Annotated in this window: 54 protein-coding genes, 1 tRNA gene and 1 riboswitch (2 of these 56 only partly in view); of the genes, 27 read left to right on the top strand and 28 right to left on the bottom strand. The window is 71.0% G+C overall.

From position 1 onward, the window contains the following. From ACWEPL_RS06105 to ACWEPL_RS06115, 3 genes are all read right to left on the bottom strand, one after another. Window positions 1-675, bottom strand: partial view of a [protein-PII] uridylyltransferase gene (locus tag ACWEPL_RS06105; RefSeq protein WP_350730202.1) — the beginning only. The gene continues 1,551 nt to the left of window position 1, outside the view; the window shows 675 of its 2,226 coding nt (coding positions 1-675); the start codon lies at window positions 673-675; the stop codon falls past the left edge of the window. Between the two features lie 97 nt (window positions 676-772). Beyond that, on the bottom strand, window positions 773-1,111 hold the full coding sequence (locus ACWEPL_RS06110) for a P-II family nitrogen regulator (protein WP_185071480.1): 339 nt from the start codon (window positions 1,109-1,111) through the stop codon (window positions 773-775). Next, the gene (locus ACWEPL_RS06115; protein ID WP_363962868.1) at window positions 1,108-2,418 is read right to left on the bottom strand and encodes an ammonium transporter; all 1,311 of its coding nucleotides are present in this window, start codon (window positions 2,416-2,418) and stop codon (window positions 1,108-1,110) included. The genes ACWEPL_RS06110 and ACWEPL_RS06115 overlap by 4 nt, the downstream gene beginning before the upstream one ends. Window positions 2,419-2,622: 204 nt before the next feature. Between ACWEPL_RS06115 and ACWEPL_RS06120 the strand changes: the two genes are divergently transcribed. Continuing rightward, the gene (locus ACWEPL_RS06120) at window positions 2,623-3,552 is read left to right on the top strand and encodes an ABC transporter substrate-binding protein (RefSeq protein WP_452435359.1); all 930 of its coding nucleotides are present in this window, start codon (window positions 2,623-2,625) and stop codon (window positions 3,550-3,552) included. On the opposite strand, the gene ACWEPL_RS06125 is transcribed toward ACWEPL_RS06120, so the two are convergent. Both ACWEPL_RS06125 and ACWEPL_RS06130 read right to left on the bottom strand, forming a co-directional pair. After that, a complete protein-coding gene (locus ACWEPL_RS06125) occupies window positions 3,533-4,315 on the bottom strand; it encodes an MOSC domain-containing protein (RefSeq protein ID WP_452435360.1) in 783 nt (260 codons plus the stop codon). The two genes, ACWEPL_RS06120 and ACWEPL_RS06125, sit on opposite strands and share 20 nt — an antisense overlap. Before the next feature lie 9 nt (window positions 4,316-4,324). After that, window positions 4,325-5,128, bottom strand: a complete 804-nt coding sequence (locus tag ACWEPL_RS06130) for an alpha/beta fold hydrolase (protein ID WP_452435361.1) — start codon at window positions 5,126-5,128, stop codon at window positions 4,325-4,327. An 82-nt stretch (window positions 5,129-5,210) separates the two neighbouring features. Here ACWEPL_RS06130 and ACWEPL_RS06135 point away from each other — a divergent pair, with 82 nt between their 5' ends. Further along, entirely contained in the window at window positions 5,211-5,777 is a 567-nt protein-coding gene (locus ACWEPL_RS06135; protein WP_350730190.1) for a TetR/AcrR family transcriptional regulator, read from the top strand. A gap of 303 nt (window positions 5,778-6,080) precedes the next feature. On the opposite strand, the gene ACWEPL_RS06140 is transcribed toward ACWEPL_RS06135, so the two are convergent. The 5 genes from ACWEPL_RS06140 to ACWEPL_RS06160 all read right to left on the bottom strand — a co-directional run bounded on the left by ACWEPL_RS06140 (window position 6,081) and on the right by ACWEPL_RS06160 (window position 11,466). Further along, complete coding sequence (locus ACWEPL_RS06140) at window positions 6,081-7,022, bottom strand: sigma-70 family RNA polymerase sigma factor (protein WP_192790669.1); 942 nt, start codon at window positions 7,020-7,022, stop codon at window positions 6,081-6,083. A gap of 106 nt (window positions 7,023-7,128) precedes the next feature. Continuing rightward, window positions 7,129-8,274 carry an imidazolonepropionase gene (gene hutI / locus ACWEPL_RS06145; RefSeq protein ID WP_363962865.1) on the bottom strand — a complete coding sequence of 382 codons (1,146 nt, stop codon included), beginning with the start codon at window positions 8,272-8,274 and terminating at the stop codon, window positions 7,129-7,131. Further along, complete coding sequence (locus ACWEPL_RS06150) at window positions 8,271-9,593, bottom strand: formimidoylglutamate deiminase (protein WP_452435362.1); 1,323 nt, start codon at window positions 9,591-9,593, stop codon at window positions 8,271-8,273. The genes hutI and ACWEPL_RS06150 overlap by 4 nt, the downstream gene beginning before the upstream one ends. Next, entirely contained in the window at window positions 9,584-10,753 is a 1,170-nt protein-coding gene (locus tag ACWEPL_RS06155) for an allantoate amidohydrolase (protein WP_452435363.1), read from the bottom strand. The genes ACWEPL_RS06150 and ACWEPL_RS06155 overlap by 10 nt, the downstream gene beginning before the upstream one ends. A gap of 26 nt (window positions 10,754-10,779) precedes the next feature. Continuing rightward, a complete protein-coding gene (locus ACWEPL_RS06160; RefSeq protein WP_363962862.1) occupies window positions 10,780-11,466 on the bottom strand; it encodes an SDR family oxidoreductase in 687 nt (228 codons plus the stop codon). 56 nt (window positions 11,467-11,522) lie between these two features. Here ACWEPL_RS06160 and ACWEPL_RS06165 point away from each other — a divergent pair, with 56 nt between their 5' ends. Genes ACWEPL_RS06165 through ACWEPL_RS06175 form a run of 3 tightly spaced genes read left to right on the top strand, consistent with a single transcriptional unit; the run spans window position 11,523 to window position 13,772 of the window. Continuing rightward, window positions 11,523-12,056: a PadR family transcriptional regulator gene (locus ACWEPL_RS06165; protein ID WP_452435364.1), complete on the top strand. Its 534-nt coding sequence runs from the start codon at window positions 11,523-11,525 to the stop codon at window positions 12,054-12,056. A gap of 16 nt (window positions 12,057-12,072) precedes the next feature. Further along, the gene (locus ACWEPL_RS06170; RefSeq protein ID WP_452435365.1) at window positions 12,073-13,026 is read left to right on the top strand and encodes an ATP-binding cassette domain-containing protein; all 954 of its coding nucleotides are present in this window, start codon (window positions 12,073-12,075) and stop codon (window positions 13,024-13,026) included. Then, window positions 13,023-13,772 carry an ABC transporter permease gene (locus ACWEPL_RS06175; protein ID WP_452435366.1) on the top strand — a complete coding sequence of 250 codons (750 nt, stop codon included), beginning with the start codon at window positions 13,023-13,025 and terminating at the stop codon, window positions 13,770-13,772. The genes ACWEPL_RS06170 and ACWEPL_RS06175 overlap by 4 nt, the downstream gene beginning before the upstream one ends. On the opposite strand, the gene ACWEPL_RS06180 is transcribed toward ACWEPL_RS06175, so the two are convergent. From ACWEPL_RS06180 to ACWEPL_RS06190, 3 genes are all read right to left on the bottom strand, one after another. After that, complete coding sequence (locus tag ACWEPL_RS06180; protein ID WP_363962859.1) at window positions 13,752-14,588, bottom strand: MurR/RpiR family transcriptional regulator; 837 nt, start codon at window positions 14,586-14,588, stop codon at window positions 13,752-13,754. The two genes, ACWEPL_RS06175 and ACWEPL_RS06180, sit on opposite strands and share 21 nt — an antisense overlap. Window positions 14,589-14,671: 83 nt before the next feature. Next, complete coding sequence (gene hutU / locus ACWEPL_RS06185; protein WP_452435367.1) at window positions 14,672-16,321, bottom strand: urocanate hydratase; 1,650 nt, start codon at window positions 16,319-16,321, stop codon at window positions 14,672-14,674. A 53-nt stretch (window positions 16,322-16,374) separates the two neighbouring features. Beyond that, window positions 16,375-18,081 (bottom strand): ABC transporter ATP-binding protein, encoded by a 1,707-nt coding sequence (locus ACWEPL_RS06190; protein ID WP_452435368.1) that lies wholly within the window; start codon window positions 18,079-18,081, stop codon window positions 16,375-16,377. A gap of 229 nt (window positions 18,082-18,310) precedes the next feature. On the opposite strand from ACWEPL_RS06190, the gene ACWEPL_RS06195 reads away from it, so the two are divergent. From ACWEPL_RS06195 to ACWEPL_RS06215, 5 genes are all read left to right on the top strand, one after another. After that, the gene (locus tag ACWEPL_RS06195; RefSeq protein ID WP_350730171.1) at window positions 18,311-19,687 is read left to right on the top strand and encodes a DUF4331 domain-containing protein; all 1,377 of its coding nucleotides are present in this window, start codon (window positions 18,311-18,313) and stop codon (window positions 19,685-19,687) included. A 154-nt stretch (window positions 19,688-19,841) separates the two neighbouring features. Then, the gene (locus ACWEPL_RS06200) at window positions 19,842-21,041 is read left to right on the top strand and encodes a tetratricopeptide repeat protein (RefSeq protein ID WP_363962857.1); all 1,200 of its coding nucleotides are present in this window, start codon (window positions 19,842-19,844) and stop codon (window positions 21,039-21,041) included. Continuing rightward, on the top strand, window positions 21,038-22,501 hold the full coding sequence (locus ACWEPL_RS06205) for a nickel/cobalt transporter (RefSeq protein WP_452435369.1): 1,464 nt from the start codon (window positions 21,038-21,040) through the stop codon (window positions 22,499-22,501). Before ACWEPL_RS06200 ends, ACWEPL_RS06205 begins: the two co-directional genes overlap by 4 nt. Window positions 22,502-22,560: 59 nt before the next feature. After that, on the top strand, window positions 22,561-23,136 hold the full coding sequence (locus ACWEPL_RS06210) for a PadR family transcriptional regulator (RefSeq protein WP_452435370.1): 576 nt from the start codon (window positions 22,561-22,563) through the stop codon (window positions 23,134-23,136). Then, complete coding sequence (locus ACWEPL_RS06215) at window positions 23,133-23,933, top strand: SGNH/GDSL hydrolase family protein (RefSeq protein ID WP_452435371.1); 801 nt, start codon at window positions 23,133-23,135, stop codon at window positions 23,931-23,933. Before ACWEPL_RS06210 ends, ACWEPL_RS06215 begins: the two co-directional genes overlap by 4 nt. 21 nt (window positions 23,934-23,954) lie before the next feature. Here the strand turns inward: ACWEPL_RS06215 and ACWEPL_RS06220 are convergent, their stop codons facing one another. Together ACWEPL_RS06220 and ACWEPL_RS06225 are read right to left on the bottom strand one after the other, a co-directional pair. After that, on the bottom strand, window positions 23,955-24,710 hold the full coding sequence (locus ACWEPL_RS06220) for a hypothetical protein (protein ID WP_355207214.1): 756 nt from the start codon (window positions 24,708-24,710) through the stop codon (window positions 23,955-23,957). 46 nt (window positions 24,711-24,756) lie between these two features. Then, window positions 24,757-25,461, bottom strand: coding sequence for a FadR/GntR family transcriptional regulator (locus tag ACWEPL_RS06225; protein ID WP_452435372.1), 705 nt, complete (start codon window positions 25,459-25,461; stop codon window positions 24,757-24,759). A 124-nt stretch (window positions 25,462-25,585) separates the two neighbouring features. Here ACWEPL_RS06225 and ACWEPL_RS06230 point away from each other — a divergent pair, with 124 nt between their 5' ends. The 4 genes from ACWEPL_RS06230 to ACWEPL_RS06245 are packed head-to-tail and all read left to right on the top strand — an operon-like array spanning window position 25,586 to window position 29,800. Next, entirely contained in the window at window positions 25,586-26,956 is a 1,371-nt protein-coding gene (locus ACWEPL_RS06230) for a glutamine synthetase family protein (RefSeq protein ID WP_363962852.1), read from the top strand. Window positions 26,957-26,965: 9 nt separating this feature from the next. Continuing rightward, window positions 26,966-28,309 (top strand): aldehyde dehydrogenase family protein, encoded by a 1,344-nt coding sequence (locus ACWEPL_RS06235; RefSeq protein ID WP_363962851.1) that lies wholly within the window; start codon window positions 26,966-26,968, stop codon window positions 28,307-28,309. A gap of 2 nt (window positions 28,310-28,311) precedes the next feature. Further along, window positions 28,312-29,076 carry a 3-oxoacyl-ACP reductase gene (locus tag ACWEPL_RS06240; RefSeq protein ID WP_350730157.1) on the top strand — a complete coding sequence of 255 codons (765 nt, stop codon included), beginning with the start codon at window positions 28,312-28,314 and terminating at the stop codon, window positions 29,074-29,076. A gap of 34 nt (window positions 29,077-29,110) precedes the next feature. Beyond that, a complete protein-coding gene (locus ACWEPL_RS06245; RefSeq protein ID WP_452435374.1) occupies window positions 29,111-29,800 on the top strand; it encodes a gamma-glutamyl-gamma-aminobutyrate hydrolase family protein in 690 nt (229 codons plus the stop codon). Window positions 29,801-29,811: 11 nt separating this feature from the next. On the opposite strand, the gene ACWEPL_RS06250 is transcribed toward ACWEPL_RS06245, so the two are convergent. Then, window positions 29,812-30,642 (bottom strand): hypothetical protein, encoded by an 831-nt coding sequence (locus ACWEPL_RS06250; RefSeq protein WP_363962849.1) that lies wholly within the window; start codon window positions 30,640-30,642, stop codon window positions 29,812-29,814. 94 nt (window positions 30,643-30,736) lie between these two features. Then, window positions 30,737-30,834: riboswitch (glycine riboswitch) on the top strand. 131 nt (window positions 30,835-30,965) lie between these two features. Between ACWEPL_RS06250 and gcvT the strand changes: the two genes are divergently transcribed. From gcvT to ACWEPL_RS06265, 3 genes are read left to right on the top strand one after another with little or no spacing between them, the layout of a single operon-like run. Beyond that, a complete protein-coding gene (gene gcvT, locus ACWEPL_RS06255) occupies window positions 30,966-32,051 on the top strand; it encodes a glycine cleavage system aminomethyltransferase GcvT (RefSeq protein WP_452435375.1) in 1,086 nt (361 codons plus the stop codon). Beyond that, window positions 32,048-32,437 carry a glycine cleavage system protein GcvH gene (gene gcvH, locus ACWEPL_RS06260; RefSeq protein WP_363962847.1) on the top strand — a complete coding sequence of 130 codons (390 nt, stop codon included), beginning with the start codon at window positions 32,048-32,050 and terminating at the stop codon, window positions 32,435-32,437. Before gcvT ends, gcvH begins: the two co-directional genes overlap by 4 nt. Window positions 32,438-32,492: 55 nt before the next feature. After that, on the top strand, window positions 32,493-33,869 hold the full coding sequence (locus ACWEPL_RS06265) for an L-serine ammonia-lyase (protein ID WP_397368824.1): 1,377 nt from the start codon (window positions 32,493-32,495) through the stop codon (window positions 33,867-33,869). Window positions 33,870-33,888: 19 nt separating this feature from the next. Here ACWEPL_RS06265 and ACWEPL_RS06270 read toward each other — a convergent pair whose 3' ends face one another. Then, window positions 33,889-34,437 (bottom strand): hypothetical protein, encoded by a 549-nt coding sequence (locus tag ACWEPL_RS06270; protein ID WP_363962845.1) that lies wholly within the window; start codon window positions 34,435-34,437, stop codon window positions 33,889-33,891. Between the two features lie 93 nt (window positions 34,438-34,530). After that, the gene (locus ACWEPL_RS06275; RefSeq protein WP_363962844.1) at window positions 34,531-35,130 is read right to left on the bottom strand and encodes a DUF6286 domain-containing protein; all 600 of its coding nucleotides are present in this window, start codon (window positions 35,128-35,130) and stop codon (window positions 34,531-34,533) included. A gap of 136 nt (window positions 35,131-35,266) precedes the next feature. Between ACWEPL_RS06275 and ACWEPL_RS06280 the strand changes: the two genes are divergently transcribed. Then, window positions 35,267-36,460, top strand: a complete 1,194-nt coding sequence (locus ACWEPL_RS06280) for an amino acid deaminase/aldolase (RefSeq protein ID WP_452435376.1) — start codon at window positions 35,267-35,269, stop codon at window positions 36,458-36,460. A 25-nt stretch (window positions 36,461-36,485) separates the two neighbouring features. Here the strand turns inward: ACWEPL_RS06280 and ACWEPL_RS06285 are convergent, their stop codons facing one another. Beyond that, window positions 36,486-36,815: a DUF3618 domain-containing protein gene (locus ACWEPL_RS06285; protein ID WP_357742844.1), complete on the bottom strand. Its 330-nt coding sequence runs from the start codon at window positions 36,813-36,815 to the stop codon at window positions 36,486-36,488. Between the two features lie 152 nt (window positions 36,816-36,967). Between ACWEPL_RS06285 and bcp the strand changes: the two genes are divergently transcribed. Both bcp and ACWEPL_RS06295 read left to right on the top strand, forming a co-directional pair. Beyond that, the gene (gene bcp, locus ACWEPL_RS06290) at window positions 36,968-37,441 is read left to right on the top strand and encodes a thioredoxin-dependent thiol peroxidase (protein ID WP_355207238.1); all 474 of its coding nucleotides are present in this window, start codon (window positions 36,968-36,970) and stop codon (window positions 37,439-37,441) included. 105 nt (window positions 37,442-37,546) lie between these two features. Beyond that, a tRNA-Leu gene (locus tag ACWEPL_RS06295) sits at window positions 37,547-37,629 on the top strand. 80 nt (window positions 37,630-37,709) lie between these two features. Here the strand turns inward: ACWEPL_RS06295 and ACWEPL_RS06300 are convergent. Continuing rightward, window positions 37,710-38,195, bottom strand: coding sequence for a hypothetical protein (locus ACWEPL_RS06300; RefSeq protein WP_363962842.1), 486 nt, complete (start codon window positions 38,193-38,195; stop codon window positions 37,710-37,712). 176 nt (window positions 38,196-38,371) lie between these two features. Here ACWEPL_RS06300 and ACWEPL_RS06305 point away from each other — a divergent pair, with 176 nt between their 5' ends. The 4 genes from ACWEPL_RS06305 (at window position 38,372) to ACWEPL_RS06320 (ending at window position 43,594) form a co-directional block, all read left to right on the top strand. Next, window positions 38,372-39,544, top strand: a complete 1,173-nt coding sequence (locus tag ACWEPL_RS06305) for a sensor histidine kinase (RefSeq protein WP_452435377.1) — start codon at window positions 38,372-38,374, stop codon at window positions 39,542-39,544. 13 nt (window positions 39,545-39,557) lie between these two features. After that, on the top strand, window positions 39,558-40,253 hold the full coding sequence (locus ACWEPL_RS06310) for a response regulator transcription factor (protein ID WP_452435378.1): 696 nt from the start codon (window positions 39,558-39,560) through the stop codon (window positions 40,251-40,253). 91 nt (window positions 40,254-40,344) lie between these two features. After that, the gene (locus ACWEPL_RS06315; protein ID WP_452435379.1) at window positions 40,345-41,100 is read left to right on the top strand and encodes an ABC transporter ATP-binding protein; all 756 of its coding nucleotides are present in this window, start codon (window positions 40,345-40,347) and stop codon (window positions 41,098-41,100) included. A 4-nt stretch (window positions 41,101-41,104) separates the two neighbouring features. Next, window positions 41,105-43,594, top strand: coding sequence for an ABC transporter permease (locus ACWEPL_RS06320; RefSeq protein ID WP_452435380.1), 2,490 nt, complete (start codon window positions 41,105-41,107; stop codon window positions 43,592-43,594). A 160-nt stretch (window positions 43,595-43,754) separates the two neighbouring features. On the opposite strand, the gene ACWEPL_RS06325 is transcribed toward ACWEPL_RS06320, so the two are convergent. The 5 genes from ACWEPL_RS06325 to rph all read right to left on the bottom strand — a co-directional run bounded on the left by ACWEPL_RS06325 (window position 43,755) and on the right by rph (window position 48,274). Then, window positions 43,755-44,024, bottom strand: a complete 270-nt coding sequence (locus ACWEPL_RS06325; protein WP_452435381.1) for a hypothetical protein — start codon at window positions 44,022-44,024, stop codon at window positions 43,755-43,757. After that, complete coding sequence (locus tag ACWEPL_RS06330; protein WP_449949951.1) at window positions 44,021-44,671, bottom strand: toxin glutamine deamidase domain-containing protein; 651 nt, start codon at window positions 44,669-44,671, stop codon at window positions 44,021-44,023. The genes ACWEPL_RS06325 and ACWEPL_RS06330 overlap by 4 nt, the downstream gene beginning before the upstream one ends. 456 nt (window positions 44,672-45,127) lie before the next feature. Continuing rightward, window positions 45,128-46,921 (bottom strand): molybdopterin-dependent oxidoreductase, encoded by a 1,794-nt coding sequence (locus ACWEPL_RS06335; protein ID WP_452435382.1) that lies wholly within the window; start codon window positions 46,919-46,921, stop codon window positions 45,128-45,130. A 46-nt stretch (window positions 46,922-46,967) separates the two neighbouring features. Next, a complete protein-coding gene (gene rdgB, locus ACWEPL_RS06340; protein WP_363962834.1) occupies window positions 46,968-47,558 on the bottom strand; it encodes an RdgB/HAM1 family non-canonical purine NTP pyrophosphatase in 591 nt (196 codons plus the stop codon). After that, on the bottom strand, window positions 47,555-48,274 hold the full coding sequence (rph, locus tag ACWEPL_RS06345) for a ribonuclease PH (RefSeq protein ID WP_363963111.1): 720 nt from the start codon (window positions 48,272-48,274) through the stop codon (window positions 47,555-47,557). The genes rdgB and rph overlap by 4 nt, the downstream gene beginning before the upstream one ends. 68 nt (window positions 48,275-48,342) lie before the next feature. Between rph and ACWEPL_RS06350 the strand changes: the two genes are divergently transcribed. Further along, window positions 48,343-49,581: an MFS transporter gene (locus tag ACWEPL_RS06350; RefSeq protein ID WP_364251015.1), complete on the top strand. Its 1,239-nt coding sequence runs from the start codon at window positions 48,343-48,345 to the stop codon at window positions 49,579-49,581. Here the strand turns inward: ACWEPL_RS06350 and ACWEPL_RS06355 are convergent. The 3 genes from ACWEPL_RS06355 to ACWEPL_RS06365 form a co-directional block, all read right to left on the bottom strand. After that, entirely contained in the window at window positions 49,566-50,318 is a 753-nt protein-coding gene (locus ACWEPL_RS06355; RefSeq protein ID WP_449900456.1) for an MBL fold metallo-hydrolase, read from the bottom strand. The two genes, ACWEPL_RS06350 and ACWEPL_RS06355, sit on opposite strands and share 16 nt — an antisense overlap. Further along, entirely contained in the window at window positions 50,315-51,226 is a 912-nt protein-coding gene (gene murI / locus ACWEPL_RS06360) for a glutamate racemase (RefSeq protein WP_350730117.1), read from the bottom strand. The genes ACWEPL_RS06355 and murI overlap by 4 nt, the downstream gene beginning before the upstream one ends. 104 nt (window positions 51,227-51,330) lie before the next feature. Beyond that, window positions 51,331-52,122: a thioesterase family protein gene (locus ACWEPL_RS06365; protein ID WP_452435383.1), complete on the bottom strand. Its 792-nt coding sequence runs from the start codon at window positions 52,120-52,122 to the stop codon at window positions 51,331-51,333. 110 nt (window positions 52,123-52,232) lie between these two features. On the opposite strand from ACWEPL_RS06365, the gene ACWEPL_RS06370 reads away from it, so the two are divergent. Both ACWEPL_RS06370 and ACWEPL_RS06375 read left to right on the top strand, forming a co-directional pair. After that, on the top strand, window positions 52,233-52,559 hold the full coding sequence (locus ACWEPL_RS06370) for a hypothetical protein (RefSeq protein WP_350730114.1): 327 nt from the start codon (window positions 52,233-52,235) through the stop codon (window positions 52,557-52,559). Between the two features lie 178 nt (window positions 52,560-52,737). Next, window positions 52,738-54,095: the 5' portion of a hypothetical protein gene (locus ACWEPL_RS06375; protein WP_363962829.1), read on the top strand. It continues 469 nt past the right edge of the window; 1,358 of the gene's 1,827 nt are visible here — the first part of the coding sequence; its start codon is at window positions 52,738-52,740; its stop codon lies beyond the right edge, outside the window.

Raw genomic sequence — 54,095 nt, forward strand, 5'->3', positions numbered from 1 at the left:
CTGCTCCTGCAGCACCAGCCGGTCGGTGCCGCGGGCGGTGACGACGTGCAGCGCGTGCCGCACGTCGAGGATGAACTCGTACGCCTCGCGCGCCCTGGGGCCGGGCGCCGAGGCGACCCAGGCGGCCGCCACCGCCTGCATGGCCTGGACGTCGCGGAGGCCGCCGCGCCCGTCCTTGAGGTCGGGTTCGAGCAGGAAGGCCAGCTCGCCGCTCACCTGCGCCCGCTTGTCGGCCGCGTCACGCAGCTCGCCGAGGCGGCGCCGGGAGTCGGCCCGCCACTCGGCCAGCACCGCTTCCCTGGCCTTCTTGGTCAGCTCGGCGTCGCCGGCCACGTGCCGGGCCTGGATGAGGCCGAGCACGGCCTTCAGGTCTTTCCTGGCGACGGTCACCGCTTCCTCGACCGTCCGCACGGAGTGGTCGAGGTTGACCGCGGAGTCCCAGACCGGATACCAGATCCGGTCGGCGATCCTGGCCACGTCGGCCCGGCCGTTGTGCAGCAGGACCAGGTCGAGGTCGCTGCCTGGTGCCAGTTCGCCCCTCCCGAGGCTCCCGACGGCGACCAGTGAGACGTGGTCGCCGTCGCTCGCCGTGCGGAAGAGATCCTTGAGCCAGCGGTCGGTGTCCGCGGTCCGCTCCTTGCGGGCCGCGGCGTACGAACGGGCCTCTCCCCTCAATGCTGTGCCCCCTTGCCGAGCCCTTTGCTGGGCTCAGCCCGGACGCCGTCGTCCGGGCGTCGCCGTGGATCCGTCGTTTCGGCCGAGCCCCGCCGGGTCACAGGGCCTCAGGACCCCGCTCTCCCGTGCGAACACGGACGACGGTGTCCACCGGGACGGACCAGACCTTGCCGTCGCCGATCTTGCCGGTGTGCGCCGCCTTGACGATGACGTCGATCACGTCCTCGGTGTCATCCTCTTCGGCGAGGACCTCCAGGCGGACCTTCGGCACCAGGTCGACCTGGTACTCGGCGCCGCGGTAGACCTCGGTGTGGCCGCGCTGGCGGCCGTAGCCGCTCGCCTCGCTGACCGTCATTCCCTTGATGCCGAACTGCTCCAGTGCGGCCTTCACGTCATCGAGCTTGAAGGGCTTGATGATCGCGGTGATGAGCCTCATGCGTCCACCTTCTTAGCTGCCGGGGCGGTGGGCCCGTTGGGGGAGGTCACGCCGGAGGCGTAGACCGTGCCGAGGTCGTACCCCGTCTCGGCGTGCGCGGTGACGTCGATGCCGGTGCGCTCGTCGTCGACGGCGATCCGGAAGCCCATCGTCTTGTCGATGATCTTCCCGAGAACCCAGGTGATGACGAAGGAGTAGCCGCCGACCGCGACCGGGCCGAGCACCTGCAGGCCCAGCTGGCCGAATCCGCCGCCGTAGAACAGGCCCTTGCTCTGCTGGTCGAGGAAGGGGTACGCGGCCAGGAAGCCGAGCGAGACGGCGCCGATGACGCCACCCACCAGGTGCACGCCGACCACGTCGAGGGAGTCGTCGAAGCCGAGCTTGTACTTCAGGCCGACGGCGTAGGCGCAGAGGACACCGGCGAGCAGGCCGATGAGCATCGCGGCCCACGGGTCCACGAAACCACAGGCGGGAGTGATGGCGACCAGGCCGGCGACCGCGCCGGAGGCGACGCCGAGGCTGGTGGCGTGCCCGTCGCGCATCTTCTCCACGACGAGCCAGGCGCCCGCGGCGACCGCGGTGGCGATCTGGGTGTTCATGAACGCCAGGCCGGCCGTGCCGTCGACGGCCAGCTCGGAGCCGGCGTTGAAGCCGAACCAGCCGAACCACAGCAGGCCCGCGCCGAGCAGCACGAACGGGAGGTTGTGCGGCCGCATCGGCTCCTTGCGCCAGCCGGTGCGCTTGCCGAGCACGAGACACAGGGCAAGGCCCGCGGCACCGGCGTTGATGTGGACGACCGTGCCGCCCGCGAAGTCCTCGATGCCCATCGTGTTGAGCCAGCCGGTGCCCCACACCCAGTGGGCGATCGGGAAGTAGACGATCGTCGCCCAGAGGATGGAGAAGAGGATCCACGCCCCGAACTTCGCCCGGTCCGCGATCGCGCCGCTGATCAGCGCGACGGTGATGATGGCGAAGGTCAGCTGGAAGGCGGAGAAGACCAGGCTCGGCATGCCGGTGCCGTCGTCCTTGGTGGCCGTGTCCACCAGGCTCTGCAGGCCGAGTGCGTCGAAGCCGCCGACCACGTTGTTGATCGCCGAGCTCGGGTTGTCGGTGAACGCCAGCGAGTGTCCGAACAGCACCCAGGCGATGGTGACCGTGATGATGGCGCCGAACGACATCATCATCATGTTCAGGACACTCTTGGCCCTGGTCATGCCCCCGTAGAAGAAAGCGAGACCCGGAGTCATCAGCAACACCAGCGCGGTGGCCGCGAGCATCCAGGCTGTGGTGCCGCTATCGATCTTCACGACGCGACCCTCCTTACATGTGACGTGTGGCCACAGCGTGTTCGTCCGGGGTTTCATGACTCGACCAGGCGTGTTTCACATTCGTGAATCTCGCCACACTGGTGTTTCGGACGCGTTTCGGTGTTCTCACTCCTCCCATTTCGGCTCAGCAATATCAGGCGTGAGATACTTAGGTTTGCCTAACCTTCGATCAAGGAATGCCGAATGCGTCTTCGCCTGGCCGTCGCCGCCATGCTCCCCGTCCTCGCCCTCGCCGCCTGCGGCACTTCCACGCCCTCGCAGGAGGCGGGACCGACCCGGACCGTCAAGCACGCCATGGGCGAGACGAAGGTGCCGATGACCCCCAAGCGGGTGGTGGTGCTCGACACGGACAAGCTCGACACGATGGTCTCGCTCGGCCTCGCGCCCGTCGGCGCGGCGCAGGCGTCCCAGAACCAGAAGTGGCCCGCCTACCTCGGCTCGGCCCTGTCTGCCACCAAGGCGGTCGGCACCACCCAGGCCCCCAGCATCGAGGCCATCATGGCGCTCAAGCCGGACCTCATCCTGGGCAGCAAGTTCCGGCAGGAGGCCTTCTACGACAAGCTCAGCAAGATCGCGCCGACCGTGTTCACCGAGAAGGTGGGCATCACCTGGAAGGACAACTTCCTGCTCGACGCCGAGGCGCTGGGCAAGAAGGACCAGGCCCAGCAGCTGCTGTCGGGTTATGAGACGCGGGCCAAGGAGGTGGGCGCGAAGTTCTCGAAGCTGAAGGTGAGCATCGTGCGGTTCATGCCCACCGAGATCCGCATGTACGGGCCCGAGTCCTTCAGCGGCATCGTGGTGGGCGACGCGGGCATCCAGCGGCCCGAGGCGCAGAAGCTGGCCGACCAGGCAGACAAGCGCTTCGGCAAGCTGAGCCAGGAGAACATCGCCCAGGCGGACGCCGACGCGATCTTCTACACCGCGTACGGGGAGGCGGCCGTCAAGTCGCAGACCACGGTGACCGGCGGGCCGCTGTGGAAGAACCTCGGCGCGGTCAAGTCGGACAACGCGCACAACGTGGACGACGAGATCTGGATGACCGGAATCGGCGTCACGGCGGCCGGCAAGATCCTGGACGACCTGGACAAGTACCTCACGCCGCTGGCGTCGTAGGCCGCGTCAGGCGTACCCGGTCGCCTTTCCTGACCCTCCCGGGCCGCACCACTCGCGCGTACACCCCAGCGCAGGGCTGCGGCCCCATGTCGAACACGGGCACCCGGTTGTGCCTGGCCACCGTGCGCAGCGCGTCGGCATCGCGCCCGAGGCTCCCGTGTTCGAGCGTCGGCACCGCGCAGCGCGGGCTGGCCACGATCACCGCCAGCACCACCTCGTCACCGATGCGCAGCTCGCGTCCCACCCAGTCGTTCTCCACGAACCCCTCCGCCTCCGTCCCGATCACCAGGTTGGGCCGGTAGCGGAGGGCCTCGACGGTGCCCCGCGGGCCGAGCGCGCCGATCCGCGCGATTGCGGAGGTCGTGATGAGGTGGATCGGGGCGAAGTCGAAGAACGTCCCGGCGGGCGAGGCGCCGCCGAGCGTGCCGACGGTGTGGGGGACCTCCGCCTCGATGCCCTCGGCCAGCACCCGTTCCGGCACCGAACGCTCGAACACGGCGCCCTCCGGAGGCACGTCGATCAGCCGCACCTCGCGTCCGAGCAGCGTCGACAGCTCCTCGTCGCCGGGGACCCCGGCTCCCTCGATCGTGAGCAGGCCGCGCCAGAGGCGGGGGTTCTTGGCGCTGGCGATCTTCCCGGTGGCGACGTCGAGCACCGCCCGCGTGCGGTCCCCGGCCAGCCCGCGCTCGGTGACCTCGCTCTCGGTCAGCTCTTCCCCCAGCATCGACTTGACGGGGTAGCGCCGCACGGCCTCCAGATACATGGGGCGATCTTACGGCTGCGCCCAGAACCGCCTCAGATGCGGCACCAGCTCATCCGCCCGATCGTCGGGGAAGAACAGCCGCCCGCCCTCGATCTCGACGATCTCCTTGACGCCGGGGATCGTGTCCCGCAGCCACCGTGCCCAGCTCACGTCGAAGAACGCGTCTCCCGTGCCCCAGACCAGGAGCGTCGGCACGGTCAGCACGGTGAGCTGCGGCTCGATGGCGATCATGTCCTTGGCGTCGATGGAGGTCAGCAGGCGCTCGAACGCACGGCCGCCATCGGGCTTGGCGAAGATCGGCCGCAGGTACGCCTCCACCAGCGCCGCCGGATCGTCGATCCGCTCGTAGCCTTCGCCGTACGCGGTCTGGGCCAGGAGCTCCGGCTGGTCCAGGACGAGCGCGGTGAGCGGGGCCAGCTCGCCCCTGGCGGCCAGGTCGACCGTCGGCTTGAACGCCTCGGGCGGGGTGTTGGTGTGGACGTCGCAGTTGGTGAGAGTGAGCGTACGCAGGCGCTCGCGGTGGCGTACGGCGAAGACCTGGGCCACGGCGCCGCCGGTGTCGTTGGCGACGAGATCCACCTCGGCGAGCCCGAGCCCTTCGCACAGCTCCTCGACGGCCTCGGCCAGCGCCGGGATGGACAGGTCGTCACGCGGGGCGCTGCCGCCGTGCAACGGCAGGTCGATGGCCACGCAGCGGCGCTCGTCGCGGAACGCGGCGATGACGTTGCGCCACAGGTACGAGCTGGTGCCGACGCCGTGCACGAACAGGCTGGCCGGCCCGTCCCCCACGTCGACGTAGCTGATGCCCTCCATGGGACCCTCCTCGGGAAGATTACAAACCGACTGTCGGTCTACGAAATTACCGACTGACGGTCGGTTTGTCTACAGTGGGTCCATGAACCTCAAGGCGGAACGCGGCGCGGCCACCCGCGACAGGGTCCTGGCGATCGCCACGCGGCTGTTCGCCGACCGGGGCTACGACGACACCTCCATCGAGGTGGTGCTGCAGGAGTCGGGGCTGAGCCGGGGGGCGCTGTACCACCACTACGCCGGCAAGGACGCCCTCTTCGAGGCGGTGCTGGAGGCCACGGAGTCGGCCATCGGCGGCAAGATCCTGGCAGCCGTCCGCGGCATCACCGACCCGGCGGCGGCTCTCCGCGCCGGCGTGCTGGCCTGGATCTCACTCGCCGGGGACCCGGTCATCCAGCGCATCGTCCTCATCGACGCGCCCGCGGTGATGGGCTGGGAACGGTGGCGGGCCATGGAGGAGCGCTACTCGTTCGGGATGCTGAAGGCGGCGCTGGGGGCCACGGGGGCGGTGCCGGCCGAGTTCCTGGACCTGCACGCGCACATGCTGCTGGCGGCCGTCAACGAGAGCGCCCTGATGGTGGCCCGCGGCGGCGACCACACCACCGCGGTGGCCGCCGTCGAAGAGTTCCTCCGCCGCATCCTCCAGCACTGAAGTCCAGCGCCTCGGCCAACGCGGGCCGTCCGCCGTCGAAGGCACCGGGCTCCACCGCACACCGACCTACCGACGCGGCGCAACAAAGCGCGGCGGCACCGCTCCGGCGCACCACGCACCAGGGTCGACGCCCGCGACGACAGTATCCCCGGCCAAGCGTCGTTACGACCGACGTGCCACACCACCACGCCCTCCCGCGCCCGCCATTCCCAGGCGCCGCGTCGGCGGGGCGTGGTACGGCGGGGGCCCGGCGCCCACCGCGGCGGGCAACCCGGGCAACCCGCGGGCCCCGGATGGGGCCGGTCAGGCGGCGGCGGTGGCCATTTTGCGGAGGCGGGCCAGGGCGTCGCGTTCGATGCGGCGGGCGCGGTCGCGGCCGATGCCGTAGCGCTCCCCCACCTCCGTGAGCGTGTGCTCGCGCCCGTCCACCAGCCCGTACCGCCACCGCAGCATCTCGCTGGTGTCGCCCTCTAGCCCCGTCAGCCACTGGTCCAGCCGCTCGCGCTCCAGGATGTCGATGGCCTGCTGCTCGGGATCGGCCCACGTCTCGTCGGCGATCATGTCGCCGAGCTCCGTCTCGTCCTCGTCGCCCACCCCGAGCTGGAGCGAGACCGGGTCGGAGGCCCAGCGCCGCAGCTCGCGTACGCGCTCGATCGGCAGGTCGAGGATCTCGGCGAGATCGTCGTCCGTGGGCTCGGCGTCGAACTCGGCCAGCATGTCGCGGCGGACCCGCATCAGCCGCGTCATCTGCTCCCCCGCGTGCGTGGGCAGGCGCACCGGGCGGGCCTGCTCGTGGATGGCACGCCCCACCGACTGCCGGATCCACCACGTCGCGTACGTGGAGAACTTGTACCCCCGCCGGTAGTCGAACTTCTCCACCGCCCTGACCAGCCCCAGGTTACCCTCCTGCACCAGGTCGATCAGGGGCATCCCCCGCCCCGAGTATTTCCGGGCCACCGCCACCACCAGGCGCAGGTTGGCCTGGATGAACTCGTCCTTCGCCCGCTGGCCGGAGATGGCCAGGCGCTCCAGCTCCTCGTCGGCCGCGTCCCCGATGCGCGGCTCCGAGCCCCCACTGTCGAGCAGCTGCTCGGCGAAGAGACCCGCCTCGATCCGCTTGGCGAGCTCAACCTCTTCCTCCGCCGTGAGCAGCGGGACCCGGCCGATTTCGGCCAGATATGTCCCCAGCAGATCGCGCTCAGCGATGTGCTGCTCCTGCGTGCGACTCCCCGTAGGCCTTGCCATCCCCTGGCACCTCGTTCCGCAGCTGCGTTCTATATCCGGCCAACGTGCGGCCAGACGCAAAGATTCCCTAAAGCAGTACGTCGCTGGGATGGTTCTGGATGTCCTCCTAAAGGAGGAGACCGCCGCGAAACACCTGGTGAACGAGGGGGACGCCGGGCCGGTAGGCAAGGTGTACATAGGAGGGGGCATCGAGCACGACGAGGTCCGCACGGGCCCCGGGCCGTAGCCAGCCTACGTCCGTACGGCGCAGCGCGCGCGCCCCGCCGTACGTCGCCGCCCTGATCGCCTCCAGCGGCGTCATCCGCATCTCGCGTACGGCCAGCGCCACGCAGAACGCCATCGACGACGTGAACGACGACCCCGGGTTGCAGTCGGTCGCCAGCGCCACGGTCGCCCCCGCGTCGATCAGCCGCCGGGCGTCCGGGTACGGCGACCGCGTCGAGAACTCCGCCCCCGGCAGCAGCGTCGCCACCGTGTCCGACGACGCCAGAGCGTCCACGTCGGCCGGCGTCAGATGGGTGCAGTGGTCGGCCGAGGCGGCGCCCAGCTCGCAGGCGATGCGCACGCCGGGCCCCTCCCCGAGCTGGTTGGCGTGCACCCGCACCCCCAGCCCCGCCTTGAGCCCGGCGCCCAGGATCTCGCGGGTCTGGTCGCCGTCGAAGGCCCCGCGCTCGCAGAACACGTCGACCCACCTGGCGTGCGGGGCGCACGCGTCGAGCATCTCCCCGGCGACCAGCCGCACGTAGGAGTCGGCGTCCATGCCGGCGGGCACGACGTGCGCCCCCAGGAACGTGGTCTCGCCGGTCAGCCCGGCGGCGATCTCCAGCGAGCGCCGCTCGTCCTCGACGGTCAGGCCGTACCCGCTCTTGATCTCGACGGTCGTGGTGCCCTGGGCCAGCATCTCGTCCACCAGCGCACGCGCGTGGGCGGCCAGCTCGGCGTCGCCGGCCTGCCGGGTGGCGGCGACCGTGGTCCTGATGCCGCCCCCGGTGTACGGCTCGCCGGACATGCGGGCCTGGAACTCGGCCGTCCGGTCACCGGCGAAGATCAGGTGGGCGTGGCTGTCCACGAAGCCGGGGATGACGGCGCGGCCCTCGACGTCCACCCGCTCGTCGGCGTCGGGGGCCTCCGCGGCGGGCCCGGCCCAGGCGACCAGGCCGTCCGCCACGACCAGCGCCGCGTCGGGGATCTCCTCGCGCTCGGGGTCGCCGGTGTACAGCGAGCCGATCCCGTCGATCAGCGTCGTGCTCATCTCACCCTCCGTATCGCCTCTGCCAGCAGGGATCCGACGTCGCCGAGCCGGTGCCGCCCGTCCGTGACGACGCGGCGGCCGCCGGAGACCACCGAGTGCACGTCCGCCGCCGTGGCCGCGAACACCACGGCCTCCGGCCCGCCCGCGCCCGCGGTCCGTACGGAGTCGAGCCGTACCGACACCAGGTCGGCCCACGCGCCGGGCACCAGCAGCCCCGCGTCGGGGAAGCCGAGGGAGGCGTGGCCGTTGACGGTCGCGGCGGCGAGCAGGTCGGCTGCGCTCCAGTTGCCGCGCTTGCCGCTGCGCAGCCGCTCGTCCAGCTCGACCCCGCGCGCCTCCTCGAACAGGTCGATCACGGCGTGGCTGTCGGAGCCGAGCGTGATCTGCGCGCCCCGGTCGGCCGCCGCCCTGGCCGGGCCGATGCCGTCGGCGAGGTCGCGTTCGGTGGTGGGGCACATGCAGATGTGCGTGCCGGACTGGGCGATCAGCTCGATGTCCACGTCGGTCAGGTGGGTGGCGTGCACGGCGGTCGAACGCGGGCCCAGGGCGCCCCGCTCGTGCAGCACCTGGACCGGCGTCGCCGCGTACATCTCCACGCAGGCGGCGTTCTCGGCCGGCTGCTCGGACACGTGCATGTGCAGGGGGCCCGCGTGCCGGTGGGAGAACTCGGCCACGACCGGCATCTGCTCCGGCGGCACCGCGCGCACGGAGTGGATGGCCGCGCCGATCTCCACGTCGGGCTGCCCCTCGTAGGCCGCCGCCAGGTCGTCGGCCCTGACCGCCCAGCGCTCGGCGTCGCCGTCGGTGAAGCGCAGCTGCGCGCCGGTGAGCGGGGCGCCGATGCCGCCGGTCAGGTAGCAGGTGTCGAGCAGCGCGATGCGCAGGCCCGCCTCGCGGGCCGCGCGGACCAGCGCATGGCCCATCTCGTTGGCGTCGTCGTACGGGCGGCCGTCCGGCCCGTGGTGCAGGTAGTGGAACTCGCCCACGCAGGTCACCCCGGCCAGCGCCATCTCGGCGTAGACGGCCCTGGCCAGCTGGAGGTAGGAGTCGGGCTCCAGAGCCGCCGCGACCTCGTACATCCGCTCGCGCCAGGTCCAGAAGTCGCCCTTGCCCTCCTGGGCGGTGCCGCGCAGCGCGCGGTGGAAGGCGTGGGAGTGGGCGTTGGCCAGGCCGGGAACGGTGATCCCCGGCAGGCGCTCGGCCGTGCCGGGCGGGCCCTGGCCGACGCTCGCGATCCGTTCGCCCTCGACCTCGATGAGCACGCTCTCCGCGACTCCGCCGGGGAGCCAGGCCTGTTCGCACCAGTAGGTCAGCGGCACAGGTCCTCCAGCACGTCCGCGAGTGCGACGACTCCCGCCTCGCAGTCTGCCCGCTCGGCGTGCTCGTCGGGGGAATGGGACACGCCGGTGGGGTTCCTGACGAACAACATCGCGCTCGGGACGCCCGCCGAGGCCAGGATCCCCGCGTCGTGACCCGCCCCCGTCGGCAGGACGGGCACGGGCGTGTCGCCTCCCGCGACCCTGGCCAGGCGGTCCCTGAGCGGCACGTCGAAGTCGACGACCGGCGTCCACGACTCCTCCCGCACCGTGGCCCCCGCCTCCTCGGTCAGCTCGGCGACGAGGGCGCGCACGGCGGCCTCGTCCGCCCCGCGGGCGTCGAGCCAGGCGGAGACCAGGCCGGGGATGGCGTTCGCGTTGCCCGGCGAGACGCGTATCTTGCCGACCGTGGCCACCACGTCGCGGCGCGCCGCGGCCGCGCGGGCGGCCAGCACCATGCGGGCGAACGGCAGCATCGGGTCGTCCCGGTCGGCCAGCCGGGTGGTGCCCGCGTGGTCGGCCCGGCCGTGGAAGTCGAAGCGCCAGCGTCCGTGCGGCCAGATCGCCGCGGCCACGCCCACCGGCCGCCCCTCGTGGACGAGCGCCTGCCCCTGCTCGACGTGGAGCTCCACGAACGTGCCGACCGTCGCGAGCGTCTCGTCGTCCCGCCCCAGCTCGTACGGCGCCCGCCCGGCCTTCGTCATGACGTCGGCCAGCGTGTCGCCGGAGTCGTCCGTGAGCGCGAGGGCCCGCTCGGGCGCCAGCACGCCCGTGAGCAGCCTCGACCCCATGCACGGCACCCCGAACCTGGCGCCCTCCTCGTCGGTGAAGCAGGCCACGCCGACCGGCTTGGACGGTGTGGTCCCGCGCTCCCTCAGGAGGTCCAGGGCGGCGAAGGCCGACACGACCCCGAGCGGACCGTCGTACGCGCCGCCCTGCCGTACGGAGTCGAGGTGGCTCCCGGTCACCACGCCGGGGCGGCCGGAAGGGTCGCCCCACCATGCCCAGAGGTTGCCGTTGCGGTCTTCGCGCAGGTCCAGCCCCCGTCTCCCGGCCTCGCCCGCGAACCACTCGCGTAGCTCCATGTCAGCGGCCGACCAGGCGTCCCTGACGTAGCCCCCGGTCGCCGGATCCCGTCCTATGTGCGCGAGTGGTTCAAGCATGGCCCCACTGTAGTGAATGGATCCATTCAGTTGACAGGCCCTCCCCTGGGACGGAGGGTCAGCTCGGTGAGGTGGGCGTCGGGGCCCGCGGTGACGGCGGCCAGCACGGCCCGCGCCACGCTCTGCGGCGTCAGGTACTTCTCGGGCTCGAACTCGCCGCCCTCGTAGCTACGCAGCTCGCGCTGCATGTCGGTGGCCGTCCGGCCCGGGTAGACGGTCGTCACCCTCAGCCGCGGCTCCTCCAGCCGCAGCGCGTCGGCGAACGCCTTCAGCGCGAACTTGCTGGCCGCGTAGGCGCCCCACTCGGGGTTGGCCCGCTGCCCCGAACCCGAGTTGACGCAGACCACGTGTCCCCCGGCCCCGCGCAGGGCGGGCAGCAGCAGCCGGGTCAGCTCGGCGACCGCGACGACGTTCACCTCCAGCGTCTCGCGCCACGCGGCGGCGGTCAGGTCGGCGATCCGGCCCATCCGGTTGATCCCGGCGGAGTGCACGAGCACGTCGAGCCGTTCGATCCCGGCGACGTCCGCCTCCGTGACCGCCGTCAGCTCCGCCGGCCAGACCCGCGCGTCGGGCAGCCCGGCCGCCACGGCGGCCAGCGACTCCTCGTCGCGGCCGTTGAGTATCACGTGGTGCGTGGGGCCCAGCGCCTCGGCCACGGCCGCGCCGATCCCGCGCGAAGCGCCTGTGACCAGCGCAGTCGGTCGTTCGTTCATGGAGATCAGTTTATTGATGTTGACGGATGCTCAAATTTGAATACAAACTTGTACCCATGTCTGCTTCGACGCGCATCCTCATCCTCGGCGCTCTGCTCGACGGCCCCATGAACGGCTACGGGGTCCGGCGGCGGCTGGAGGTGATGGGCGCCGACCAATGGGCGAACGTCGCCTTCGGGTCGATCTACCACGGGCTGAGCAAGATGGCCGACGAAGGACTCCTGGCCGTCGTCGAGGCGGGCAAGGGCGGCAAGGTCGTCTACGAGCTGACCGCGCACGGCCGCGAAGAGTTCCACCGGATGCTGCTGACCGCCTGGCACGAGATCAAGCCCATCGTCGACCCGTTCCAGGTGGCGCTGACGTTCATGGATCGGCTGGAAAAGCAGGAGATTCTGCAGGCGCTGTATGCGAGGATGCAGCAGCTCAGAATGAGCGTCGAGATCCTTGGACATGCCGTCGGCGCCAAGCAGCGCTACGGCGCTCCCCAGCACATCGACGAGAACCTCCGCCTCAACAGAGCCATGGTCCAGGCCCAGCTCGACTGGGTCGAGATGGCCATCGAACGGGTTGAGGCCGACGAATTGCCCTAAGGAGCTGAACCCCCCAATGATCATTCAGGCGCAGGGCCTGCGAAAGACGTTCACCACCAGGAGCAGGAAGGGCACGCAGACCGTCGAGGCCGTCCGCGGGGTGGACCTCGAGGTCGCGCAAGGCGAGATCTTCGGCGTGCTCGGCCCCAACGGGGCCGGCAAGACCACCACGATCAGGATGCTCTCCACGCTGATCGCCCCCGACGCGGGCACGGCCACCGTCGCGGGCCACGACCTGCTCAAGGAGCCGAGCGCCGTCCGGCGCAAGCTCGGGTACGTGAGCCAGGCCGGGGGTGTCGAGGACACCACGAGCGCCAGGGCCCAGATCATGATGGCCGCCAAGATCCACGCCATGGCCGACCCGAAGCAGGCCACCGCGGAGGTGCTGGAGCGCTTCGACCTGACCGAGATGGCCGACCGCCCCGGCCGTACCCTGTCGGGCGGGCAGAAGCGGCGCGTGGCCATCGCGATCGGGCTGGTGCACAACCCGCCGCTGCTCTTCCTCGACGAGCCCACCACCGGCCTCGACCCGCAGAACCGCGCCAACCTCTGGGACCGCATCAGGCAGCTGCGCGAGGCCGGAACGAGCGTGCTGCTCAGCACCCACTACCTCGACGAGGCCGACGCGCTGTGCGACCGCCTCATGATCGTCGACCACGGCCTGGTCGTGGCCGAGGGCACCCCCGGGGATCTCAAGCGGGAGGTCTCCGGCGACGTGATCACGCTCAGGGTGGACGACCCGGAGCGGGCCGCGGACACGCTCAAGCCGTACGCCCGCGAGACCCGCGTCGACGAGGACCTGCTGCGCGTCTACGTCGACGACGGCGAGCACACGCTGCCCGCGCTGCTGCGGGCCCTTGAGGAGCAGGGGCTGGGGCTGAGCTCGATCGCGCTCGACCGCTCCACGCTCGACGACGTCTTCCTGGCCAAGACCGGCCGTTCCCTCCGCGACACCGGAGCCGCCTCATGATCCGCCACACCGTCCTGTTCACCGGCTACGAGCTGAAGAAGTCGTTCAGCAACCCGATCTGGCCGCTGTTCGGCATCATGCAGCCGGTGCTGTACCTGCTCATGTTCGCGCCGCTGCTGAAGTCGCTGACGCCGGGCGGCTCGACGGTGGACGCGCTGCGCATGTTCACGCCGGCGTCGATGATGATGATCGCGGTCTTCGGGGCGCTGTTCTCGGGGTTCGGGCTGATCGCCGACCTGCGCAACGGCTCGCTCGAACGGTACGCCGTCAGCCCCGCCTGGCGCCCGGCCATCGTCCTCGGGCGGGTGGCCAAGGACATGGTCGTGCTGGTGTGCCAGGCGATCCTCGTGCTCGTCGTGGCCATCGCGATGGGCGTGCGCATCGGGGCCGTCGAACTGCTGCTGGTGCTGCTGCTCATGGCCGCCACCGGGCTGTTCGCCTCGGGGCTGTCCCAGGGGCTGGCGCTGACCGTACGCGACGAGAACGGCATGTCGCAGACGCTCAACCTCTTCATGCTGCCGATCATGCTGCTGGCCGGGCTGTTCATCCCGATCTCGTTCGCGCCCGGCTGGATGCAGACGCTCGCCCCGATCAACCCGCTCTACCACGCGGTCGAGGCGGGGCGGGCGCTGTTCGCCGGGCGGTTGTCGGACCCGTCGATCCCGATCGCGTTCGCGGTGTTCATCGTGCTGGCACTGCTCACCACGATCTGGTCGATGCGCTCGCTACGCAGGATCGCCGGGTAGGAACGTACCGGTCTCGTCGGTCATCCGCTCGTACTCCTCGAGCCTGGCCTGGGTGCGTAGCGGCGCCGCGTCGGCCATGGCCTCGACCAGGGCCATGGCCAGGGCGAGCGGCGCCGCGTGCGAGTCGAACACGAGCCGGTCGCCGACGGGGGCGTCCAGCACGACCTCTGCCGGAAAATCCGACTTATCCGTTATGGCCGCCACCCGCAGCCCCATCTTCTCCGCGTACTCCAGCGCCTGCACGGCCTCCGCCGGATACCTCGGCAGGACCACGGCCACCACCCACTCCGCGCCCGCCCTGCGGGCCGCGTGCAGCCCGTCGACCAGCTCCGACCCGCCGTGCGTGAGCAGCCGCACGTCGGGATGGATGCGGCGGGCGTAGTAGGCGAAGGTGGTGGCCAGCCCGCAGGAGACCCGCAGCCCCACGACGGGCAGCGGCTCGGTGGCGGCCAGCTGCTCGCCGAGCTCCTTGAGCGGGAAGGCCGGCAGCCGCTCCCTGACGATCGCGAGGTTGCGGATCTCACACTCGATGGCCCCGCGCAGCAGGCTCTCCTGCGGCTCCGCCACCGTCGCGCCGCCCAGCACGAGCGGGCGCAGAGCCTGCCGCAGCTCGGGGTATCCGGCGAATCCCAGCACCATCGCGAACCGGGTCACGGACGGCTGGCTCACCCCGGCCCGCTCGGCCAGCTCCACGCTGGACAGGAAGATCGCCTCATCGAGATGCTCGGTGAGGTAATGCGCGATCCTCCGCTGCACGGGCGACAGCCTCCGGCCATCCAGCAGCACGCTCAGCCCACCGTGATATCCGTCCGCCACGCCACCTCCAACGCTTCCCACCCCGCATTCTCATCCCACCACCCTCACGACCCCCACCAGATGGGTGGCGGAAGCGCGGTGGGTCAGGATTCGCGCATCGGGATGCGGACGCCGCGGGCGGCGGCCACGTCGGCGGCCTCCTCATAGCCCGCGTCCACGTGCCGCATGACCCCCGTCCCAGGGTCGTTGGTCAGCACGCGGTTGAGCTTCTCCCCCGCCAGCGCGGTCCCGTCGGCCACCGTCACCTGGCCGGCGTGGATGGACCGCCCGATCCCGACCCCGCCCCCGTGGTGGATGGACACCCAGGCGGCCCCCGAGGCCGTGTTGAGCATGGCGTTCAGCAGGGGCCAGTCAGCGATCGCGTCCGACCCGTCCGCCATGGCCTCCGTCTCGCGATACGGCGAGGCCACGGAGCCGCTGTCGAGGTGGTCGCGCCCGATCACGATGGGCGCCTGCAGCTCGCCCGAGGCCACCATGTCGTTGAAGCGCTCCCCCGCGACGTTCCGCTCGCCGTACCCGAGCCAGCAGATCCGCGCGGGCAGCCCCTGGAAGTGGACCTTCTCCCCGGCCTTCCTGATCCACCGGGCGAGTCCCTCGTTCTCCGGGAAGAGCTCCAGGATGGCCCGGTCGGTCGCGGCGATGTCGGCGGGGTCCCCGCTCAGGGCGGCCCACCGGAACGGGCCCTTGCCCTCGCAGAACAGCGGCCTGATGTACGCGGGCACGAACCCCGGGAAGTCGAAGGCCCGCCCGTAGCCGGCCAGCTGCGCCTCGCCCCTGATGGAGTTGCCGTAGTCGAACACCTCCGCCCCGGCGTCCTTGAACCCGACCATCGCCTCCACGTGTCGCGCCATCGAGGTCCGGGCCCGCTCGGTGAAGCCGGCCGGGTCCTTGTCCCGCTCCGAGGCCATGTCCTCGAAGGCGATCCCCAGAGGCAGGTACATCAGGGGGTCGTGCGCCGAGGTCTGGTCGGTGACGATGTCGATCTCGGCCCCGCGGGCGAGCAGGTCGGGCACGGCCTCCGCGGCGTTCGCGACGACCCCGATGGACAGGGGACGGCGCTCGTCGCGCGCCGCGTACGCCAGCCGCAGCGCCTCGTCCAGCGACGACGCCTCCACGTCGAGGTAGCGGTGCTCGATCCGCCGGGTGACCGAGCGCGGGTCGCAGTCGAGGCAGATCGCCACCCCGCCGTTCATGGTGACGGCCAAGGGCTGGGCTCCGCCCATCCCTCCGAGCCCGGCCGTCAGCGTGATCGTCCCGGCGAGCGACCCGCCGAAGCGCTTGGCCGCCACGGCCGCGAACGTCTCGTACGTCCCCTGCAGGATGCCCTGCGTGCCGATGTAGATCCACGACCCGGCGGTCATCTGCCCGTACATGGTGAGCCCGGCCGCCTCCAGCCGCCGGAACTCCTCCCAGTTGGCCCAGTCGGGCACGAGGTTGGAGTTGGCGATGAGCACCCGGGGCGCCCACTCGTGGGTGCGGAACACGCCCACCGGGCGCCCCGACTGGACCAGGAGGGTCTCGTCGCCCTCGAGCGTCGTCAGCGTCCTGACCATCGCGTCGAACGACGCCCAGTCACGCGCGGCCTTGCCCGAGCCGCCGTAGACGACCAGCTGCTCGGGGTGCTCGGCGACCTCCGGGTCCAGGTTGTTCTGGAACATGCGGAGCGCCGCCTCCTGCGGCCACCCCTTGGCGGTGATCGTCGTGCCTCGCGGCGCGCGCACGCTGCGGCTCATCGTGACCCTCCTGAATGAAAACATTCACATATGTCACCCGCAGAGTACATGGATTAGCTGACGAGGAACTGGGTGGCCGCCAGCTCCCGGTAGAGCTCGTCCTCCCCGACCAGCGAGTCGTGCGTCCCGATCGCCCGTACGCCACCCCCTTCCATGACCACGATCCGGTCCGCGTTCGTCACGGTGGACAGCCGGTGGGCGATCACCAGCACGGTCGTCTCCGTGGCCACCTCGGCGATGACCTCGCGCAGCCGCAGCTCGTTGACCGCGTCGAGCTGGGAGGTGGCCTCGTCGAGCAGCAGCAGCCGGGGCCTGCGCAGCAGCGCCCTGGCGATGGCGACGCGCTGGCGCTCGCCGCCCGACAGCAGCACGCCGCGGTGCCCGACCGGCGTCTCCAGCCCTTCGGGCAGCCTGTCCACCAGGTCGTCGAGCCTGGTGCGGGCGACGGCCCGGCGCAGCTCGTCCTCGGTGGCGTCCTGGGCGGCGAAGAGCAGGTTCTCCCGGAGGGTGCCGGCCAGCACGGGGGCGTCCTGCTCGACGTACCCGAGGGCGGCCCGCAGCTCGCCCAGCGGCCAGTCGCGGATGTCGCGCCCACCGATGGCGATGAGCCCCTTCTGGTGGTCGTAGAAGCGCTCGATCAGCGCGAACACCGTCGACTTGCCCGCGCCCGACGGCCCCACCAGCGCGGTCAGCCCGCCGGGCGGCACCTCGAAGGTGACCCCGTCGTGCACGGTCGGCCGGTCGTCGCCGTACTTGAAGACCACGTCCCGGAACGTCACCCCGACCGGTTCGGAGGCCCCCGCGACGGCGGCGCCGACCGGCTCCGCGGGCAGGTCCTCGATCTCCTTGATCCGCTTCATCGCGGCCAGCCCCTGCTGGAGCTGGACGCCGCCCTGGACGAGCTGCCCGATCGGCGGCACCAGGTAGAACAGGTACAGCAGGAACGCGATCAGCGACGACACCTCCAGCGTCCCCGACGCGACCCGGGCCCCGCCGACGGCCAGCACCGCGAGGAACGCGATCTGCACCGCCATCCACGTCGCCACTCCCGCGAGCGACGTCCACCCGGCGACCTGCAGCCCCCGGTCGCGGGCGCGTACCGCCGCGTCGCCCACCACCGCGATCTCCCGCTCCTCCGCGCCGCTGGCCTTGACGGTCCGGTACGCCTGCAGCGCCCGGTCCAGCACGGCCCCCATCTCGCCCACGGCCTCCTGGGCATGGGTCTGCGCCCGCTGGATCCTCGGCATGATCAGCGCGACGAGCCCGCCGATCACCACCACCACGAGCAGCGTGACCAGCAGCAGCACGCCGTCCATGGTCGCCATCATGATGATCGCCCCGACCAGCATGAACGTGGCGCTGACGGACTCGACGATCCCGTTGGTCAGCACGGCCCGCAGCAAGGTCGTGTCACCCGTCACCCGCGACAGCAGGTCGCCGGGCTTGAGCCGGTCCACGTCGGCGACCTTGAGCCTCAGCATCCGGTCGACGAGCTTGCGCCGGGCACCGAGCACGATGCCCTCGCCCGTGCGCTCCATCAGATAGCTTCCGGCGGCCGACACGACCGCGCCGATCAGCACCGCCGCGGTCAGCCCCAGCAACGGCCCGGCCATCGAGCCGGTCTCGCCGAACGCGTCCACGACGTATTTGGCCAGCAACGGCATGGCGAGACCCGCCGCCGAGCCGATCAAGCCCAGTAATCCGCCCAGGATCAGGATCTTCCGGTGCGGGCGGACGTGGGAGAGCAACTCCTTGACCACCACATCTCCTTCCACGACATGTCTCGACTTGCTCTAACGAACGGGACCGCGCGATCCGCACCACTTCGACAGGGTCAACCTAGATTGACGACTTAAGTATGTCAACTTTCGTTGACCCTCATTCTTGAGGAGGAGACGACATCCGGAAGCGTCCGGCGGACGAATAGGGCGTCGAGGAACCCGGCCGGAACCTCGCAGTAAACGATCAGCCCTTCCGAAAGGACCGAAAATGGAGCTCCGGATCAACCGGCGCGCTCTAGTCGGACTTGGCCTCGCCGCAGCTGTCGCCGCGTCGTCGTTGGCCGTGCTCCGCACCGACTCCGGCATCGCTTCCTCGCACCGCGAGGCTCCCATGATCGCGGGCGACCCCCAGCACGACAACACGGACGTGTACGCGTTCGTGAGCCCTGACAAGGCCGACACGGTGACCCTGCTGGCCAACTGGATCCCGTTCGAGGAGCCCCACGGCGGCCCGAACTTCTACCCGTTCGCCACCAAGTCCCGCTACAACATAAAGATCGACAACGACGGCGACGCCAGGCCCGACATCACGTACGAGTGGACGTTCCGCAACGAGGACAAGCGCGGCAACACCACGTTCCTGTACAACAACGGCCCCGTCACCTCGCTCGACGACCCGAACCTGCTCTTCCGCCAGCGCTACACGCTCAGGAAGATCACTCCCAGCGGCACCCGGACGCTGGTCGGCGACGGCATCGTCGCGCCGAGCAACGTCGGCCCGGCCTCGATGCCCGACTACGGCACCCTGCGCGCCCAGTCCATCAAGAGCCTGCCCGGCGGCGGCAAGTCGTTCGCCGGCCAGGCGGACGAGGCGTTCTTCCTGGACCTGCGCGTGTTCGACCTGCTCTATGGCGGCAACCTGTCCGAGGTCGGCCAGGACACCACCCGGGGCTACAACGTGAACAGCGTGGCCCTCCAGGTGCCCTCCTCCGAGCTGGCGCTCAAGGGCGACGTCAAGCGCAACCCGGTGATCGGCGTCTGCTCGACCACCGACAAGTTCAACGGCAGCAGGTACGTGCAGGTCTCGCGCCTGTGCAACCCGCTGGTGAACGAGGTCGTCTCGCCCGCCGGGCTCAAGGACGCCTTCAACGCCCTGCCCCCGGAGAAGGACGCCGATGTGGCGCCGCTGGTCAAGCGGGTCATCGACCCCGAGGTGGCCAGGCTGCTGGAGGCCATCTACGGCATCAAGGCCCCCGCGACCCCGCGCAACGACCTGGTCGAGATCTTCCTGACCGGCATCGCCAAGCAGAACGGCCCGATCAAGGCCGACCTCAACTCGCAGGTGCTCAACAAGGACGCGGGCAAGCTGCGCCCCTCCGAGATGCTGCGGCTGAACATGGCGATCCCGCCCGCGAAGGACCCGAACCGCCTCGGCGTGCTGGCCGGTGACCTCCAGGGGTTCCCGAACGGCCGCCGTCTCATCGACGACGTCGTGGACATCGAGCTGCAGGCCGTGGCCGGCGCCGCGGTGACCGGCAAGCTCGTGCCCGGGCTGACGGACAAGGTGGACAGGAACGACAAGCCGATCCTCCAGTCGTTCCCCTACATCCCGCTGCCCGGCAATGTCGCGGTGAACCAGCGCTGACTCCCCGACCGGCCTGCTCCCTCTCCAAGCGGGCCGGTCAGCCACCGGCGGCAGACCACCCTTCTCCCACCGTCTGCCGCCGACATGAGGCCGGCCGGCCGTGCTCCCCGTCACGGCCGGCCGGCCAACTCCCCAGCACCCTGGAGCCTTGGACATGCGTGCCTTCGTGATATTCGCCGGGCTTGCCCTCATCGGGGCCATGACCTTCACGATCCTCTCGTTCTCGGCGGCGCCCGCGCCGGGGCCGGTGGCGGACAAGCCGTTCACCGAGACGCTGCAGGATCGGCTCAAGCGCCTGCCGGGCGACTACCGCGGCTGGGCCCAGCTCGCCTCCCAGTACGTCGACCAGGCCAGGATCACCGGCGACCCGTCGTACTACACGAAGGCGGAGGGCGCGATCACCACGGCCGCCAAGCTGAGGGCCGAGGACGACGCGGTGCTCACCGGCCAGGCGGCGCTGGCCGCCGGGCGCCACGACTTCGCCGAGGCGGTGCGGCTGGCCGAGCGTGCGATCGATGTCAACCCGTACGGCGCCCCGGCCTACGGCGTGCTGGCCGACGCGCGGACCCAGCTCGGGGACCTGCGCGGGGCGCGGCGGGCCGTGGACGAGATGCTGGGCCTGCGGCCCGGAGTGGCGGCCTTCGCCCGCGCCTCGTACGCGGCCGAGCTGCGCGGTGACAGGGCCGGAGCCCGCAAGTACCTCGAAATGGCGCAGAACGACGCGTGGCAGCCGGCCGACCTCGCCTACGCCCGCTACTACCTGGGCGAGCTGGCCCTCCACTCCGGCGACCTGGCCACGGCGGCCGGCTGGTACGCCAAGGCCCTGCAGGCCTACCCCGGCTACACCCCGGCGCTCGCGGGCCAGGCCAGGACCGCCGCGCTGAGCGGCCGGCTGACCGAGGCGCTCGGCCTCTACCAGAGCGTCGTCGAACGCCTCCCGCTCCCCCAATACCTGATCGAGCAGGGCGAGACCCGGATCAAGGCGGGCCGGCCCGCCGACTGGACCCTGCTGAAGGCGCAGCGCAAGCTGTTCCAGGCCGCGGGCGTGCGTGACGACCTGACCTGGGCCGAGTTCGAGGCCGACCACGGAGACCCGGCGCTGGCGGTCGAGCACGCCAGGGCCGAGTACGCGCGCAACCCGAACCTCGTCGCCGCCGACGCCCTCGCCTGGGCCCTGTTCAAGGCGGGCAAGCCGGCCGAGGCGCTGCCGTACGCCAAGAAGGCCACGGCGACCGGCTGGCAGAACCCGCTGCTGAAGTACCACCGCGCCAAGATCGAGCAGGCGCTGGGCCGGTCCGTCAAGGTGGACGCCGGCTTCGACCCGACACTGTCCGCACTGGCGAGGTTCTCATGAGAGTCATCCGGCTCGGCCTGCTGTCCGTCGCGATGGGCCTGGTGCTGTCGCTGGGCCTGAGCGTCGTCCTGGTCGCCGCGGCCAAGGCCGCGCCCGTGGCCATGCACCCGCTGGGCAACTTCACCGTCAACCACTACAACGGGCTGCGGATCTCGCCCTCCGACGTGCGCAACCTCGCCGTCGTGGACGCGGCCGAGCTGCCCACGCTGCAGGCCAAGCCGCAGGTGGACGCCTCGTACGCGACCCGCCGCTGCGGCGCGCTGGCCGCCGCCCAGCGGATCACGGTGGCGGGCCGGACGGTGCCGTGGCGGGTGGCCGGCGCCGCCTTCGCCTACGCCCCCGGCCAAGGGGGTCTCCAGACCAGCCGGCTGACCTGCCGGCTCGTGGCCGAAGTCCGCGTCTCGGGGGCCGTGGAGTTCGCCGACGGGTTCGAGCAGGACAGGATCGGCTGGCGGGAGATCACGGCGGTGGGCGACGGGGTGCGCCTGGTCCGCTCGTCGGTGCCGTCGGTGAGCGTGAGCAAGGAGCTGCACGCGTACCCCGGGGATCTGCTGGCGAATCCGCTCGACCAGCGCACCGCGACGATGGCCGTCGCGCCCGGCGCGGGCCTGCCCGGCCAGGGCGGCTCCGGCGCTCCCGGTGGCACCGTGTCCGGCGGGATCGGCATCGGCGGGCCGATCGGGGACGCGCTGGCCGCCCTGGACCGGACGTTCGCCGGGCTGATCGGCTCCGACTCGCTGACGCTCCCGCTCGGGCTGCTGGCGGTCGGGCTGGCCGTGGTGCTGGGCGCCGGGCACGCGCTGATCCCCGGGCACGGCAAGACCATCATGGCCGCGTACCTGGCCGGACGGCGTGGGCGCCCGCGCGACGCGCTCGTGGTGGGCGCGACGGTGACGGCCACGCACACGGTCGGGGTGCTGGTGGTGGGGCTGCTGCTGAGCGCGTTCACGGCGCTGGCGGGCGAGTCCGTGCTGGCGTGGCTGGGGGTGGCCAGCGGCGCGCTGATCGCCGTCATCGGCTTCCGCCTCCTCCTGAACGCCCGCCGCGGCACGTCCCCGCACGGCCACGGACACGGGCATGGCCACGGTCACGGCCACGGTCACGGCCACGGGCACGGTCACGACGGCGAGGAGGCGACGAAACGGGCAGGGCTGGTGGGGCTCGGCATCGCGGGCGGGCTCGTCCCCAGCCCGTCGGCCCTCGTCGTGCTCCTCGGCGCCATCGCGCTCGGCCGCACCTGGTTCGGCGTGGCGCTGGTGACCGCGTACGGCATCGGGATGGCCGCCACCCTCACCGCCACCGGCCTCCTGCTGGTCAAGCTGGTGGACCGCCTGGAACAGCGCGCCTCGGCGGGCCGCCGCCTGGCCGCCAGGCTCTCGGGCCTGGCCCCGGTGGGCACGGCCGCGATGGTGGTGCTGCTCGGCGCGGGCCTGGCCCTCCGCTCGGTGGCGACCCTCTAGCGTCCGTACATCTATGCCTTTATAGTCATGTCCATGACTACTCATGGACATGACTATTCATGGCTCTGAGGCATGCCATGCTGGCGGCCCTGCTCGGCGGCGAGTACAGCGGCTACCAGCTCACCAAGATCTTCGACGTCGGCGTCTCCAACTTCTGGTACGCCGCCCCTCAGCAGCTCTACGCGGAGCTGACCAAGCTGGAGGCCCACGGGCTGATCGCGGGGCGGGAGGTCGTCCAGACGGGCCGGCCCAACAAGCGGGTGTTCACGGTCACCGAGGCCGGGGCCGCCGAGCTGGCGGCCTTCGCCGCGACCCCACCCAAGCCCCTGCTCATCCGCGACGACCTCGCCGTCAAGGTGCACGCCGTGGACCACGTCGATCCGGGGCCCGTGATCGAGCAGCTCCGGGAGCGGGCGGAGGAGGCCGCGGTCAGGCTCGCCTTCTTCGAGCAGACCCTCCTGCGCATACGCGGTGACCTGGACGAGGAGACGTTCCTGCGCCGGGGCGAGCACGTCGGCCCCTACCTGTCCTGCCTGGCCGGCTGCCGCCTGGAACGCGAGATGCGCGACTGGTGCCTGGAGACCGCCCGGACCCTGACCGAACGCGCGGCCCACGCGGAGAGGACGACGCCATGACCTACGTGCGTTATGTCGCCATCGGCGACAGCCAGACCGAGGGCCTCGGGGACGGCGACGACGTCACCGGCCACCGCGGCTGGGCCGACCGCCTCGCCGAGCACCTGGCCGCCGCCAACCCGGACCTGCTCTACGCCAACCTCGCGGTCCGCGGCCGCCAGGCGGCCGAGATCCAGGCCGAGCAGCTGCCCGCCGCCCTGGCGCTGCGCCCCGACCTGGTCACGGTCATGGCGGGCATGAACGACATCATCCGCCCCGGCTTCGACGCCGCCATAGTGGCGGGCATCGTGGAGGACATGATCGTCCGGCTGACCGCCGAGGGCGTGCACGTGGTCACCATGACCTTCCCCGACATCGCCAGGATCGCGCCGATGGCCCGCCCGCTCCGGCCCAGGCTGATCGAGTTCAACGCCCGTGTACGTGCCGCCGCCGCCCGCCCGGGGGTCACGCTGCTGGACACGTTCCCGCTCGACTTCACGGACGCCCGGATGTGGAGCGCCGACCGGCTGCACGCGAGCCCGGCCGGGCACACCCGCTTCGCCGCCGCCGTCGCCCACGCCCTGGGCCTGCCCGGCAGCGACGACACGTGGATGTCGCCCCTGACGCCGTTGCCCGCCCCGGGCGCCTGGCGCGCGGCGTCGACGGAGCTGCGCTGGCTGGCCACCTTCGCCGGCCCGTGGATCGGCCGCCGCCTCCGCGGCCGGTCCTCCGGCGACGGCCGCACCGCCAAACGCCCGCTGCTCACCCCGGTGATCGCCGGAGGTCAGTCGGTGTCCGGCACCTCCGGGTCGTCGTAGCCGAGGTCCCCGTCATCCGGCTCAGGTGTGCCGACGGCCGCGCCGCGTGGAAGGGAGATCGTGACGCCCTGAGAGGAACTCCTGGAAGGCGATCTTGGCCCTGATCGCCGGCCGCCGCCACCGTTCCTCCCGGTGGATGGCCTTGGCCATCTTGCGCGGCGAGCGCTGGGCGAAGAACCAGCGGGCCCACGGGGAGCCGGGGCGGGCCAGCCGTAGCGCGCCCACCACCAGCATCGGCGGCACGAACAGGCCGGCCATCCCCGTCCAGATCTTGCCCTTGAGCAGGGTGACGACGGCGAGCGCCAGGTTGGCCACGATGAGCGCGCCGGGGTTGACCAGGGTGCCGTAGTCCCAGGTCAGGGGACGTAGGCCGATGAGGAGCAGGCCGGTGACGGCGATCGCGATGAAGACCGCGTCCACCGAGGTGCGCCCCTCCTCCTCCCAGTACACGTCGTGCAGGTGCAGGATCAGCGCGAACTCGTCCAGCACGAGCGCCGACCCGATGCCGAAGATGGAGGCCGCGACGGCGTAGCCGACCTGCGAGGCGGAGGACACGATGAGCCCGCTGACCCCGCCGACCAGCATCAGCACGACGCCGAACACGATGTGGTGGATGTGCATCTCGCCCACGTTCAGGTTGCGGAACCAGCCGACCTTCGCCCTGATCAGGCGGACGTTGATGCGCGTGGCGATGAACGCCACGATGAGCGTGACGAAATAACAGAACAGCGGCAGCCGTCCTGTGGCGACGATGTTGTGCTCGAACCAGTTCTCCATGACTCTAGAAAGAGATGGTACGAGGGCCCCTGCACCTTCTAGACCGTCAAGCGAGAAAGGCCCGCAAAAGGGCAGCTGTGCCCTCCAGGTGCTCGGTCACCGCCCGGCGGGCCCCGTCCGGGTCCCCGGCCAGGATGGCGTCCACGATCGCCTGGTGCTGGCTCGCGGCATGATCGAGGTTGACCTGGAGCATGGGGATCGCGTTCAGCAGGTCGCTCACCCGCGAGCGGGCGTCCGCGCACGCCGTGGCGAGCAGGGTGGAGCCGGTCAGCTCGGCGATGGACAGGTGGAAGGCCGTGTCGAGGCGGCGGTAGTCCTCGATCGGGGCCTCGTTCAGCTCCGACAGCCGGCGGAGCAGCACCTCCCGCCTGTCCTCCGCGAGGCGGGAGGCGGCCAGCACCTGGGCCGCCCCGCACTCCACCGCCAGGCGGAAGGTGAGCGCGTCCGACAGGTCGTCGCTGCCCATCTCCGCCACGACCTGCCGCAGCTCGCCCGCGTCCGGTTTGGGGGGAACGTAGGTGACGAAGGCTCCCCCGTAGCGGCCCCTCCGCACATCGAGGTAGCCCGCGTCCGACAGCGCGCGGATCGCCTCGCGCAGGGTGACCCGGCTGATGCCGAGCCGCACGGCCAGCTCGCGCTCCGGCGGGAGCTTGTCGCCGGGCGGGACCACACCGAGCTTGATGGCCTGGAGCAGCCGTTCCACCGTCTCCTCGAAGGCGTTGCCGGCCCGCACCGGGCGCAACAACGTCATCAAACGCGCCGACTCGTCCAACGTGTCCTCAGGTCTTGACAACGGATCCCGCGTACACATCAATGGTCTAAGACTAGCCCAATCAACGGGAAAGCGCCTCTGACCAGATCGGAGCGGGGATAGCGTGAGCGAGCGATCGAGCACCGGGTTCCTTTCCGTCAGCGAGCTGCGCGACGAGGTGGCGCTCGGGCGCATCGACACCGTGCTCCTCGCGATCGCCGACATGCAGGGCAGGCTGCAGGGCAAGCGGCTGTCCGCCCGCTATTTCCTCGAAGAGGTGCTGCACCACGGCTCCGAGGGGTGTAACTACCTGCTCGCCGTCGACGTGGACATGAACACCGTCGGCGGCTACGCGATGTCGTCCTGGGAGCGGGGCTACGGCGACTTCGTGATGAAGCCGGATCTCGCGACGCTGCGCAGGGTGCCGTGGCACGAGGGGACCGCCATGCTGATGGCCGACCTCGCCTGGGAGGGCGGCGGCGACGTGACCGCCTCGCCCCGGCAGATCCTGCGCAGGCAGCTCGCCCGCCTCGCCGAGCGGGGGCTGGCCGCGTACGTGGGCACCGAGCTGGAGTTCATCGTCTACGAGGACAGCTACGAGGACGCCTGGAAGCGCGGCTACCGGGACATGTCACCGTCCAACCTCTACAACGTGGACTATTCGCTGCTCGGCACCGCCCGCATCGAGCCGCTGCTGCGGCGGATCCGCCAGAACATGGAAGGCTCCGGCCTGTACGTCGAGTCCGCCAAGGGCGAGTGCAACCTGGGCCAGCACGAGATCGCCTTCCGCTACGACGAGGCGCTCAGGACCTGCGACCACCACGTCATCTACAAGAACGGCGCGAAGGAGATCGCCGCCCAGGAGGGCAGGTCGATCACCTTCATGGCCAAGCCCAACCAGCGCGAGGGCAACTCCTGCCACATCCACATCTCGCTGCGCGGCGGCGACGGGGATCCGGTGATGGCGGGCGACGGGCCGTACGGGCTCTCCCCGCTCGGCGCCCGCTTCATCGCCGGGCAGCTCGCCTGCCTGCGCGAGCTCACCCTCCTGTACGCCCCCAACATCAACTCCTACAAGCGCTACGTCCCCGGCAGCTTCGCGCCCACGGCCGTCAAGTGGGGTGTGGACAACCGCACCTGCTCGCTCCGGCTCGTCGGCCACGGCCCGTCGCTGCGCGTGGAGAACCGGGTGCCGGGCGGCGACGTCAACCCCTACCTCGCGGTGTCCGCGCTGATCGCGGCCGGGCTGCACGGCATCGACAACGAGCTGCCGCTGGAGAGCGCGTTCGAGGGCAACGCCTACGACTCCGGCGCCGAGAGCGTGCCCCACACGCTGCGGGACGCGCTGGCGCTGTTCGAGGGGTCGAAACTGGCCCGCGAGACGTTCGGCGAGGACGTGGTCGAGCACTACGCGAACAACGCGCGCGTGGAGCTGGCCGCGTTCGACGCGGCGGTGACGGATTGGGAGCTGTTCCGTGGTTTCGAGCGGATGTGAAAGAAGCACATGAAGATCGTTAATCCGGCGACGGAAGACGTCCTGGCCGACGTCGAACTGGCCGACGCCGCCGAGGTGGACCGGGCGGTGGAGCGTGCCAGGGCCGCGTACGCGACCTGGCGCGAGGTGTCGCCCGGGGACCGGGCGCGGCTGCTGCGCAGGTTCGCCGGCCTGGTGGACGAGCACGGCGAGGAGCTGGCGCGGCTGGAGCTGGCCAACTCCGGGCACCCGATCGGGAACGCCCGGTGGGAGGCCGGCAACGTCCGCGACGTGCTGCACTTCTACGCCGGCGCCCCTGAGCGCAACCACGGCAAGCAGATCCCGGTGCCGGGCGGCGTGGACATCACGTTCCAGGAGCCGCTGGGCGTCGTCGGCGTCATCGTGCCGTGGAACTTCCCCATGGTGATCATGACCTGGGGCGTGGCCCCGGCGCTCGCGGCCGGCAACACGGTGATCGTCAAGCCGGCCGAATGGACCCCGCTGACCGCGCTGAGGCTGGCGGAGCTGGCCCTCGCCGCGGGCCTCCCCGAGGGGGTGCTCCAGGTGCTGCCTGGGGCAGGGGAGGTCGCGGGGGCCCGGCTCGTCGAGCATCCCGGCGTGGCGAAGATCGTGTTCACCGGCTCGACCGAGGTGGGCAAGGAGATCGCCGCCAAGGCGGCCCGGCAGGTCAAGCGGGTCACGCTGGAGCTGGGCGGCAAGTCCGCCAACATCGTCTTCGCCGACGCGGACCTCGACAGGGCCGCGAGGACCGCGCCGTACGCGGTCTTCGACAACTCGGGCCAGGACTGCTGCGCCCGCTCCCGCCTCCTCGTCCAGGCCGAGGTATACGACGAGTTCATGGAGCGCCTGACGGCGGCCGTGCGGGGCGTCACGGTCGGCGACCCGCTCGACGAGGGCACCGACATGGGCCCGCTGATCAGCGCCGAACACCTCGACCGGGTGCGCGGCTTCGTCCAGGGCACCCCCTACCTGCAGGGATCCTGCCCCGAGGGCAGGGGCTTCTGGTTCCCGCCGACCGTGCTGACGCCGGAGCTCACCGACCCGGCCTTCACCGAGGAGATCTTCGGTCCTGTCATGTCCGTGGTGCGCTTCGAGGACGAGGCGGAGGCCGTACGCATCGCGAACGACACCCCGTACGGCCTGAGCGGCTCCATCTGGACCCGCGACGTCGGGCGGGCGCTACGCGTGGCCAGGGCCGTCGAGTCGGGCGCTCTCTCGGTCAACTCGCACTCGTCGGTCCGCTACTGGACCCCCTTCGGCGGCTTCAAGCAGTCCGGTCTCGGCAGGGAGCTCGGCCCCGACGCCCTGGCGGCGTTCACCGAGACCAAGAACGTCTTCATCTCCTGGGAGTGAAAGTGCAGCGTTTGCAGGATCGGGTGGCCGTCATCACCGGCGCGGGCAGCGGCATCGGGCTGGCCACGGCACGCAGGTTCGCCGAGGAGGGCGCCAAGGTCGTCTGCGTGGACGTCGACGAAGAGGCCGGCGTCAAGGCCGCGAACGAGGTCGGCGGCCTCTTCGTCAAGGCCGACGTCACCGACGAGGACGACGTCGTCAGGATGTTCCGGACCGCCTTCGACACCTACGGCAGCGTGGACATCGCCTTCAACAACGCCGGCATCTCGCCGCCCGACGACGACTCGATCCTGGAGACCGGCATCGACGCCTGGCGCCGGGTCCAGGAGGTGAACCTGACCAGCGTCTACCTCTGCTGCAAGCACGCCATCCCGTACATGCGACGGCAGGGCAAGGGCTCGATCATCAACACCGCGTCGTTCGTGGCCGTCATGGGGTCGGCGACCTCGCAGATCTCGTACACGGCGTCCAAGGGCGGCGTGCTGGCGATGTCGCGCGAGCTGGGCGTGCAGTTCGCCCGGGAGGGCATCAGGGTGAACGCGCTGTGCCCCGGGCCGGTGAACACGCCGCTGCTGCAGGAGCTGTTCGCCAAGGACCCGGAGCGGGCGCAGCGGCGGCTGGTGCACATCCCCGTCGGGCGCTTCGCCGAGGCCTCGGAGATCGCGGCGGCGGTGGCGTTCCTGGCCAGCGACGACGCGTCGTTCATCACGGGTAGTGAGTTCCTGGTGGACGGGGGCATCTCCGGCGCCTACGTCACGCCGCTCTAGCTCTGGTCCGGTCTGGTTTCTCGGGGGTCATATCGTGCAGCGTCCCGTCATCGGCATCACGTCGTACGTGGAGCCGGCGAAGTTCACGGTCTGGGACATGACCGTGGCGCTCCTGCCGTACATGTACGTGGAGCAGGTCGTACGCGCCGGCGGGCAGCCGATCGTGCTGCCGCCGGCCGGCGAACCCGCGCAGGTCGTCGGCCGCCTGGACGGCCTGATCCTGGCCGGTGGCGGGGACGTCGATCCGGCCCGGTACGGGCAGGAGCCTGGGGATCAAACCGGCTATATCCGCAAATTTCGTGATCAGGCGGAGTTTGGGCTGATCGCGGCGGCCCTCGACGCCGGCCTGCCGTACCTCGGCATCTGCCGCGGCCTCCAGGTGCTCAACGTCGCCCTCGGAGGCAGCCTCCACCAGCACCTCCCCGACGTCGTGGGGCACACCGGCCACTCCCCCGCCCCCGGCCGGTTCGGCCCGCTGCCCGTCACGCCCGTCCCCGGCAGCCGCCTGGCCAAGGAGCTGGGCACGGAGCCCGTGACCGTCCCCCACTACCACCACCAGGCCATCGACCGGCTCGCGCCCGGTCTCACGGTCACCGCCACCGCCGGCGACGGCACGATCGAGGCGGTCGAGCTGAACTCGGCCCCCTTCGCCGTGGCCGTGCAGTGGCACCCCGAGGCGGCCGAGGACGGCGCCCTCTTCGAGGCGCTCGTGTCAGCCTGCTGACCTCCCGGGGCTCATTCGACCGGTCCAAGCACACCGTTCAGGGCCACGGCCCCGGCGCCGTGCTTGGCCTCCAGGTCGCGGCGCTGCTCGTCGGTGGCCACCCAGACCTGCGCGTTCACCTGGTTGCCCCGCACGCTGGACGACACCGAGACGAGACCGTCGCCCAGTTCGGACTGGACCTCCCGCTGGATCGCCTCCAGCTCGCTCTGGCTGCGCGCCGCGCCGCTGAGGCAGAGCGCGCCGCCCCACACCTCGCGGATCCACGCCTCGCGGCCGGACAGGTCGCCGGTGAACCTCAGGTTGAGCACCAGCCGCCGCGGGTCGTTCGCCTCCGGCGACTCAGCGGGGAGCCCCTTCATGTAGCTCTGGTCGAACCAGGCGCCCGCGAACTCCTCGGCGGTACCGGCCCGCGCCATCGCCTGGTCCAGCGCCTGCTGCGTGGCCTTGGCGGGATCGACCGGCCGCCAGCCGCCCTCCGGCGCCGGGCACGGGCTGGTGAAGTCCTCCTCGTGAGCGGAGGCCGCCTTCCTGGGGGCGCCCGGCGGCTCGGTGAGCGTCAGCCTGGTGCCGTCCCAGGTGCCCACGACGCGGTACTCGCCCCACTTCACGCCGCGCTGCGACTCGTGATCCACCTTGGTCCAGTCCCAGCCGACGACGTCCGGACCGCCGCACTGCGGTGGCGCCGACTCCATGACCATCACGCACAGCTGCGGTCCATGCCCGCCGCCTTCGAGTACCGTCAGGTTCGCCTCGTAACGGGGAGGGGACCCGGCCTCCGATGCGCCGCAGCCCGCGAGGGCCAGGGTGGTCAGCAGGCCGAAAGTCGCCGTTCGCCGATTCATATCCTTTCGACGTCACCACCCCCCGGAGTGGTTCATGAGCGATCAGAACGCGACAACAACCCCATCGCGGCACTAGGCTGACGGGCATCACCGGCGAAACCGTGCGGGAGAGCGCCCTGGCAGCCGGTCAGGGTCCCTGAAGGAGCAAGCCCTCCCCGCAAACCTCTCAAGGCAAAGGACCGCACGGCCTTTGGTGACCTCTGGAAAGCAGGCCCGCGGGCCTCGCCGAAGGTGAAAGTCCGGCAAAACTCGGGCGAAGCTCTCAGGCATCGATGACAGAGGGGGAGGATGCTGGCATCCAATCCTGTCCAGAGGTGCGAGAAATGTCCCGACCAACACCGCTACGAGACGTTCACGAGAGCCTCGGCGCCACGCTCACCGACTTCGCCGGGTGGCTCATGCCGCTCCGGTACGGGAGCGAGTCCGCGGAGCACAACGCCGTTCGCCAGGCGGCCGGGCTGTTCGACCTCTCCCACATGGGCGAAATCTTCCTGACCGGGCCGCAGGCCGGGCAGGCGCTCGACTACGCGCTGGTCGGCCACCTGTCGGCGCTGGCGACCGGGCGGGCCAGATACACGATGATCGTCAACGAGCGGGGCGGGGTGCTCGACGACCTCATCGTCTACCGGCTCGACGACGACGAGTTCATGGTCGTGGCAAACGCCTCGAACTACGAAAAAGTGGCAAAAGAGCTGATTGAGCGGTCGAAGGCGTATGACGTGCTGGTCGAGGACCGGTCGGACCAGTACGCGCTGATCGCCGTACAGGGGCCCCGGTCCCAGGAGATCCTCGCCACGCTCACCGACGCCGACCTCGACGGGCTCAAGTACTACGCGGGCCTGCCCGACCTGGTCGACGGGCGGCAGGCGCTGATCGCCCGCACCGGCTACACCGGCGAGGACGGGTTCGAGCTGTTCGTCGCCAACCAGGACGCGGTGCCGCTCTGGCACGCGCTCATGGCGGCGGGCGAGCCGCACGGCCTCAAGCCCGCCGGCCTGTCCAGCCGCGACACCCTCAGGCTCGAGGCCGGCATGCCGCTCTACGGCAACGAACTGGGCGTCGAGCTGACCCCGTTCGACGCGGGGCTGGGCAGAGTGGTGAAATTCGACAAGCCGGGCGACTTCGTCGGCCGGTCGGCGCTCGAGGCAATCAAGGACGACCCGCTCCGGCGCCGGCTCGTCGGCCTGGTCGCGCGGGGACGCCGGGTGCCGCGCCACGGCTACCCGGTCACCAAAGACGGCGCCGTCGTCGGCGAGGTCACCAGCGGTGCGCCCTCCCAGAGCCTGGGCAGGCCCATCGCGATGGCCTACGTGGACACCGAGGCCGAGTCAGGCCTGGCCGTGGACATCCGGGGCAGCCATGAACCTATGGACCTGGTAGAGCTGCCCTTCTACAGGAGGAACAAGTGAGCAACATCCCTGACGACCTGAGCTACACCAAGGAGCACGAGTGGGTGGCCGGCCTCGACGACGGCCTCACCGTGACCATCGGCGTCACGGCCTTCGCCGCCGAATCTCTTGGTGACGTCGTCTTTGTGCAGCTCCCCGACGTCGGCTCGACCGTCGAGCCGGGCGACTCCGTCGGCGAGGTGGAGTCGACCAAGTCGGTGAACGAGATCTACACCCCCGTCGGGGGTGAGATCGTCGAGGTGAACCAGGCCGTGGTCGACGACCCGAGCCTGGTCAACAGTGACCCGTACGGCGACGGTTGGATGTTCCGGGTGCGCGTCGAGGGCGACGCCGAGGACGTGCTCTCCGCCGAGGAGTACAAGGCACTCACCTCAGGCGATTCCTGACCTTTTTGCCGGGGCCCTGCGACGGGCCCCGGCACCAGCATGAAGGGCGCCATCAATGGCGATCAGCGTCTTCGACCTCTTCAAGATCGGCATCGGCCCGTCGAGCTCCCACACGGGAGGCCCGATGGCGGCCGCGCACAAGTTCGCCCGCGGGCTGCACGACGACGGCCTGCTCTCCCGGGTCGCGCGGGTCGAGGCCATCCTGTACGGCTCGCTCGGCCTGACCGGCAAGGGCCACGGCAGCGACAAGGCGGTCCTGCTCGGCCTGTCCGGCGAGAAGCCCGAGCTCGTCGACGTCGACTCCATCGACGGCCGCCTGGCCGAGATGCGCGAGTCGGGCACGGTCAAGCTGTACGGGACGCACGAGATCCGCTTCGTCGTGGGCGAGCACCTCGTCTTCGAGCGCAAGATCTCGCTGCCCGAGCACCCGAACGGCATGCGCTTCACCGCGTACGACGCCGACGGCGGGCAGCTGAGGGAGAAGGTCTACTTCTCGGTGGGCGGCGGCTTCGTCGTCGACGAGAAGGCCACGGGCGCCGACCGCATCAAGCCGGACGACACCGTCCTGCCCTACCCGTTCACCACGGGCGAGGAGCTGCTCAAGCACTGCTCCAACACGGGCCTGTCGATCTCGGCGCTGATGCTGGAGAACGAGAAGGCGTTCGGCCGCACCGAGGAGGAGATCCGCTCGGGCCTGCTGCGGCTCTGGGCGGTCATGTCGGAGTGCGTGCGCCGGGGCATCTCCAAGGAGGGCGTCCTGCCCGGCGGTCTCAAGGTCAAGCGCCGCGCCAACCAGCTCCACCGCCGCCTGCAGTCGGAGCCGGCGGAGAAGGACCCGCTGCAGGCCATGGACTGGGTCGCGCTGTTCGCGCTGGCGGTCAACGAGGAGAACGCCGCCGGGGGCCGCATCGTCACCGCCCCCACCAACGGCGCCGCCGGCATCATCCCGGCCGTCCTGACGTACTACACCCGCTTCGTCCCGCACGCGGACGAGGAGGGCGTGGTCCGCTTCCTGCTGACGGCGGGCGCGATCGGCGTGCTGTTCAAGGAGAACGCCTCGATCTCGGGCGCCGAGGTGGGCTGCCAGGGCGAGGTCGGCTCCGCCTGCTCGATGGCCTCGGCCGGCCTCACGGAAGCACTCGGCGGCACGCCCGAGCAGGTCGAGAACGCGGCCGAGATCGGCATCGAGCACAACCTGGGCCTGACCTGCGACCCGATCGGCGGCCTGGTCCAGATCCCGTGCATCGAGCGGAACGCGGTGGCCTCCAACAAGGCCATCACGGCCGCCCGGATCGCCCTGCGCGGCGACGGCCGCCACTTCGTGCCGCTGGATCGTGCCATCAAGACGATGCGGGACACCGGGCGGGACATGCTGGACAAGTACAAGGAGACCTCACGCGGCGGCCTGGCCGTCAACGTGATCGAGTGCTGAGCGCACTCTGACGGCCGGGTCAGCGGCGGACGTGCAGGCGGACGACGGTGCTCGCCTCGTCGTCGCTGACCTCGCGGCGGATCCTGCCGACGATGTCGTGGTCCAGTTTGCTCACCACCGCGCCGACGTCCGCGGTGGACGGGCACGTCAGGGTGACGCGCAGGCCGTTCTCGGTGACCCGCACCGCCGACCGGCCCAGCCCTTCCACGCCCTTCAGCCCGACGAAGAGCATCGCGGTGCCCGTGCCGTTGCGAGCGCCGCGGCGGCCCCAGCCGAGGCTGAGCAGGAGCCAGCGGAGCGAGACCAGCGACAGGAGCAGGAAGCTCAGGGCCAGCACCCACAGGGGCCAGGGCTCGTCGGCCAGCACCCGGCGGGCCTGGTTCGGGAGGACCTTGGCGGTGGCGGGCAGGTCGAAGAAGCGGCCGTGGCCGCGGAGCCAGGCGTACACGCCCAGGCCCAGCAGGGTGACGCCCACGATGGCCAGGCCGACGCGGTTGCCCGCGTACTGCCGCATCGCGGCCCCCTTGCCGCGCGGGGCTGTCCGTTGCGCGTCCGTACGTTCGGGCATCAGGCCGCCTCTCCGCGTGGCCGGGGCCTCTCGGTGCGTTCGGGCATCAGGCCGCCTCTCCGCGTGGCCGGGGCCTCTCGGTGCGTTCGGGCATCAGGCCCCCTTTCTGCGCAGCCGGACCACGACCTCGCCCGTGCCCAGCGTGCCCACGCCCGCCAGCCGGTCGCCCACCGCCGTGCCGACCTGCCTGAGCATCGTGCCGGAGCTCTCCGTCCCCGTCATGACCGTGACCTCGATGGTGCTCCTGCGCAGCCGTACCCGGGCCCGGTCCACCCCCGGCACCTGCTGGGCGGCCGCGCGGAGCGTGCGGCGCAGGCCCGAGCGGGTGATGCCGATGACGGTCCGCGGGTCGGACGTCTCCACCGGCACCAGCCTCGACTGGCCGGGCACGATCGCCAGCAGCAGCATGAACGTGCCCGCGCCCACCATGCCCGCGGCGGCGGTGGCCAGCTCGGGCCAGGTGGTCCTGCTTGCGAGCTCGACCAGCCTGTTCACGGGGACCCAGCCGAGCCGGTGGCCGAGCAGCCCTGACACGATCTCGGCCGCCGTCGCCCCCAGCCCGGCGGCCAGCGTGAGCGCGACGAGGGCTCCAGGGAGGGTTCGCGCCGGCCTGAGCACCCTGCTCGCCCGGCGCAGCCCGGTGTGCCGCGCGGGGACGGCGGCGCCGGGGACTGTCTGCTGAAGCGTGGTCATCACAACGACACACGTACACGGGTCCCCCGGGGCCGGAACCGCGCCCCCGCCGCCCGTTTGCCCGAACATTACGGGGCGGCCAACAAGGTGAACAACACTCATATTCATTTGCCCGATATGCCGTTACGCTGCCCATATGGACGACCGCCAGCGCTATGACCGCGCCACAGCGGTCCTCGAGCCGCCGTTCGCGATCCTCGATCTGGCGGCCATGCGGGCCAACGCGGCGGACCTCGTACGGCGGGCGGCGGGCAAGCCGATCCGGGTGGCCAGCAAGTCGGTCCGCAGCCGCCCCGTGCTCGAACGCATCCTGGCCATGGACGGCTTCCGCGGCATCATGGCCTTCACGCTCCCCGAGGCGCTGTGGCTGGCCTCCCACGGGTTCACGGACATCCTGGTGGCCTACCCGACGGCCGACCGGCACGCGCTGGCCGAACTGGCCGGGGACGAGAACGCGGCCAGGCACATCACCCTGGCCATCGACTCGACCGCCCACCTGGACTTCACCGAGGCGGCCGTGGCCGGGGTGAGCCCCCGGGCCGAGATCCGGACCTGCATCGACATCGACGCCGGATATATCGCCTTTGGCGGGAAATTTCGGGCTGGGGTGCTCCGCTCGCCGATCCGCGAGCCGGGCGAGGCCGCCGACCTGGCCGCCGCCGTCGCCAAGCGCCCCGGGTTCCGGGTGGCCGGGCTGATGGCGTACGAGGCCCAGATCGCCGGGCTCGGCGACGACCCGCCCGCGAACGCCGCCTACACCCGCGCCGTCCGCATCATGCAGGCCCGCTCAGCCAGGGACCTCATCCTCAGACGCGGCCGCATCGTGAACGCCGTCCGCCAGATCACCGACCTGGAGTTCGTCAACGGCGGCGGCACCGGGTCCGTCGAGCGCACCGTACGCGAGAAGGCCATCACGGAGGTGGCGGCCGGATCCGGCTTCTTCCACCCGAGGCTGTTCGACTTCTACCGCCGCTTCACCGGGCACCCGGCCGCGCTCTTCGCATTGCCGGTGGTGCGCCGCCCGAGCGTGGACACCGTGACCGTGCTCGGCGGCGGTTATCTGGCCTCGGGCACGCCGGGCCAGAGCCGCCTGCCGCAGCCGTACCTGCCGGCCGGGCTGCGCTACGCCCGGGACGAGGGGGCGGGCGAGGTGCAGACCCCGCTGCTCGGCCAGGCGGCCCAGGACCTGCGGATCGGGGACCGGGTGTGGTTCAGGCACGCCAAGGCGGGCGAGATGTGCGAGCGCTTCGACGCGCTCCACCTCATCGACGGCGACACGCTGGTGGAGTCGGTGCCCACGTACCGGGGCGAGGGCCGGACCTTCCTCTGACGGCCCCCGGCGAGCCCCCTGCGGGTCAGCGGCGCCGGCGGCGGCGCCAGAGCATGACGGCCGCCCCCACGACCAGCACCGCGCCGATTCCTATCAGCACCGGCGCCAGGTCGGGCCGCTCCTCCTCCCACATCTCATCGGGATGCTCGCCGGCTTCGACCGGCCGCGGCGTCACCCCCAGCGCGTCGCCCACGGACGCCACGAAGTGCGTGGCCCTGCTCTTGACGTCGGACACCGTGCGCTCGGCGACCCGCTTGGGGCTCACCCGGTCGGCTATGGCGTCCACCGTCTGCGCCAACTCCGCGCGTGTCCGCGCGATCCGCCGCTCCAACTCGTCCGGATCGGTGTCAGCCATGGCTCTCCTCTCGGCCTCATGCTTGGCCGCGCCCGCTCCGCGTGCCGTGCGAGCTCCGTCGTTCGTGGTGCTGATCAGTCTGTCAGGTCGGCGCGCCGTACGGCACGGCGGCCAGGCCGGTAGGTTGGCGGGAAGGAACTCAGGAGGGCCCATTGACCGAAACCAAGCTCGCGCCCGGCGACGCCGCGCCCGAGTTCACGCTACCCACCGCCGACGGCGAGGCCGTCTCGCTTGACGCCTACCGCGGCAAGCGGGTGATCCTCTATTTCTACCCTGCCGCGATGACGCCCGGCTGCACCAAGCAGGCCTGCGACTTCCGCGACAACCTCGGCCAGTTGACGGCCGAAGGTTTCGTCGTTCTCGGCGTGTCTAAGGACAAACCGGAAAAACTTGCCAAATTCGCCGAACGTGACGCCCTGACCTTCCCCTTGTTGTCCGACCCCGACCTGACCGTGCATCAGGCCTACGGCGCGTACGGCCCGAAGAAGCTGTACGGCAAGGAGGTCGTGGGGGTCATCCGCTCGACGTTCGTCATCGACGCGGACGGAAAGGTGGAGCAGGCGCTCTACAACGTGAAGGCCACGGGCCACGTGGCCGGGCTCAAGAAGAAGCTCGGCCTGAGCTGACCACCCCGGCGGGCCCTCCCGCAGGGCCCGCGCCCGCCTTCACATACGCTCCTCTTCCTCATTGAGAGCGCTAAACTGTGTCAGGCCCGCATTGGCGGGGGCTGCGCGGGCGTGGCGAAATGGCATACGCGGCAGGTTTAGGTCCTGTTGGTGGTGACACCGTGGGGGTTCGAGTCCCCCCGCCCGCACACCTGTGCACCGGACCGGCCATTTCCCCGAAAACAGCGGCCGATATGCGAATGATTTGCGGCCCTGGCGAAAAGAATGGCTAGCCGCTGCTGGTCGGGACCGGGATCGGGGCCGGGGGGACGTCAGAACGCGGGGCCTTCGGCACGACCCAGCTGCAAAAGACGCGGTCCTTCCCGTTCTCCTCGCAGGCGGAGTCGTCGAGGCGCTCGGGCACCTGGAAACGCCTGGGCATCCGGTCCGGCTCCTGCCAGTACATCCCGTGCACCTCGTCCCGGTGCGCGAATCCGCTGACCACCGCCACGGCGGTGCCGCCCAGCAGGGCGCCGATCACGAGGCCGATGAGTCCGGCGCCGAGGACCTGGGCCTGCTTCTGCCGGAAGAACTCCCGGTAGGAGTCGGGATGCCGCGGCGGGGCGAGAGGCATGGTGAATCCGGGGCCCGGAGGGGCCTCGCCGTACTTCAGCCGGCTCCGCGCCCCGGACTCGTGAAGATCGTCGTCAGGGGTCGGGTCGCGCGGTGCTTCCTCTTCACCGCGCGACCCGGCGTCGCGATCATGATCCGCCATCACGATCTCCCTTTACTCGCCCACTAGAGGGGCGCTCCCAGAGACAAGAATGCCCAAGTCACCGTAAGCCCGGCGTAAGACCCCGGTCTGTTCCCCGCCACGTAAGACCTGGGTCGTAGACGCACTTCCACCTACAGGCGGAACAACGGTCAGACGGCGGTACATATCGTGATGGTGTGTTCGGCAAGGTGCGGGCGTGGTCGAGACGCCACGAGAAGCTGGCGGGCGTCCTCCGGGTCGCCCCGCTCGCCACGCTGTGCGCGATCCTGGCGATCCCGTACGCGACCGTCTCCCCGACCGCGGCCGTCGGCCCGTACCTCGGCGTGGCCGGATATCTGGCCCTCTCGGCGGTGCTGCTGCTGCCGCTGCTCTGGCGCGACCGCCCGGTCGCCTCGTTCGCCGCGATCGCGCTGGTCAGCTTCGGGCAGTGGCTGGCGGGCGTCAACCCGCTGCCCGCCAACCTCGCCGTGCTGGTCGCGCTCTGGGCGGTGGCGTACCGGTGCCCGTTCCGCTGGAGCCTGGCCGCGGGCCTGGTGACGGAGCTGGGGGTGTTCCTGGCCCTGGCCAGGTGGGACACGCCCACCTTGGGGATGTTCCTCAGCGCCTCGATCTTCACGGTGACGGTCTGGCTGACCGGCCTGTACGCCAGCACGCGCAGGCGATACCTGGAAGGGCTCGAAGAGCGCGCGGAACGGGCGGAACGCGAGCGCGACCAGCAGGCCAGGATGGCCGCCGCGGCCGAGCGTGCCAGGATCGCCAGGGAGCTGCACGACGTCGTGGCCCACAACGTCAGCGTGATGGTGGTGCAGGCCGACGGCGCGGGCTATGCCCTCGACAGCGATCCCGAGCAGGCCCGCGAGGCCGTCCGGGCCATCTCCAAGACCGGCCGCGCCGCGCTCGCCGAGATGCGCAGGCTGGTCGGCGTCCTGCGCGAGGGCGAGCAGGACGGCACCGACTACACCCCGCAGCCGGGGCTCGGCCAGCTGGAGGACCTGGTACGCGGCTCGGCCGTGCCCGCGCGGCTCCAGGTCGGCGGCGTGCCCGTCGAGCTGCCCGAGGGCCAGCAGCTCGCGGTCTACCGCATCGTCCAGGAGGCCCTCACGAACGCGCTCAAGCACGGCGGCCCGGGCGCCCAGGCGCTCGTGGAGATCGACTACAGCGGCCCTGAGCTCGTCGTACGCGTGACCGACGACGGCAGGGGCGCGGCGGCTCCCAGGAGCGCCGACGGTCACGGCCTGATCGGCATGCGCGAGCGGGTCGGCATGTACGGCGGCGCCGTGTCGGCGGAGCCCCTGCGGGGCGGCGGGTTCGAGGTGCTGGCCAGGTTGCCCATGGTCAAGGCGGCATAGAGGAGGTGGCCGGGTGATTCGCGTGATGCTGGTCGACGATCAGGAGTTGCTGCGCGCCGGGTTCAGGATGGTGCTCGCGGCCCAGCCGGACATCGAGGTGGTGGCCGAGGCCGGCGACGGCGCCGCGGCGCTGGAGCGGCTGGAGACCACCGAGGTGGACGTCGTGCTCATGGACGTGCGCATGCCGGTCATGGACGGCGTCGAGGCCACCAGCCGCATCCGGGGGCCGAAGGTGCTGATCCTGACCACGTTCGACCTCGACGAGTACGCGTTCGCCGCGGTCAAGGCGGGCGCGGCCGGGTTCCTGCTGAAGGACGTGCCGCCGGCCGACCTGGTCGACGCGATCAAGATCGTGCACGCGGGCGACTCGGTGGTGTCGCCGAGCACGTTACGGCGGATGCTGGACAGGTTCGCCGCGCAGCTCCCGACGGACGACCCGGTGGCGACGGCCGACCTGACACCGCGCGAGCGGGAGGTGCTGCTCATGGTGGCCCGCGGCCTGTCCAACATGGAGATCGCCGGCCGCCTGCAGGTGGCGGAGGCGACGGTGAAGACGCACCTGGGGCGGGTGCTGGCCAAGCTGGGGCTGCGGGATCGGGCCCAGGTCGTGGTGTACGCGTACGAGGCCGGGCTGATCGTGCCGTCGCATCGACCCGAAAGTCATCGGCCGGAAGTCATCGACCGAAAGTCTGACCGGAGTCATCTGTAGTCCTACACGAAGTCCATCCGCAGGTCCCACAGATCCTGAACTTTCCACTCCTAGCGTGGTTCGCGTTGAAAAACCGCGACAAGGAGTGAAAGTGACGCTCACCGATACCCGGCGCCAGGCCCCGCCCGCGGTGGTGGCCAGAGATCTGACCAAGGTGTACGGCGAAGGCGACGCCCAGGTGCACGCCCTCCACGCGGTGAACGTGTCCTTCGCCACCGGGGCCTTCACCGCGATCATGGGCCCGTCGGGCTCGGGCAAGTCCACGCTGATGCACTGCCTGGCCGGGCTCGACGCCGCCACCTCGGGCACCGTGCACATCGGCGATGTGGAGCTGACCGGGCTGACCGACCGGCAGCTCACGCTGCTGCGCCGCGAGCGGATCGGGTTCGTCTTCCAGGCCTTCAACCTGCTGCCCACGCTCACCGCCGAGCAGAACATCCGCCTGCCGCTGGACATCGCCGCCCGCCAGGCGGACCAGCAGCTGTTCGACCGGGTGATCGAGACCGTCGGGCTGAAGGACCGGCTCGGACACCGGCCGAGCGAGCTGTCCGGCGGCCAGCAGCAGCGCGTGGCCGTGGCCAGGGCACTGATCAGCAAGCCCCAGGTGATCTTCGCCGACGAGCCCACGGGGAACCTGGACTCCGGCAGCGGGGCAGAGGTCCTGTCCTTCCTGCGCACCTCCGTACGCGAGCTGGGCCAGACCATCGTCATGGTCACGCACGACCCGGTGGCCGCCTCGTACGCCGACCGCGTGGTGTTCCTGCGCGACGGCGAACTGGTCACCGAGATCGGCTCGCCGACACCGCAGTCCGTGCTGGACACGCTCGTCCAGCTGGAAAGGGCGTGACGAGGTGCTGAAGACGGCACTGGCCGGGCTGCGCGCGCACAAGCTCAGGCTGCTGCTCACCTCGCTGGCGATCACGCTGGGCGTGGGGTTCATCGCGGGCACGTTCGTGCTGAACGACACCGTGCAGGCCGGGTTCGCGCAGCGCGTCACGGCCGACGCGGGCAAGGTGGACGTGGCCGTGCTGCCCAAGGGCCCCGACGCGGTGCTGCCGGAGCGCGTCCTGGAACAGGTGCGTGCCCTGGACGGCGTCACCGAGGCGCAGGGCCTGATCCGTGCCGCCGCGCCCGTGCTCGGCAAGGACGGCAAGACCGTCGGGAACGCCCCCACCACGGCCCTGTCCATCGTCCGGGGGCCGCTCGACCGGACCGACATCGTCTCGGGCACCGGCCCCGGCACCGACGACCAGGCCGCCGTGCTCGACAAGAACACCGCCAAGGCCCAGGGCTTCAAGCCCGGCGACACGCTCACGGTGCTCGACGCCAAGCAGCGCAAGCACCGGTTCAGGCTGGTCGGGCTGCTCGACCCCGGCGTGGACCAGGAGCTCTCCTACACCGGCGCGGTCGGCTTCACCACCGCCACCGCGCAGCGGATGACGGGCGCGGAGGGTTACCGCGAGATCGACGTGGCGGGCCGAGTCCCCGGGCTGAAGCAGGCCGTCGCGGCGGCCGTGGGCGGCGCGTACGTGGTCAAGACCGGCGGCGAGCTGGCCGACGACCTGGCCAGGGCGGCCGGGGTGGAGACCCGCATGTTCACGCTGGGCCTGCTGATGTTCGGCGTCGTGGCGATGATGGTGGCCGCGCTGGTCATCTACAACACCTTCAACATCCTCGTCGCGCAGCGCACCAGGGAGATGGCGCTGCTGCGGTGCATCGGGGCCACGCGCGGGCAGGTGTTCGGCTCGATCGTGCTGGAGTCCACGGTGGTGGGGCTGATCGCCTCCGCGCTCGGCCTGGTCATCGGGTACGGCCTGGCCTCGCTCACGCTGACGGTCCTGGCCTCGTTCGACGCCCCGCTGCCCACGGACGCGGCCGTCACCCTCAGCCCCGCCACGATCGGGATCGGCCTGGCCGTCGGCCTGGCGGTCACGATGTGCGCGGCCCTGCTGCCCGCCAGGTCGGCCACCCGGGTCGCGCCGATCGCGGCGCTGCGGAGCCAGGCCGAGGAGCAGACGTTCCGCGCGAGCCTCGTACGCGGCGTCTTCGCCGCGCTCTTCCTGGTGGCGGGGCTCGGCACGACGGCCGTCGGCGTCTTCGCGCTCACGCCCGGCCAGCAGGTCTCGCTCTTCGTCGTCATGGCCGGGGGCGCGCTGACGTTCCTGGCCGTGCTGATCCTGGGCCCGGTGATGGTCAAGCCGCTGAGCACGCTGGTCGGCTGGATCCCCGGCAGGCTCTTCGGGGTGCCGGGACGGCTCGCGGTGGACAACTCGGGCCGCAACCCCAAGCGGGCCGCGACCACCACGGTCGCGCTGACCATCGGCGTGACGCTCATGACGCTGATCTCGGTGGTCACCGCATCCACCAGGCTGACGTTGACGGCCAAGCTGGACGACCAGTTCCCGATCGACTACATGCTGGCCGGCCAGCAGCGCGAGGCGGTCATCCCCCGGTCCGTGGCCACGGAGCTGCGCGGCAGGCCGGAGCTGGCCTCCGTGGCGCAGGTGCGCGCCACCAAAGCCGAATTCTCGGACCGGCGGCTCGAGGTCGGCACGTTCAGCGGGGCGATCGACCCGTCCGTGACCGCCGGCTCCATGAAGGGCTTCGGCCCCGGGCAGGCGGCGGTGGCCGACAACGTGGCCACGGAGCGGGGTGTGCGGCTCGGGGACTCGGTCTCGCTGAAGACCAGGGAGGCCGGGGTCGTCTCGCTGAAGGTGGTGGCGCTGCTCGACGGGGCCCAGTCGACGCTGCCGTCGGTCATGGTCGCGGAGGCGGCGTTCGACACGTACTTCGGCGCTCTGCCCGACTCCCGCGTCCTGATCAACATCAAGGACGGCGTGGCGCCCGAGCGGGCCCGCAAGGTGGTGGACGCCGCCGTCGCGGCCTACCCGACCGTGCAGGTGTCCAGCTCGACGGAGGTACGCGGCCAGTTCGACGAGACGCTGGACATGCTGCTCATGATCATCACCGGGCTGCTGGGGCTGGCGATCCTGATCTCGCTCCTGGGCATCGCCAACACGCTCTCCCTGTCGGTCCACGAGCGCACCCGGGAGTCGGCGCTGCTGCGCGCCCTGGGCCTGACCCGGCCGCAGCTGCGCCGGATGCTGTCCGTCGAGGCGCTGGTGCTCGGGCTGATCGGAGCGCTGGTGGGGGTGGTGCTCGGCGGGGTCTTCGGCTGGGCCGCGATCAGGGTGATGGTGGACGGGGCCGTCCTGTCGGTGCCCACCGGGCAGATCGCGCTGTTCGTGCTGCTGTCCGGGGCGGCCGGCGTGCTGGCCGCCGTGCTCCCGGCCCGCCGCGCGGCACGCGCCTCGATCGTCGGCTCGCTCGCCGCCGGCTGACCCTTCGGTCCGCCCGGCCGACCCGGTGGGGCACCCGCTCGGGGGCGCTTGAGCCTCACGTGCGACGGCCGACTCTCGTGCGCGGCGCCCCGCCCCCTCGTGCGCGGCCCCGGCCTCTCGTACGCGGCCTCGGCCTCTCGTGCGCGGGGTTGCGGCTTCCTCAGCGTGGTGTGCGGCCGGGCCAGAGGTCGGCGACCGACTCGGGGTCGAGGAGCGGGCGGGCCACCACCTCACCGGTGGCGCGGTCGATCACGATGCACCCGCCCCCGATCGTCTCCGGCAGCGAGGCCGGGTCGTCGGGTTCGAGCTCGCGTACCCACGCCACATATCCGTCGCGGAACCCATGCACCCCCACCGGCACCGCCTCGTCGGACGCCAGCACGCCGTTGAAGTACTCCTCGGCCAGTGCCCTGGCCTGGTCGAGGTTCATCGCGGCCATCCCTGCCGGTCGAGGATCACGCAGAACACCCCGGTCACCGTCATATAGGCCGGTTCGACGGACATGTGCCCCCTCTGAGCGTCGATCCAGATCACCTCGCCGTCGTAGTTCACCGCGTTCCAGGCGTGGGAGCCGCCTCCGGGCCAGCGCACCACGATGGCGGCAGCGGCCCCGTGCCCGGCGTCGCGCAGCCGCCGCGCGATCATCGGATAGGCGTGTCGCCCCTGCCCCGCGCACTGGAAGCGCTGCCCTACCCACCGCTCGATCCTGGCCAGGCTCCCCTCCTCGCCGGTCAGCAGGGGCCGGCCGATCCGGTCGTACTCCGGGAATCTGGGCGCGGCCGTGGCGGGCTCGCCGTGCCAGGTGGACAGCACGGCCAGCGCGCAGTCTGCGGCGTTGGAGGCCCGGAACGGGTCGTCGGCGGGCCCGCCGCCGTTGATCAGCCGCACCCAGGTGCCGCGCGGGTCGGGGAAGCGATCGCCGGGCCGCAGCGCCTCGGCAAGGTCCTGCTCCACCTGCGGGTCCGGCTGTGCGAGCCCACCCGGCATCCCGTACGGCCTGGAGTCGGCGAGCCTGGACGGCCGGCGCGTCCGGTCGAACCAGTCGCCCTCCTCTACGTCGAGGAGGTCACCCGGCATATCGGATATGTCGGGTCGCTCGGACCGCTGATCACCGTCGGACCAGCGATCGTGCCCGGACCGGCGATCGCGGTCGGACCGAAGATCACGATCCCCGGTCCGGTGGTCACGGTCGGGCTGAGGATCGCGGTCGGATCGGGGATCGGGACCGGTTCGGGGGTCGGCGGGTGCTCCGGGCTCTAAGGTGGCCGGGCCTCCCGAAGAGCGCGCGGGAGCGGTGCCGGTCTCGGCGGCGCGCTCGTAGTCGAGCCACCGCACCCCCTCCGCCACCACAGGGTTGTACTGTCCGTCTGGAAGGACCCACCGGACGCCCGGCTTGCGCTCGCGGAACACGTCCTACCCCCTGTCCTGCTCGACGACCGATCGTAGAGGGGTCGCCGGGGCAGGGAGGGGAAGTCGGCAAGATTCTTCGCCAGAACCATGGGCCGTACCTGCGGAAACAGGGACAAGCGGGACTCAGGTCACCTTCACCGTGATGGTGTGCCAGCCGGTGGCGCCGTCGGGCGGGGGCGGGGCCTCCTGGTCGGTCTGGGTACGCCCGGCGGCGTCGGTCGCCCGTACCTGGATCGTGTGCTCCCCCGCCGTGGCGTCCCAGTCGATCGACCACTGCCGCCAGGTGTCGGGCCCCGGCACCTCGGCCAGCCTCGCCTGCCGCCACTGCCCCCGATCGACCCTGACCTCCACGGCGTCCACCCCGGTGTGCTGCGCCCAGGCCACACCGGCGATCGTGGCTCGCCCGGCCTTCAGGGAATCGCCCGACTTGGGCACGTCGATCCGCGACTGCGTCTTGATGGGCCCCTTGGCCGCCCAGCCGCGCGGCGTCCAGTACGCCTCGTCCTGGTCGAATCTGGTCACCTTGATGTCCACGACCCACTTGGTGGCCGACACGTACCCGTACAGACCGGGCACCACCTGGCGCACGGGGAAGCCGTGGGCCACAGGGAGGGCCTCGCCGTTCATCGCGATCGCGAACAGCGCGTCGCGGCCGTCCATGACCACGTCAACCGGGGTGCCGCAGGTGAAGCCGTCGGCCGAGGTGGACAGGAGCATGTCGGCGCCGGACCGGAGCCCGGCCCGGCGCAGCACCTCGGCCATGCGGACGCCGAGCCAGCGGGCGTTGCCGACGTACTCGCCGCCGACCTCGTTGGAGACGCAGGTGAGCGTGACGTCGGCCTCGGTGAGCGGCATGCCGAGAAGCTCCTGGTACGTGAGCTCGACCGGCCGGTCGACCATGCCGTGGATGCGCAGCGTCCAGGAGTTGGGATCCACCTGGGGGACGACCAGCGCGGTGTCGACCCTATAGAAGTCACGGTTATTCGTAATAAATGGAGACAAGCCCCTGATGTGGAGGTCTGCGCCTGCCGGGAGGGGTCTGGCGGGGGTCGCGGGCCTGGGCAGCGCCACCCTCACCCGCGCGGCGTCCACGGCCCGCCGCCCGCCGAGCGCCTGCCCGAGCACGGCGCCGCCGATCGCGACCACCGCCCCACCGGCGGCTCCGGTCAGCAGCCGCCGCCGGTCGAACGTCCACAGGTCCGCCCCGGCCAGCATGACCGCAGGCCGCTCCACGCCGTCACGGGCCTCACCGCTGCCGTCCCTCCTGGCACCGGCGGACTCGGTGGCACCGGTGGGCTGGGGAGCGTCAGTGGGCTGGGTGGCGTCAGTGGGCTCGGTGGACTCGGTGGACTCGGTCGCATTGGCGGGCTCGGTGGCAGCGGCGTTTTCGGGCACACCGGCGGACCCGATCGCGGCGGTGCTGGGGGGCTGGGTGGCGTTGGCGGGTGGGGACGTCGGAAGGGTGAGGGGCTCGCCTGCTGCCCGCCGTACCAGCCATCCCAGCGTCCAGGCGCCGGCCGCCACCCCCACCAAGGTCGGCAGCACGTCCAGGATCCCGGCCTCCGGCCGGGTCAGCACCGCCGCCAGGCCGATCGCCGCGAAAACGGCCAGCCCGGCGAAGCCGTAGGCGAGCCTGCGGACGGCCAGCGTCCCGATGAGAGGCGCGATCACGCCGAGCACCACGATCAGCACGCCCGCGATGAGGACCGTCTTGTCGTTCTCGCCGAACGTCCTGATCGCGAAGTCCTTGACCGGAGCGGGCGTCAGGTCGATCGTCGCGTCGCCCACCGCCACCACGGGCGACGACTTGGCCCCGGCGAACGCGGCCACGAGCTGCGCGATCCCGAGGGCCACGCCCCCGGCCACCAGCCCCATCAGGGCCCGCGCCCAGGCGGGCACCACCGAATTACTCTGCACAGTCCGACGTTACGCCGCCCGGCCCCGAGCGGTTCTTACACGGTGGTTACGAGCTGAGCAGATCGCGCACGACGGGCGCCAGCGCGCGGAAGGCCCGGCCCCGGTGGCTGATCGCGTCCTTCTCCTCCGGCGACAGCTCGGCCGTCGTGCGCTCCTCGCCGTCGGGCACGAAGATCGGGTCGTACCCGAACCCGTTGGACCCCCGGCGGGCGGAGATCAGATGGCCCTGGAGCGCGCCCTCCACCACCCGGGACTCCCCCGAGGGCAGCGCCAGCGCGGCGGCGCAGGCGAAGTGCGCGGTCAGCTTGTCGGCGGGCACGTCGGAGACCTGCGCGAGCAGCAGGTCCAGGTTGGCCTGGTCGTCGCCGTGCCGCCCCGACCAGCGGGCGGAGAAGACGCCCGGCATGCCGCCCAGCACGTCGACGCAGAGCCCCGAGTCGTCGGCCACCGCGGGCAGCCCCGACCCCTGAGCCACGGCGTGCGCCTTGAGCAGCGCGTTTTCCTCGAACGTGACGCCGGTCTCGGCGACGTCGCCGATCGAGGGGAACTCCTCGAGCCCGACGATGTCGAACCCGGACAGGATCCGGCGCAGCTCCGCGATCTTGCCCGCGTTGCGGGTGGCCAGCACGATCTTCATGAGCCCAGGGCTTCCTGCTGGATCAGCGTGAGCTCCTCGCAGCCGGTCGTCGCCAGGTCGAGGAGCTGGTTGAGCGCCGCGCGGTCGAAGGGGGCGCCCTCGGCGGTGCCCTGCACCTCGACGAAGCTGCCCTCGCCGGTCATCACGACGTTCATGTCGGTCTCGGCGGCCACGTCCTCGGTGTAGCAGAGGTCGAGCAGCGGCACCGAGCCGACCACCCCGACGGACACGGCCGCGACCGAGCCGATCAGCGGCTCGCCCGGGCACATCCGGCGCTCGCGCATCCAGGCGATCGCGTCGGCGAGCGCGACATAGGCACCGGTGATCGCGGCGGTCCTGGTGCCGCCGTCGGCGTCCAGCACGTCACAGTCGAGCAGAATGGAGTTTTCCCCCAACGCCTTGTAATCGACGCAAGCGCGGAGGGAACGCCCGATCAGCCGGGAAATCTCGTGGGTCCGGCCGCCGATTTTGCCGCGGACCGATTCGCGATCGTTGCGAGTATTGGTCGCCCGGGGCAGCATGGCATATTCGGCCGTAACCCACCCCTGGCCGCTGCCCCTTCGCCACCGGGGCACGCTGTCCTGGACCGAGGCCGCGCACAGCACCCGCGTGTTGCCGAATTCGACCAGCACCGATCCCTCGGCGTGAGCGAGCCACTGCCTGGTGATGGTTATGGGACGAAGCTGGTCAGGGTTGCGGCCATCCTGTCGGGACATGCAGATCACCCTATCTCCGCGCCACCACACTCTTGACCAAATGTGTCCGCCACATGGATCCTTACGCAATGACAACGGGGGTGTTGCGTAACCCTGACTTCCTGCGGTTCCTCAGTTCGCACGTTGCCAGTGAACTAGGCGCGAATATCTCCCGTGTTGCGCTTCCACTGGCGGCCGTGCTCGCGCTGAACGCCGGTCCGGTGGAGATCGGCGTCCTGTCAGCACTGCAGACGACGGCCTTCCTGCTGATCGGCCTGCCCGCGGGGGTGTGGGTCGACCGGATGCGCCGGCGGCGCGTGATGCTGGCCTCCGACCTGGCCAGGTTCCTGCTGCTCGCCAGCATCCCGCTGGCCGCGGAGCTGGGGCTGCTGACGATCGGCCTGATGTTCGCCATCGCGCTGCTGGCCGGCGTGGCCCAGGTCTTCAACGACGTGGCGGACCAGACGTACCTGCCGGAACTGGTCGGCACCGGGCAGCTCACCGACGGCAACTCCAAGCTGGAGATCGTGCGGTCGGGCTCGTTCCTGTCCGGGCCGGCCGTGGGGGGCGCGCTGGTGCAGCTGCTGGGGGCGCCGCGCACGCTGTTCGCCACCGCGCTCGGCGCGCTCGCCTCGGTGGTCTTCCTGGGCACGATCAAGGCCCCCGACAAGCCGCCCGCCGTCACCGAGCGCACCCCGCTGCTGCGCGGCATCCGCGAGGGCCTGTCGTTCCTGTGGCGCGACCGGCTGCTGCGCATGTTAGCCACCTCGACGGTGGCCGGAAACCTGTGCACCAGCGCCGTGCTCGGCCTGTCGGTGCTGTTCCTGGCCCAGGTGGTCAAGCTGCCCCCCAGCACCATCGGCCTGCTGCTCATGTCGGGCGGCATCGGCGGCCTGATCGGCGGCTTCACCGGCTCCTGGCTGTCCAGGCGGTACGGCACCGCCAGGATGACCTGGCTGGCGGTCATCCTGGGCTCGCCCTTCGGCCTGCTGCTGCCGATGACGCAGGCCGACTGGCGGGTGGTGTGCTTCGCGATCACTTCGATCGCGCTCACTTGGAGCGCGACATTGTTGAACGTGGGCCAGGTCACCTACCGCCAGACCGTGACCCCCGAGCATCTGCTCGGCCGCGTCAACGCGTCGGTGAGGTTCATGACCTGGGGCATCATGCCGCTGGGAGCGCTGTTCGGCGGGCTCTTGGCCCAGCAGATCGGGGTGCGCGAGGCCCTGTGGGTGATCATGGGGGCCCGGCTGCTGACCTTCGTGCCGCTGCTGTTCTCCCCGTTGCCCCGCATGCGCGACTTCACCCAGGCTCAGGCCAGGTCGTAGACCGCGCCGCTGCGGGCCAGCTCGATCGGGCCGTCGAAACCGCCTCCCATCGCCTCCTCGAGCACGGTGGCCTGGTCGTTCCACGGGACGAGGTGGGTGAGCACGAGCCGTCCGACGCCGGCCTCGGCCGCGTGCCGGGCGGCCTGGCGGCCGGTCAGGTGCAGGTCGGCGGGCAGGTCCGGGCCCTCCACGAACGACGCCTCGCACAGCAGCAGGTCGGCGCCCGTGGCCAGCTTCACCAGCTCGCTCGACTCGCCGGTGTCGCCGGAGTAGGCCACGCACCGGCCGCCGCCGGTCACGCGGAAGCCGTACGCCTCGACCGGGTGGTTGACCAGCCCGGCGGTCAGCGTGAACGGCCCGATCTCGAACGAGCCCGGCGCCAGCGGCACGAAGTCGAACGCGGTCTCCAGGCCCGGCTCGTCCGGCATCCCGTACGCGGCCGACAGCCGGGCGGGCGCGTCGGCCGGCGCGTAGACGGGCAGGGTGGGGTACGGCGCGCCGGGCCCGTACGTGCGGACCACGTGGTAGGAGCAGAGATCGAGACAGTGGTCGGCATGCAGGTGCGACAGGCAGATCGCGTCCACGTCGTACACGCTGATGTGGCGTTGGAGCGCGCCGAGCGACCCGTTGCCGAGGTCGAGCAGCAGCTTGAACCCGTCCGCCTCGATGAGGTAGCAGGACGCGGGGCTGTCGGGCCCGGGGAAGCTGCCCGAACACCCGACGATGGTCACCTTCATGTGGGCTCCTTCCCGATGCGACGCTCCGCGTCGCTACCCGGCCGCCGGAATCCGGTGTCGTCGCTCGTCAGTCCCGACACCGGCGCGGCCGAGTGGCCGTTAGAGGTAGTACCCCCCACTGGTGCGACTTCGACCACATCGATCTCCGGCCCCAGGAACCGTCGCCCGAGCCGGGCGAAGAGCAGGGAGTCGCCGGTGGCGCGGAAGCGGTGCCGGGGGGTGGCCTCGCCTCCCGCCGCCAGATCGCGGTCGTGCAGGATCCGGTAGACGTCCTTGGCCGTCTCCTCGGCGCTGGAGACCAGCGTGACACCGTCGCCGACGACATAGGAGATGGCGCCGGTGAGCAGCGGGTAGTGGGTGCAGCCGAGGATGAGGGTGTCGCACCCGGCGGCCCTGATGGGCTCCAGGTACTCGCCCAGGACCTCGATGAGCTCGTCGCTCATCGTCTCCCCGCGCTCGACGTACTCCACCAGGCGTGGGGCGGCCACGCCGGTGAGCTGCACGTCGGGCGCCGCGGTGAAGGCGTCGTGGTAGGCCATGGACTCGATGGTGGCCCTGGTGGCGATCACGCCGACCCTGCCCGTACGGGTGGCGCGCACCGCTCGCCTGGTGGCGGGCTGGATCACCTCGACGACCGGCACGTCGTAACGCTCGCGGGCGTCGCGCAGCACCGCGGCGCTGGCGCTGTTGCAGGCGATCACGAGCATCTTCACGCCGTGGTCGACGAGGTGGTCCATCACCTCCAGGGCGTAGGCGCGGACCTCGGCAATGCGTTTCGGCCCGTACGGCTGACGGGCCGTGTCGGCCACGTACGTAATGGACTCATAGGGCAACTGGTCGATGATCGCGCGCGCGACCGTCAGGCCGCCGACCCCGCTGTCGAAGATCCCAATACTCGCGTCCGGCACGCTCTAGAGGGTAGGCGACCTGCACGATCAACTCTGCGTAAGAATGCTCACAGGTACGACACGGCGGCGTGCGGGGGGTGTTGTCTTGGTCACATCCGGGCCGGTCAGCCGCGTCCGACCCGGGCGAGTTGGCGCGACTGGGCCACGAGGCGGCCCGTGGAGTCGCGTACCTCGACCTCCTCGTCGAACCAGCCGTCCGAGACCAGCCGGCCGCTGCCGAGCAGCGTGAGCCAGCCGGGGGCGGGCAGCGCCCGCAGGTGCCAGGTGAGGTCCACGGTCGGCGCCCAGCCCCGCGCGCCCGCCGAGAACACCACCGGCGGCAGCGCGTCCACGGCCAGCGCCAGCACGTACGGGTCCGGGTCCTGCGGCTCGGCCATCCTGAAGTACGCCCGCGACTCCGGCCTGCCGGAGGGCTCGCCCTTCAGCCAGCCGATCGTGGGCGGGTCGAAGAGCAGCTCCATGCGGGCGTTCAGGTTCATGCCCGACTCGGGCTTGGGGTCGGGGAGCCTGGCGCAGTCCTCGATGCCGGGCATGTTATACGCCGATTTTTCGGCATAAATCGGCTCGACCTCGTGCAACGTGGCCGTCGTGATCAGCCCCTCGATGTGCGCCACGTCGTCCTGGACGAGCGTGGCCCTGGCGAACGCGGCCGTCCTGCCCGCCTTGAGCGGCTCGATCCTGATCTGCGCGGGCCCGGCGACCGGCGCCTTCAGGAACTGCGCCGTCGTGCTCACCGGATGCTCGAACGGCGAGGCGTCCACCGCCGCGCGCAGGATCACGGCCATGAGGTAGCCGCCGTTGAGGGGGCCGCCGATGGCGTATCCGGGGTCGAGGCACACGTCGTAGGTGCCCTCGTCGATCCTGATCGCCTGAGTCGCCTCGTCGAACTTGGTCATCCGCGCCCGCCTCAACTCCGGAATTATGTTCTAGCGCCCGCATAGTCTATGGCATCCCCCTATCAGCGTGCCTACCTGCGAAAACATGATTCGGTTGAGAAAGTTCGATCATGGCAAGTGTCACCGAACTCCTCGGTCAGTCCGTTTGGGACTCCGACGGGATATGGGTCGGCCACGTGGTCGACATCCGCGTGATCAAGCACAGGGGCGAGCTCCAGAAGAGCCACACCGTCTACGGGCTGATCGTCTCCAGCCGCCGCGCGCCGCTGCTGCTCGGCCTCACCCGGGAGAACCAGGGCCGCGCGTCCTGGCTCTCCCGCTCGCTGTCCCGCCTGGTCTATGTGGGCTGCACATTCGTGCCGTGGTCGTGCGTGATCGACTACGGAAGTGGCGAGGTCCACATCAATGCGCTCAGAAAGGAACTCAGCAGGGTCTGAATCTCACTTCAGCACATTGCAAGCGCCCGTCTAGCAACATCAGCTAACTTCTCTGTGGTCAAAAGTCCACATTGTGAGTTGAGTGATGTCTGCGAATAATCCCCCCTACGGCCAAGATCCTGACCGGACCACGGCGTACAACTGGAACCAGGGGCAGCAGCCGGAGAACCCCCCGACGATGCCTCAGTCATCGGGACAGCCGTACCCGCCGCAGCAGCCCTACCAGCAGGGGGGCTACGGCCAGCAGGCGTCCTACGGACAGCAGCAGCAGCCGTACAACCCCCAGCAGGGGTACGGGCAGCAGCAGCCGACCTACGACGCCGGCTACGGCCAGCAGGGCTCGTACGGCCAGCAGCAGAACTGGCAGCAGGGCCAGCAGCAGGGCCAGCAGGCCCAGGGCGGCTGGCAACAGCAGCAACCGCAGCAGGGTTGGCAGCAGGAGCAGCAGGGCTGGCAACAGCAGGGCCAGGGCTGGCAGCAGGAACAGCAGCAGCAAGGTTGGCAGAACGACCAGTACGCCCAGGGCGGCTGGCAGCAGCAGGGGCCCGAGGGGTTCGGCCCGGCGCAACCGGCCAAGAAGGGCCGCAAGACCTGGATCATCGCCGCGGCCGCCGCGCTCGCGGTGATCCTGCTCGGCGGCGGCACCGTGTGGGCCATGGGCGCCATCGGCGGCGGCGGTACGCAGCCGAACGAGGTCCTGCCCGCCAACTCGATCGCCTACGCCCGGCTCGACCTGGACCCGGCCGCGAACCAGAAGCTGGCGCTGTTCCAGATCGCCAGGAAGTTCACGGTCACCAAGGACTCCTTCACCGGCGAGGACCCGCGCAAGGCGCTCTTCGACACGATCAACTCCGACTCCGACTCCAAGGTCGACTTCGCCAAGGACGTCGACCCCTGGCTGGGCAGCAGGGTCGGCTTCGCCGCCGTGCCGTCGGGCAAGGAGGAGCCCGACTTCGCGGTGGCCGTCCAGATCAAGGACGAGGCGCAGGCCAAGGCCGGCATCGCCAAGCTGATGAAGGGCGAGAAGTACGGCCTCGCCTTCCGTGACGACTACGCGCTGCTGAGCTCGACCCAGGCGCTGGCCGACAAGTTCGCGAAGTCCGAGGGCAGCCTGGCCGACAACGCCGAGTTCAACGACGACATGGGCGCGGTCGGCGAGCAGGGCGTGCTGTCGTTCTGGGCCGACATGGGCGGGCTCATGGAGGTGGCCAAGAAGGAGGTCCCGGCCGAGCAGGCCGCCCTCGTGGACCAGGTCAAGGACGCCAGGTTCGCCGGCGCGCTGCGCTTCGACAGCGCGTACGTCGAGCTCGCCGGCCTCGTGCGCGGCGCCAAGGGCATGACCCCCGAGGGTGACCTGCCCAAGGCCAACCTGGGCACGCTGCCCGCCACCACGGCGGGTGCGGTGTCGATCTCCGGCCTCGACCAGATGGTCACCAAGCAGTGGGACCAGATCCAGAAGCAGGCCGCGGCGAGCGGCGGCGCCGAGGTCAAGCAGATGCTGGAGCAGGCGCAGAGCCAGCTCGGGATCCAGCTGCC

The organism is Nonomuraea sp. NPDC004186, assembly GCF_053603495.1.

What these genes read in the sequence shown, in the direction of transcription:
- ACWEPL_RS06300 (WP_363962842.1), bottom strand. Translation starts at nt 38,195, where the DNA reads ATGGCGGATCATGATCGCGACGCCGGGTCGCGCGGTGAAGAGGAAGCA.
- ACWEPL_RS06135 (WP_350730190.1), top strand. Translation starts at nt 5,211, where the DNA reads ATGAACCTCAAGGCGGAACGCGGCGCGGCCACCCGCGACAGGGTCCTG.
- ACWEPL_RS06120 (WP_452435359.1), top strand. Translation starts at nt 2,623, where the DNA reads ATGCGTCTTCGCCTGGCCGTCGCCGCCATGCTCCCCGTCCTCGCCCTC.
- ACWEPL_RS06170 (WP_452435365.1), top strand. Translation starts at nt 12,073, where the DNA reads ATGATCATTCAGGCGCAGGGCCTGCGAAAGACGTTCACCACCAGGAGC.
- ACWEPL_RS06350 (WP_364251015.1), top strand. Translation starts at nt 48,343, where the DNA reads ATGACAACGGGGGTGTTGCGTAACCCTGACTTCCTGCGGTTCCTCAGT.
- ACWEPL_RS06355 (WP_449900456.1), bottom strand. Translation starts at nt 50,318, where the DNA reads ATGAAGGTGACCATCGTCGGGTGTTCGGGCAGCTTCCCCGGGCCCGAC.
- ACWEPL_RS06215 (WP_452435371.1), top strand. Translation starts at nt 23,133, where the DNA reads ATGACCTACGTGCGTTATGTCGCCATCGGCGACAGCCAGACCGAGGGC.
- hutI (WP_363962865.1), bottom strand. Translation starts at nt 8,274, where the DNA reads ATGAGCACGACGCTGATCGACGGGATCGGCTCGCTGTACACCGGCGAC.
- ACWEPL_RS06110 (WP_185071480.1), bottom strand. Translation starts at nt 1,111, where the DNA reads ATGAGGCTCATCACCGCGATCATCAAGCCCTTCAAGCTCGATGACGTG.
- gcvT (WP_452435375.1), top strand. Translation starts at nt 30,966, where the DNA reads ATGTCCCGACCAACACCGCTACGAGACGTTCACGAGAGCCTCGGCGCC.
- ACWEPL_RS06220 (WP_355207214.1), bottom strand. Translation starts at nt 24,710, where the DNA reads ATGGAGAACTGGTTCGAGCACAACATCGTCGCCACAGGACGGCTGCCG.
- rdgB (WP_363962834.1), bottom strand. Translation starts at nt 47,558, where the DNA reads ATGAAGATCGTGCTGGCCACCCGCAACGCGGGCAAGATCGCGGAGCTG.
- ACWEPL_RS06160 (WP_363962862.1), bottom strand. Translation starts at nt 11,466, where the DNA reads ATGAACGAACGACCGACTGCGCTGGTCACAGGCGCTTCGCGCGGGATC.
- ACWEPL_RS06130 (WP_452435361.1), bottom strand. Translation starts at nt 5,128, where the DNA reads ATGGAGGGCATCAGCTACGTCGACGTGGGGGACGGGCCGGCCAGCCTG.
- ACWEPL_RS06205 (WP_452435369.1), top strand. Translation starts at nt 21,038, where the DNA reads ATGAGAGTCATCCGGCTCGGCCTGCTGTCCGTCGCGATGGGCCTGGTG.
- ACWEPL_RS06285 (WP_357742844.1), bottom strand. Translation starts at nt 36,815, where the DNA reads ATGGCTGACACCGATCCGGACGAGTTGGAGCGGCGGATCGCGCGGACA.
- ACWEPL_RS06155 (WP_452435363.1), bottom strand. Translation starts at nt 10,753, where the DNA reads ATGCTTGAACCACTCGCGCACATAGGACGGGATCCGGCGACCGGGGGC.
- ACWEPL_RS06365 (WP_452435383.1), bottom strand. Translation starts at nt 52,122, where the DNA reads ATGACCAAGTTCGACGAGGCGACTCAGGCGATCAGGATCGACGAGGGC.
- rph (WP_363963111.1), bottom strand. Translation starts at nt 48,274, where the DNA reads ATGTCCCGACAGGATGGCCGCAACCCTGACCAGCTTCGTCCCATAACC.
- ACWEPL_RS06175 (WP_452435366.1), top strand. Translation starts at nt 13,023, where the DNA reads ATGATCCGCCACACCGTCCTGTTCACCGGCTACGAGCTGAAGAAGTCG.
- ACWEPL_RS06195 (WP_350730171.1), top strand. Translation starts at nt 18,311, where the DNA reads ATGGAGCTCCGGATCAACCGGCGCGCTCTAGTCGGACTTGGCCTCGCC.
- ACWEPL_RS06125 (WP_452435360.1), bottom strand. Translation starts at nt 4,315, where the DNA reads ATGTATCTGGAGGCCGTGCGGCGCTACCCCGTCAAGTCGATGCTGGGG.
- ACWEPL_RS06235 (WP_363962851.1), top strand. Translation starts at nt 26,966, where the DNA reads ATGAAGATCGTTAATCCGGCGACGGAAGACGTCCTGGCCGACGTCGAA.
- ACWEPL_RS06165 (WP_452435364.1), top strand. Translation starts at nt 11,523, where the DNA reads ATGTCTGCTTCGACGCGCATCCTCATCCTCGGCGCTCTGCTCGACGGC.
- ACWEPL_RS06225 (WP_452435372.1), bottom strand. Translation starts at nt 25,461, where the DNA reads ATGACGTTGTTGCGCCCGGTGCGGGCCGGCAACGCCTTCGAGGAGACG.
- hutU (WP_452435367.1), bottom strand. Translation starts at nt 16,321, where the DNA reads ATGAGCCGCAGCGTGCGCGCGCCGCGAGGCACGACGATCACCGCCAAG.
- ACWEPL_RS06330 (WP_449949951.1), bottom strand. Translation starts at nt 44,671, where the DNA reads ATGCCGGGTGACCTCCTCGACGTAGAGGAGGGCGACTGGTTCGACCGG.
- ACWEPL_RS06280 (WP_452435376.1), top strand. Translation starts at nt 35,267, where the DNA reads ATGGACGACCGCCAGCGCTATGACCGCGCCACAGCGGTCCTCGAGCCG.
- ACWEPL_RS06210 (WP_452435370.1), top strand. Translation starts at nt 22,561, where the DNA reads ATGGCTCTGAGGCATGCCATGCTGGCGGCCCTGCTCGGCGGCGAGTAC.
- ACWEPL_RS06275 (WP_363962844.1), bottom strand. Translation starts at nt 35,130, where the DNA reads ATGACCACGCTTCAGCAGACAGTCCCCGGCGCCGCCGTCCCCGCGCGG.
- ACWEPL_RS06140 (WP_192790669.1), bottom strand. Translation starts at nt 7,022, where the DNA reads ATGGCAAGGCCTACGGGGAGTCGCACGCAGGAGCAGCACATCGCTGAG.
- ACWEPL_RS06270 (WP_363962845.1), bottom strand. Translation starts at nt 34,437, where the DNA reads ATGCCCGAACGTACGGACGCGCAACGGACAGCCCCGCGCGGCAAGGGG.
- ACWEPL_RS06250 (WP_363962849.1), bottom strand. Translation starts at nt 30,642, where the DNA reads ATGAATCGGCGAACGGCGACTTTCGGCCTGCTGACCACCCTGGCCCTC.
- ACWEPL_RS06200 (WP_363962857.1), top strand. Translation starts at nt 19,842, where the DNA reads ATGCGTGCCTTCGTGATATTCGCCGGGCTTGCCCTCATCGGGGCCATG.
- ACWEPL_RS06370 (WP_350730114.1), top strand. Translation starts at nt 52,233, where the DNA reads ATGGCAAGTGTCACCGAACTCCTCGGTCAGTCCGTTTGGGACTCCGAC.
- ACWEPL_RS06265 (WP_397368824.1), top strand. Translation starts at nt 32,493, where the DNA reads ATGGCGATCAGCGTCTTCGACCTCTTCAAGATCGGCATCGGCCCGTCG.
- ACWEPL_RS06325 (WP_452435381.1), bottom strand. Translation starts at nt 44,024, where the DNA reads ATGAACCTCGACCAGGCCAGGGCACTGGCCGAGGAGTACTTCAACGGC.